Origin of the sequence: Lysinibacillus sp. NPDC056232 (assembly GCF_042267565.1) — a bacterium.
Classification (GTDB): domain Bacteria; phylum Bacillota; class Bacilli; order Bacillales_A; family Planococcaceae; genus Lysinibacillus.
On sequence record NZ_JBHJTF010000017.1, the window covers coordinates 1 to 57,671 of the forward strand.

Genomic DNA, 57,671 nt, shown 5'->3' on the forward strand with positions numbered 1-57,671 from the left:
TATATAAAAATTCATGATTTTAACCCACGAAGAATATATTTTTCGGAAGGTTTTTACTAATTCGGGATCGAATTGATTTCCCTTCCTTTCAATAATTCGATTATATGCTTCTTTTGGATCTATTGCTTTTCGATACGACCTCGTAGAAGTCATTGAATCAAATGCATCTGCAATAGAGACAATTCTTGCACTTAAAGGTATCTCGCTTCTTTTTAAACCATCAGGATACCCACTACCATTCCACTTTTCATGGTGTGAACGAATAATAGAAAAGTCGACATCGATGGAAGGAAACATTTTTAATAAATCTACGCCTATTTGAGGGTGCGTCTTTATCACATCATATTCTTTTTGAGTGAGAGGATAGGTTGTTTTATTTAATATTTCATTTGGAATCCCTATTTTACCTATATCATGTAGTAAACATGAATTAAAAAGTTTGTTAAGGGCATCTTGATCATATCGTTTTGTTTCTTTAGCTAAAATCGTGGCATATACAGCCACCCTTTCACTATGTTCCTTTGTATATGTATCCTGTAACCTTAAAAGATCTTTTATCAAGATATTCATCAAGATATTCATCTCCTTTAACTATTTAAATATAAAAAAATGTTATCAAACCCAAACCAATATTTCATTTCAAAAAATACCTCACAATCGGAATAATTTGAAATGTACCAAATGAATTTTGTTAACTAAGGAAGGAATACAATAGTGCGCTTACTTTTGAATAAAAACTTACTCAGACAACTACAATTTTTAGAGAAATTATATGAAAGGGATGGATGGATTACTTTGAGTGTGATAGCTCAAACACTCAATTGCTCTGAAAGAGTTCTACGTGATGACATTAAGTTAATAAATACAGAATTTAAACCCTTTCAAATTCAAACATCTCAAAATGGTGTTATGCTTACCTATCCAAATCATTATTCTGCAGATTTTATTTATCAAAAGGTATTATCTTTAAGTCCAGAATTTTTGTTCCTCGAACGCATATTTTTTGAAGAGAAATACGACATTGAAACCATAGCAAATGAGTTATTTCTAAGCTCTTCCACTATGAGACGGATTATTGCTAAATTGAATACTTTTTTAAATAAGTATGAAATACAAATCGTAACAAACCCTTGTAAAATAATTGGGAACGAACAAAATATTAGATCTATTATGGTTCATTTTTTTTATGAGAAGTATGGTGTAACTTATACCCCATTTGAAGACACACAAATCAAAGTATTGGATAAATTATTCCTCCATGTAATGCAAGCAAATCATATTCAACCTAATTTCCCAGACTTAATTAGAATTAAAAATTGGACAATGGTAAATGTGATTCGATTAAAGAATCATCACAAGAAAATTGTTCCAGAACATTTTCCAAATCATTTAGATCTAAGCATTTTTGATAACACATTGTTTTGTGAATGGTTTAAAGACACTTTTAATCTTGAATTTAACAAAGAAACTGTTCAACAGCTCTTTTCTGCTTTACTTAATAATCAATATGCCTTCAACTACGAAACATTAGAAAGAATGATTCAACAAAAAATAAATAAAGCATGGATAATTGTCCCTAAAATCGACTCTTTTTTGCATTGTCTCGCAACCAAATTAAATATACCCATTCAAAATAAAGAAAAAGAAAAGATAATTTTGGAATTATATAATTTGCAAACCATGAATTATGGTCGAAGTTTTATTTTAAATGATAAAAGACGTTTATTTTCAGAACGTTTTTCTCATGAATTTTCATACTTTGTATTGTTTTTAAAAGAGGAGCTAACGAAATTTCAATTTCATAAGGAATTTAAATGGACTTCGAATTTTTTTACGGAAACGTTATACATATTGATTATAAATTGGGGACACTTATTGAGTGCATTAAAAAGTAAAGTTCCGATACTTCATGTAGGAATATTTTGTGATGCAGACATAGAACACACTGAGTTCATACAAAATATAATGGTATATCAATTTGGACATTTAATTAAGCCATTTATAATTGAGGAATTAAATCTAAGTACTTTCAGAGAGGTTTCCAAAAATTATGACTTAATTATCACGAATATTTCAGGGTTAAAGGATATATCCGCTCCTATAATTTGCGTTAATACAATTCCTTTGTCACATGATCTGAATAAAGTACAAAAAGAAATTTTCACTTTAATTCATTTGAAACTTTCTAAAGAGTTTGAATAAGTAAGTGATTTAAGAGTTCCTTTTGTGTAATGTAAGCCAACAAAGGAACTTATTGATTTATTTTTCATTTAATCAGAGTTACAGAAATCAGCAATTCTAACATCTGATAGCTAAAAAAATCCTGTGATATACAGAATCTTTTCGTGTTTAGCAGACGGTATATATTTAAATAGGAGACAAAGTCATAAAAAAATGAATCAAATTCAATAGCTACTTAAGACAGAGATACTAATGTGTCAAAATATTAAATCATTTATAAAAACATTGACTTTTCAAAGATATTCTTATAGAGTGAAATTTCAAACAAAACATCCTCGTTAGGTGAGGCTCCTGTGTAGGAGATATGCTACTGCCCAAAAATGTCGAAAGACGCCAATGGGTCAACAGAAACCATCGACATAAGGTGGTTTTTAATGTAGCTGGCTTTGTCCTATGCCACACAGTGCTAAAGCTCTACGAATGGAGGAGCACATTTGCTACATTTATTTGTAGTGCAATCAATGTACGTTTATAGTACCGTGTAAACACCTTCATTCGTTATGAAGGTGTTTTATTTTTCTGTGAGGTGAGGAAAATGGATGACTATTCAGAACCAAACTCGAAATGTTATAAAAATGAACTAAATACAAAGAATATTTATGAGGAATTTTAAATTATCTTTCTTAACTATTGCTTTATCGTTGAGAGGAATTTTGTTTTTGTTTCTCAATTAAGGAGTGGTTAAAATGATTAAAAACATGACAGAAAACCAAATAACTCTTCAAATTTTCAAGTCATTAAAAGAAGGGAAACAGAAAGAATTTCAAGCAACATTAAAGGAACTCCAACCTTATGATATTGCACGGATTTTTGAGGGGTTACCAGAAAAACATCATACACGTTTCTTATTGTTTCTTACTTCTGTACAAATCGCTGAACTCATTCAAGAGCTTGAAAAGGTACTCCAATTAAAAGTTCTTAATAAATTAGGGATTGAAAAATCAGGACAGGTAATGAATTTAATGGATAATGATGATTTAGCTTCATTATTAGAAAACCTATCTCCTGATAAAATTGAAGAACTTCTTTCAGGTATGAAACAAGAAGAATCAAAAATTGTTCAAAATATCATGAACTACCCCCCTGAAACTGCAGGACGAATAATGACAAACCGTTTTGTGTGGATTCCTCAACACTTTACTATTCGAGAATCAATTGATAAACTCAAAATTTTTGCAGAGTTCTCAGAAACGATTAACTATTTATATGTAATTGATAATGATAAAAAATTAGTAGGTGTTGTATCCTATCGGGATTTAATCATAAGTAATGAATTTGAAAAAATTCAGGATATTATGTATAGCAGAGTAATCTCCGTTTCTGCTGAAACGGATCAGGAAGAAGTTGCTCGTGCAATAGAACGTTATGATTTTTTATCAATTCCTGTTGTAGAAAAAAATAATGAATTAGTAGGAATTGTAACAGTTGACGATATTATTGACGTTGTTATAAAGGAGGCAAACGAAGATATTGAAAAACTTTCGGCATCTGGTAAAGCCATTGATTTTGACACGAAGGCACACGTAGCTGCGTATCGCCGACTTCCCTGGCTTATCTTACTTTTATTTATCGGATTAGTTTCAGGAACCATTATTAGCGGTTTCGAAGAAACATTATCCAAAGTTGTCGCTCTTGCCTTCTTTATGCCTATGATTGCTGGGATGACTGGAAATACAGGCACTCAATCGTTAGCTGTTGTTGTAAGAGGTCTAATCACTACAGATACAAATAAAAGAGTAGTTTTTAAACTTATTATTAGGGAACTTAAAGTTGGACTGATTATAGGCATTACCTGTGGAATCTTAATCTCGATTATAGCCTATATTTGGCAAGGAAATCCGATTTTAGGTTTAGTTGTTGGTAGTTCATTAGTTGTGACTCTAATTATTGGGACTTTAGCCGGGACCATTATCCCACTAATATTATATAAATTCAACATCGATCCGGCAGTGGCCTCGGGTCCATTAATTACAACACTAAATGATATACTATCCTTACTTATTTACTTTGGCATTGCAACAATGTTTATTTCAAAATTGATGTAGAAAATTCACTGCTCTCCTGGTGGTATTCTTTAAGCTTTATCAAGATTTGTTAAGCAAATGGGTGACTATAACTCAAAAAGGACTGCCTAGCTTCAAGAACCTTAAATAGAATAGCGCTTGATTTTCAACAATCAAGCACTATTTTTGAATAAACCTTAGATTTAAAACGACTTTATTGTTATTAGTGAAGTATCTTATATTGAAAATTAAACTACTATATTTTAACCCCGTCCTAAAATTAGAACGGGGTTATACATGTTTTTTAGGTTTTTAAATAACTTTATTGTCTTTTTACATAAAGGACATTTAAAAAGTAACTCACAAAAAAATTTCATGAATTTTGAACAAGTAAAGAATAAAAAGAAAGTGTTAACTGAAAAATCAATAAATGTAATTTATACGTCAAGTGGCAATGTCAACAGCTTTCGGTGTAAGATGCAAAACGTAAATAGAGGGATTTTCCATCAAAATAACCTTGTGATTTCAAAGTTATTGTTAAATGTCTTTTTAAAAAGATTCCTTTGTAGGCGTTGGGTACACCAAAGGTATTAATTGAAAGAATATACTAAAAAGTCAATGTTCAAACTAAATTACGTCTTTAATGAAACCTATTAATCCTATTCCGACTGTCTCCAAAACCATACTAAAACCTGCCCCCAAAAGATATGGCAGAAGTCTATTTGCAAAACCCGAAAATTGAAGCTATAATCCTGGCAGGATCGATTTCAAGAAACTTACAGGATGAAAATTCGGACATTGAATTGCATATTTTGTGGTCAACACCACCAGAAGAGGAAGATCGAAAGTTCCCCCATTCAAAAGGTTGATGGAAACATTTTGGCATATCATCCGTATGAAGAGGAAGAGGGTCTGTCCTATCTAACGGGAGATGGGATTAAATTAGAAATAAGCAACTTTTTAACCATAACAGTTGAACGTTTATCTCAGATGTATTGGATAAGTACGAAAATTTAACCAAAAAGGGTTATCAACTATAAATAAGTGATAGTCTTATATACAAATGACTAGGTAATCACATTTTTTTGTGAGCCTGGTCATTTTGTATTTATTCTTTAATTGTTGTTTCAAATGTTTTTCTACCTGATTTTATTTTATCAACTTGAACATTTATTTTTTTAATTGATTCTTTAGTCAAGGGGATTTTCCCGTTATTCTCCAATGCTTTCCATGCTTTTACGTTGTTTCGATAAAGGTATTCGGATAAACGATAAATATCAACGTCTAACTTCAATCCTGCTTCGTAGGTTGCCTTTATTTCCTCTTTAACTTTCTTAATAACTTCCTTACGTATTTCATTTTCTGTTGCCTTACTTTTGAAACCATTAAGTATAACATCGACTTTAATATCAACCTTAAACTGTACTTGATTGCCTTTAATAATTGGTTTAACATCAAAATATTTTTTTTCAATATCTACTGTTAAACTTTTATTACTGTCTAATTTAAAGGTTAAGTCTCCTCTATTCTTTTTATTCTGCATCCAGTTAACACCTCTTGCGGTATCACCTTTAATTACCCCCCTAAATCCATCTTTTGAAAGTATTCCTATCCCCTTAATTGTAGTCTCTTTTGAAGGGTGCTCTTTTGTTGTCTCCCAATTTTCATCAATTGAAACCAAAGGTAAACTAACTTCATGACTAGGTTCATTTAAACCAATAACAAGATTCCTTAAGCTAACGGGTTCTGTAAATACTTCTAATTTCCGGATGTTTAATGGATGACTTAATTTAGAATCAATTAATGGTTTATTTAAAATAGGTGTTATCAAAAGAATTTCTTCTAGAGAGTCTTGGGTAAAGTGAACATTTATCTGATATCTTGTTTCTCTAAATCGCGAAAAAGTATCGAAAACTGAAATAACTTCCTCGTGTTTTAAAGCCTCTTCTGTAAATATCAGATAGGTCATATGTCCCCAAAATACTTCTTGATCAATGGAGCGATATAATTCATAAATAGCTTCTTCCATAGTTTCCCCTTTAGCATATCCAATCTCTGCAGGTGCTTCACGAGCATAAGGTGTTTCAGATTTTGCTATGTCTTTAAAGTTAATTAATTGTAGATAAACTTCATATTGATTGTCTTTAAAATCCACCCCGACCCCATTAACATAGTACATTCTTTGGGGTTCTATCTCATCCCAACATCCAGATAGAAGAGGGAGTGTTACGGTTAATATAAAAAAGCCCTTAATTATCCTATTCATTTCTCTCCACCTTAAATATCAATACATATTTTATTTAGTTTGGCAAAAATGAAGAGAATTATAAATAAAAGGGTCTTTTTAAAAATTTTAAGGGAAAGTTCAGTAGATGATTTAAAAAATAAGGTTTTAAGGAAAAGTTATTTTCTAAAAAGAAAAAACCGATTACCTATATGGAAATCGGTTTTAGGTTAGGATATTGATTCAAATTATTAAAAATAAGAAATAATTGGTAAGTGAACTTTTATTCGGGGATAGAAATACTATGTTTATTGGTCTATTTCCCACTATGTTTTTTCAAGAAGGCAATCGTTTTCCCTAGTGTTTGTTCAGCGTGTGTAGTAGTAAAATCAAATTGATACTCATGACCTAGGTCAGTATTTGTTCCGTCAAATAAAACACTTTCTACTTCTACACCATTCATTTTGAGAACATCTATAAGCTCTGTTGATTGCGGGGCTAGTGGATCTGCATCTCCAACTGTCAAAAAGGTAGGTGGGTAATTAGGTGTTACATGTTTAACTGTAGACATCTCATCTAGTCTAGAGAAGGACTTGAAATCTTTTTTTCCTGTATATGCCCAAAATACTGACTGGATACCTTTTTTTATTATTGGAGATGACTGAGCACCTATTTTATCCATGTTATAAACTCCACAGAATAAAAGAGCACCTTTTAACTGTTTTTTATCAACAGTAGGTTGAATATCCATTGATTTTGCTAGAGCTTCATTAGTTATTATCGCAATAGTTTGACTGGCAATTTGAGCCCCTGCTGAATCACCGCCAATAAATAAATGATTCATATTGCCGCCATATTTCGAAACATTGTCCTGTATATATTTAAGAGCTTGGTTAGTTTGTATGATTGGCCCCGGATATTTTTGTCCCGGTGCAATAGCATAGTTTATATTTGCTACAACATATCCTTCATTGGCTAATGCCATTCCATATTCTTGCGTTTGTTCCTTACTACCTGATACAAATGCACCGCCATGTATCCACATGATAACAGGGAGTTCTCCCTTAATATTTTTCGGATAATAAATATCTAAAAGACTATTCTCAACTCCATGTTTATCGTAAATAATATCTTTTTCAACATGGACTTGCCTTTTTATTGTTTCAATATCCTTAGGGGATGCAAAAGAATCAGCTTCAAAAAGCTGCTTGATTATAAAGGTATTAAGTACAGGTGTAAACTGACCAATTATAAATATAAGCAATATAGGAATGACAATAATATAAACTGGAATCATCCATCGTTTTTTTTTCTTATAAAAACTTTTTTTAGTTTTCAAATTGAATTACCCTTACCTCATTACGTATTTATATGAAATTCACTTGACGGAAAAAGAAGAGGGGGGATGCCTACGTTATGCAAAAAGAAAGACCAGCGTTCTTTATACTCTGATTTTCCTCCCACTACAAGATTTATCTAATAAGATGAATGATGAATATTGTTAGTCTAGTTTAGACATTATTGAACTTCATACAAATGTATTATATCAGATTTCGACCCTCAACCAATAGAAGAGAATATTATGTATGTGGAATAGCAATGTAGAGTACCTGGGCTTTTTGTGTTTATTCATCATACTGTCTATATTTTGTATGAAGCTCCTTAGATGCTTCATCGATAGGATTCTTCTCAGAAACGTCTTCAGTATAAGCATTTACAGTTTTTTCTTTAGCTTCTTTTTGCTCACTAGCTGGAGCTTCTTCATTATATGAAGCTTCCTCCTCACTACATGCAGTTAGTGTTAATATCGACAATACCCCTATTTAAAATATTTTCTTCATTGTATAACCTCCTTTGGAATTATCATTTAAAAAACAGACAAATGTAATTAGTTATCTATTCTGCTATCCGTACTGGGGTGTTTATTTGTATTTATTACTTCCTCAAAATCTGCTTTAATTTCCTCAATTGTATAGTAGAGGACAACTTTTAAAGAGTTCAGTATCGATTTATTACTTGTTGGAATGGTAGGAGTAAATTAACCGCTATAAATGCTCGGAGTTATGTGAAAATCTAGTTTAGTCAATGAGCAATATATAGCGGTTGTATATCGCAACCCAATTTTGAGCCAATTGTTAACTGAGCCAGTGAGCCACTTTACACTACCTGTCTTTTCCAGAAGAACACCTCGGCTTTATTTGGAGTGGCGGGCATGATACCCTTGTACGGGCGTTAAATTACTGATACTACGCCTTTAAAGTGCGAATTATGCCCGCAGAGGCTCCATGTAAAGCCCACCGAAAAATGTGCTATGACATTTAACTTGTCCACTGAAATGGATTGCCTGTTCAATTGCGAAGTGGCTCAATTTTCATTTGCGAAATACAAGCGGTTGAAGGTTCTTACAGTTTAAGTATGTTTATATCAAATTTAATTATACGTAAGGAGGAAATACAATTGACTCATTTTAAATATATGGAGAAACTACTTTTTATGTAGGGATGATGTTCTAGTGCCTTTTTACAATTGGTAAGAGTAGCATTCATTTTACCTTATTCTAAAATCGATTCAATATAAGTTTCCCCAATTAGGTACTTAAAAGCAGTACTATGGAAACCGGCACGTATTTGGCTTCGGAAAATAGAAGGAAATACGGTACCATTAGGATTTTGAACTGTCAGTTGCTCCAGTTAAAGGTTATAGTGACAAATGGATATTCACTATTTCTATTTATATGTCTTTCATTTTATTCTAAAACGCAAGGAACAAAAAAACAGAAAATTCAATTAAAAATTATACGACGTTAATGATATTTTATTTGTTATGCTAATAGAAAAATCCCCTCCAAATAGGACATGTAATTGACTATAATTATAGTCTTTTTTACACTGTCTACTTAAAGGGGATAATACTAGGACTTCAAAAGTCCTTAGCCCTATTTTTCTCTTAAATATAGACCCTCAGTTGAACTGATCGTCTCAATGAGTTTTCTATATTTCTTATCTTGAACAAATACAGAAACAATTAATTCATTTACCCATGCAATAATCTTTAATTCTGGTAAATAAATTATAGTTTGCTCGTACCCTCTTAGACTTAATTTTAAGTAATTACTTAATTCTTTTGGAGATATAATTTGAATAAAAGGATGGTCTTTCGTTTCTAGAAGATAATCTTTTTCTTCATTTGTGAAGAAATCTGGTACCTCTCTTAGTGAAAAGTAATAAGAACTTTGTACCCACAAAGAGCTATAACATGATAAGATAGTTAAAGTGTCTATAAATTTTTTTTCGACTTCAAAAAATTCTTTTGGTGTTTGATCATTTTGACTAAAACAAAAGTCAAGAGGAGCAAACCATTCCATCGATTTATCAATAATCATTGGAAAACGATCTATTATCAGAAAATTTTCTGGGTACTTAGTGTAAATCTCTTCTTCTTTTTCGAGAAATCCTGTAATATCAAAATTAATAGAAAGATTAAAAGAATCAAACATTTTTTTAATCTTTCTATTTTGATTAAAAAACATTTCACTCACCTAAATAAACACCCCTTTTAAGATAATAACATATATTAGGTATTTTTATTTAGATATAATCCTCCCTTTTTCATCCAGGGAAGCAACTCTATTACCTTTATCATCTTTAAGTTTCCATTTTCTACCGCCATGACCCGCAGTATCTTTATCTATTTCCCAGCCTGTCTTAGGATCTTTATATGCGGTTTTCCCACCTACTTTTTGAGAAAACTTACCCATATCAATAGAACCATCACTATCTAAAATCTTTTTAGGTATCGCTCGATAAGCTGTATCAATTTCGTTAGTTAGAGTCGGCTGATTCATCCATAAAAGAAATACACTACCTGTAGCAGCAGTTGCACCTATTGTTGCCCAGACTATGTCAGAAATAGCTATTGCCGGTACAGCAAACCAGATGAATTTTGGTTGTACTTCCAAATCTTCTGCTTCAACAATTTCTCCGTTAATTACCAAATTTTCATTTTTGGAATAATTAGAAGCAGCTAAAGAATTAGTTGGAATTGCTATATTAACTAGTAAAAGCAAGACTAATAAACCAGATATTATTTTTTTCATTTTTGTGATTCTCCTTTTCAAAGTTAATTTATAATTTTCGGTTCGTAAGATCATTTGGTAATTCATCTGCTTTGAGTAACTTATCATATTTTCAAAAATAAATAAGATATCGTACACTTTTTGGAACTAATAATCAATCTGATGCACCGAAATAATAGGCCTTTAGTAAAAGTTACTCACATTTCCGCTCAATAATTGTTTGAAAATTTTGTATATTACCATCCCTCTTCTAGTTCATTCGAATATGACCGCTCTATTCGTTATTTCCTAGTATAGATAGGAACCTGTCGCAAGAAAAGCCCTTTTCTTAAATTAAAAATTTGCTATAAAATTTCCTATCAAACATGTTTTTTGCTATACAAATGTGGATAACATGCTAATTTCCCCTAACGGTTCATTCAGGAATATAAACTAAGTCAGTAATTTTCTCTCTATAATTACTACCTTATATTCACTTCTTTAATTACTTTTTCATGTGTTTTGTAGTCCAACCCAAAAACTTTAACTTCCCCAGTATCTGGCTTCAATAAATTCATTATCATTTTTATTGTTGTCAATTTTCCGGCACCATTTGCCCCGACAAATCCTGTTATGTACCCTTTCTTCACCTGTAAGTCAAGATTTTCAATAGAAAAACCTTTAAATTTTTTGCTTATATTACTTATTTCAATGACATTTTCCATTGCTTCACTCCTCATTTAAAATACTCAATAATTCTTGCAATTCATTAAGTGACATTCCTATTTCTCTGCTATTTTTGATGACTGCACTCAACTGCTCTTCAATGACTTTTAGTTTTTTCTCTTTGATTACCTCTAAATTTTGCTCCGCAATAAAAGAGCCCTTACCTACAATGGAATAAATAAAGCCCGCCTTCTCTAATTCTTCATAAGCACGTTTGGTTGTGATCACACTAATCTGTAAATCCTTTGCTAATTGGCGCATAGAGGGTAATGCTGTCCCTTCCAAGAGGTCACCTGTTAAAATCAATGACTTAATTTGATTTGTAATTTGTTCATAGATTGGTTCCTTTGAACTATTCGAAATAATGATTTGCATGTTAATCCCTCTTCTTCATTTGTTGATTGAGAAAATAATAATCAATTATGCCTCGGCATAATTGCGTCCGGAATCGGCTTTGTACTTAGGCCAGCAAATGTTTTCTGTGCGAAAGCGCAGTGCTAACGTAGCGGCAGCAACAAATGTTTTTTGTGCGAAAGCGCAGTACTAACGTAGCGACAGCAAAAGGTTTTGTCTGTGCGAAAGCGAAGCGTCAGCAAAAGGGTTTTATCTGCGCGAAAGCAAAGCGTCAGCGGCAACAACACGAGGGCCGACACGATGTCGGTCATTTCGGTATGCCACAGGACGTGGCGTTCTTAGACTGAGTTCCTCTATTTCAGCGGGTGTGTTTAGACTACCGCTAAAAGAAGTTAAACCTCTCAATACAACACAATATATATATACTTTATACACATTTTACACATTGCAAAATACATTGCAACTATTTTATTTTACGAGAGGAGTTGAGCTAACTATTTTTAAGATCAAGGAGTAAAGTAGTAGTGCAATTGTTAGTTTTATCAATAGATATAACTCAATCAAATGATTATGATTATTAACATTCCAATACATGTAAAACCTGCTTACCGCTCGCTCGTTTCATTCATTGCAATAATTAATACACTTAATCGATTAGTCTGTACAGTGACCTCAAATAAAATGACATGACGATTTATCTCTATCGACAATGATGGATATGGAGAGTATAAGAATGTTGAATTACCGGATTTTTACACAAAAAATACAAGGCACCTAATTAAAGGACCTTGTAGACTCTAAATAAAAACTATTTCAATTATCAACTATCACTGAAAACCAAACCCGATATTTTCCGGCTTTAAAAGCAAAAATTCCCCAAATTAATAAAGTAGCGAGTACAAAAGCTAGCGTACATCTTGCAGCTTCTGGAATATGATCATTATTTTCATCTTTAATATTCTTATCTATACTCATCTCCCCCTTAATTCAAATATATTACAATATCCTATGCAAGACTTAGAAAAATAGTAAAAGCTGCTTATTTATTTCAAAATTCTGTATATTAAAATCCCTCTTCTAGTTCATTCGAATATATCTGCTCTATTCGTTATTTCCTAGTAAAGAAAGGAAGCAGTCACGAGAAAAGCCCTTTTCTTAAAATAAAAATTTGCTATAAATTTTCCTATCAAACATGTTTATTGCTATAAAAATGTGATTAACGTGCAAATTTCCACTAATAATGAACAGTATCTTATGAAAAAGTTAATATTTATGCCTAAAGGAACTGTATCTTTTTCAATAATACAATATAATAGAAACAACATGGTTTTTTTCCTAACACTTGGTAAAAGAAATAACATTCAAAAATTACATAGAGGTGAAGCAAATGATCCATCCATTAAAAATTACTAGTACATTAGCCGATGAAACTAGATACTCTATTTATGAGTACATCCTGCAAGAGAAGAAAACTGTAACGGTTCAAAACATCGCTGATAAATTCGGCATACATCCAAACGTTGCACGTCTACACTTAACAAAGCTATCAGAAATCAATATCATCACAGCTGATTTTGCTAAAACTGGGAAAGGTGGCAGACCTGGTCGTGTTTATAAGGCCTCAGATAAAGGTGTTTCATTAACGTTCCCGAGACGTGATGAGGATCGACTATTAAAATGGTCAATCCAATTAATTCAAGAGTTCGGACCATCTGCACTGGAAAGATGCCAAGACATAAGTTACCAAGACGGTTATCAGCAAATGAAGAATTATGTCAATGCTGAGTTACAATTAAATAATACCCTTTCATTCGAACGAAAGCTTCAGCTATTAACTGACAATGCAGCATTAATTGGCTATATCCCGCAAGTACAACAAACAGAGCACGTTAAAAGAGTGACGTTCTCCATTTTTAATTGTCCATTCCAGGAGCAGCTTTCTACTCATTCAGAAATTGTTTGTTCTTTACATGAATCTTATTTAAAAGGTCAGGTAGATGCGTTATTTTCGAGCAATGATTTTGTACAAATTGATAGCATGATACATAATTGCGATTTATGTAAATATGAAATAAACGTGACAGAAATCGATAACTAACTTTTAAAATCCAATTGTTTGTCACAAAGAAGAAGAAGTTCCAGTTTACAGATACCTTTCATATCATTTATAATGAGTAAGAGATTATTGTGTCGTGGGCAAAAGGAGGGGAAATCTTCATGGATAATATGTATAAAGTTATGGCATTCTGGACAGGTATTTTTGCAGTCATGTTCTACCTTGGTGGTATGAACGAAGTATCGCTATTATTCGTAGGTAATACAGGTTTATTCTTATTATTAGGCTTCTTGAACCTTTCAGAACGTATGTACATGTACATTTTCGGAGCATATTTAACTGTATTCTTTGCTGGCTTCACGTACTATACAACATTCATTCACGTACCTGGTGTCGGTCATTAATACAAAAAACGCGTGTCTCACCAAATGTGAGACATGCTTTTTTTATGTAAATTTATTCACATCATTTATCAAGGCATAGTAAAATCCCCCTTTGCAATTACATGGTTAGATTTTGGTTTATTTTATCTATCCAACAAATTGCAAGGGGGATTTTTGTATTTTATGAAGTTAATTTAGGTTTTAATCCAACACGAAGCTCTGTAAGTTGATTGGAGTGGAGGCTGGGCGACTCCTTGGGGATCAAGCAATAGAGGGACGAAGGCTAAAAACCATCACGTTCTGTGATAACGCCTTCGTGACCAACAACATGTTGGCCCAAGCGGCTCATTGGACGCCCCAGGAAGCTTTGCTCTGTGCGAAAGCAAAGCGGCAGCAACAAATGTTTTATCTGTGCGAAAGCGAAGCGACAGCAACAAATGTTTTCTGTAGCGAAAGCAAAGCGGCAGCTACAAAGCGCCAGCCGGAACGGAAATCAACCCACACGCTATGATGAAGAGCACCTTAAAAACCATTCAAGAAAGGATTTGTCTCCATTTCTGCACCGACTGTTGTATAATTACCATGACCAGGGTAGATAATAGTATCTTCAGGTAATGACAATAGCTTATCATGAATAGATGCAAGTAATATTTTTGTTGAGCCTCCTAGTAAATCTGTACGACCTACACCTTGCTCAAAGAGTGTATCTCCAACAATAGCGAAGCCATCATTTTCAAATATATATGAAATACTACCCGGTGAATGTCCTGGCGTAAAAATAGCTTTAAAACCAAAATCGCTTATTTCAAATAATTGTTCTTTTTTAATTATATTTTCTTCAGCCGGTGTGCCGACTATATAATCTGGTAATGCTGCATATTTACTAGAGCCATTTTTTGTTGGATCTCCTAACCAGCTTACTTCTTTTTCATGAATCCATAATGGTACATTAAAAGCTTCGCGGACAGCATCTACGGCACCGATATGATCGAAATGCGCATGTGTTAAGAAAATGGCCAATGGTTTTAGGCCGTTACTACGTATTGCCTTGATAATTCGATCCGCTTCTTCTCCTGGATCAAAAATTATGCATTCCTTATTTTTATTCGATACGATATAACAATTCGTTTGGACAGGTCCAAGTGAATAACTTCGTACGTTCATCATTGCTATCACCTCAATTACAATTATACAGCCTTTACCACCATTTGACGATAAATGTTCATAGTTTAAGCTATTTTAGTTCTCGACAAAAACAGGTAGAACGTTTACAATTAAGGAGGAATATTGTTGACGACATTCATTTTCTGATGTCGAAAGGAGTGTCAATTTTTAATGAACTTATTAATGGTTATTTTTGGTCTAGTAGCAATTTTAGCTGTAGTTGGTACATTCCAAGCACTTAAAGAGAAGAACCTTTTAAGCGTTGTTTTCAACTTATTAAGTGCGGTAGTATTCGGTTGGTTCGTAATTATGACTGTAATTCATAGCGGATACCCTCCAACATTACACTAAAATTCAGAGAAAAAAGAGCTGTCTCCATCACGAGACTGCTCTTTTTTCTCTCTTTTATATATTTATTTCCTATTTGAACTGTTCTTTTTGACCTTTCGAGCAGTCTAACACTTACTCTAAGCTGTTTATTTGGCTTCCTATACGCCCCTATTAAAGTTTAAAAGAAGCTCTTCTATACTCTTTTGTAATATGTGGTAAATAGCTCGTCACTTCTGCTAAACAGGCTAGTAAACGTTTAACTTCTTTCAGCAAGTGTTTTATGTAACGAAAGCGGAGCGACAGCTACAATTATGCCGAGGCATAATTGATTGTACAACAAAAAAGAGATCTCATTAAACATGAGATCTCTCTTTTTGTTTACTTAACTGCCCCTTGCTTCAAATTCCCTGTCTTTTGGTCATAGAAGCGGAGTAAATCACCGTTAATGATGGTATCAGAATTTTCTAGTTCTTTCGTAGCCCGATCAGCGTATGGCTGACATGGCTCACCATCAATTTCTTCACCAGTTGCTTTGTCATAGCAAGCTTCACCAGCATATACATATTTATCTGTTACAAAACGACCGTCACGGAACACAATGAAATCTTCATGCTCTGGTGAGAATAGGTCTGCACCAAGTTGCATATCTTTTGAAGTTTCAACACCAAGAAGGTGTAAAATTGTTGGACGTAAATCCATTTGTCCAGAAACCTCTGTCATTTCTTTACCGTCACCTGATCCAGGGATATGGATGTATAATGGTACTTCTTGTAACAGTGCATTATCAAATGGTGTAATGCTTTCTTTTCCTAAATATTGAGCCATCGCTTTGTTATGGTTTTCTGAAATACCGTAATGGTCACCATACATTACAATAATAGAGTTATCATATACACCTTGATCTTTTAAACCTTGGAAGAAGTCTTTAAGAGCTTCGTCCATATAACGAACTGTTTGGAAATAACGATTTAATGTACCTGAGTTTGACGTATATTCAGGAATCATTACATCTTCTGGGTCCAATGTGAATGGATAGTGGTTCGTTAAAGTAATTAGTCGAGAATAGAATGGCTGTGGCATATCTTTCATTAAGGCTGCGGATTGCTCTAGGAATGGGACATCTTTCATACCCCAGTTAACAGCTTGCCCTTCGCCAATCTTATATGAGTCTATGTCATAGAATTTATTAATGTGTAATGATTGATACATCATGTCACGATTCCAGAATGATTTATTATTCGGGTGCATGACATTTGTAAAGTAGCCATTATCTCCAAGGCGCTCAGCCATTGAGTTATACGTATTTCCACCGTGCGTGAAGAATACCGCACCTCGACCTAAACCGAACAATGAGTTTTCTGTAATAAACTCTGAGTCAGAAGTTTTCCCTAATCCAGTTTGGTGATAGAAGTTACTGAAATAATACGTATCTTTATCTTTTGTTAAAGAGTTTAAGAATGGTGTAATTTCATGACCATCCATTTGATTATTAATCACAAAGTTTTGTAAAGACTCCATCGAAACAAGAATCAAATTACGATCCTTGTATTTACCAAACATTTGAGGGTTGATTGCTGCTTGATTAGAACGAATATAGTTGTTCACTTCTACTAATTCACTGCCATCCGCTAATGCACGTTGAGCAGAAGATTTTGACTGAATATAAATATCATACAAATGGTAGTTATACGTACCAATGTTTTTCACAAGTAATTCACGGTCAAAGCTACGTGTTAACAATTGTGGACGCTCTGTTTCAGATAATCCTAAGTTTAAGAACGACATAGCAATCGCTAATACGAAGTACGCGCGACGGAACTCCACGTTGACTTTAACTTCATTTTTCATTTTAGGTAAATATTTATTCGCTAAAATTAGAATAAGTACGTCGACAAAATATAATAAATCCCAAGGGCTTACAATCGCTGCTACTGAAGTTCCTAAATCACCAAAGTTACTTGTTTGGAATAATACCGGTAGCGTAATAAAGTCGTTGTAGAAACGATAGAACGCCACATTTCCATATAAGACAATTGATAAAACAACACTAATCGTAATTATATAACGACTTTTAACTTTTGGCGATTTAAAGAATAATGATATACCATATGCAAATAGCACGAAGCTTAAAGGATTAATAAACAAAATAAATTGTTGCATTGCATTTTCAATTTTCATCTCAAAGCTTGTGTGATAAACAATGACCGTTTTTATCCAAGTTGCTACAATTGCTAGTATCATAAATGAATGTTTAGGCCACTTTATTGATTTCATTCCTAACATCCTCCTTACTTTCTTACAAAAAAATAATAATTTTAACAATTTGTTACTGAAACAAAATATATCTTAATCCTTTTTTTACAGATAATCAATAGATATATTTTCGGAAAATTGTTCTCCTTGTTCGTGCTGGACAATAATATATACGTTTTTACTTGTAAAAAGTTTCACAAATCATAAAAACAGTGGAAAACCACTGCTTTTAATAATATTACATACATGTTACATTATTTTTACAATACCCCATATGAATTATTTTTAAAACATTACTGGCTATTTTCTTTCATGCGAAGTTTTGTTGTTTCTTGTCGAATTAGTAACAATGCCATTTGGTAATCTTTAATATCTAGTACATTCGCTTTATACAACTCGCGAATTTCATCCTCCATTAACATCAAATCACCAATCGGATCACGTGTGTAAATATATGTGCCATATGTTTTTAGTAATTGATAAATATCTAACATTTTGTCCATTTTAGTTCGCTCCTCGTTGTGTTACACAGTCAAGACGTTTTGTCGGTGTCACAATGATATCTACTGGGCAATCGTGCGCTTCTCTAGGGACATGTTCATATAGCTGCTCGTTAAATAACAGAGACATGAGTTTACCCTTCTTATAGTGTAATACATAGCGATCGTAATAACCACCGCCGTAGCCAATTCGATAGCCGAACTGATCAAAGACAACTCCTGGAACAAGGATGACATCCATTTCATTTGCGTCAACAAACTCACACTTTTCTGGAATTGGCTCACGCAAATGCATATAAACAGTTTCAAGCTGGTCAAACGTTTCAATGGCGTAAAATGACATTTCTCTTGTTTTTGCATTACATTTAGGTACAGCCACTTTTTTACCAAGTTGCCACAGTTCTTCTATTAATTGAATTGTGTCGATTTCTGGCTTATTGGAAATAGTAACGCCGATTGTAGTTGCTTCTATTATATATGGTTCCTGTAGCACTTTTTTTAATACAGCAAATGATTGATCGTGGTAAGCTACTTTGCTCATTTCGGCAAGCGCTTCCTTTACCTCGTTCCGTAAAGTTGTTTTATCCATGTTAAGCTATCCCCTAATCAATTTCGCCTGGCGTAATTGCCGCTGACGCTTCGCTTTCGCGCAGATAAACAATGCGTCCGGATTTTGAATTGTGCTCAGGCCTGCACGAGGGCCGACACGATGTCGGTCATTTCGGTAATGCCACAGGACGTGGCGTTTTTACCGATGCAGGTCAGTTAGCCGTTTTCGCAGGATGCGAAGGTTTTAGGCTAACATCCTTATATTCATTCCTTTCAAAATCCGTGACATCCGCCGGAGGCTTTAGGCCAAAACGATGTTGGTCACTCAGTCGTTGCCACAGGACGTGGCGTTCTTAGACTGAGTTCCTCTATTTCATTTGGCGTTTGGTTACTCATTGAAAGAAACCTCATCCTCATTCATCTCTCCACCTTCAGAGGTGGCAGTCTTCTGTAGCTGACGCTTTGCTTTCGCTACAGAAAACATTTGCTGAATGAAGATAAAATGTAGAAAGCCAAAACCACAAGTGGTTTTGGCTTAATGAGCGATTACTTAGTTTCACGGTGAAGAGTGTATTTCTTCTCGCGAGAGCAATATTTTTTAAGTTCAAGACGCTCTGGATTGTTACGCTTGTTCTTTTTAGAAATGTAGTTACGTTCGCCGCAATCTGTGCAAGCTAAAGTAATGTTTACGCGCATTATTAACCCTCCCACTCTATATCAAGAATTTAAATTTTGAGCATGATTTATACGACTAACCTATTATAACATAAACTGAAAAAAAATCTACCGTCATTTCATATTAAGTTTGCATATGGTAAAATACCTTATAATTACATACTTAATGAGGTGAAACTAGTGGATTTATCCATCATACTTATGATTGTGGGAATTCTTCTAATTATTGCGTCGTTCTTTTTCAAAAATAACGCGAAAAAAGTCGAACAAGATGTAGAGGAGCTATCCATCTCTATTTTTCAAGAAACAAATAATTTAAAACGTCGTCTGAAAATTGTTGAGGAGGAGCTGTTATTAGAGCCAGAGTTTCAGGTTAAATCACCGTCAGCACAAAATAACACGATACCAAATCCGAAAATCCAACAGGTCATGCAAACTGTTCAACAGGCTGCTCAGACGTCGAAGACAGGACAACCAGCTACACAAACGAAACCTATCCATCAAATTATTATTAGTCAGGTACTTGAACTAAATAAGCAGGGTCTTTCTGTAGCCGATATAAGTATTCGGTCCAATTTAACGGAAGAGCAAGTCCGCCAAGTGATTGCAAACGGAGGTCGGTAATCTATGAATAAGTCCGCTATCCGCGCATTTGGCATTGCACTTTTTCTTGTTGGAGCTTTACTAGCTTTAGCAGTTCGTTTCGATCTCAATATCGGTCTTCCAACTAAAGCTTCAAAAAACACCGAACATGTAGAGGAGCTGCAAAAAAAGCTCGAGCAGGCAAATAAAGAAATTGCATTGTTAAAGGAACAAGTTAAGCAAGTACCGAAGGAAAACACGCAGAAGACAGATGCACCTAAAACAACGCCTAAAGACAAACATGAATCGGCATCCCAAGGAAACGTTACTACTATGACACTTCAAATTTATAGCGGTATGGAACCATATACTGTGGCGCAAAAGCTTGAAGATGGTGGCGTCATCGAAAATAGTGTTGAAATGGAACTTTTACTTGCTAACCCTAAATACGCTCGAAGCTTACAAATTGGTTCGTACGAAGTCAATTCTTCGATGTCTTTAGAGGAAATTGCAAAATTGATTACAGGGAAAAAGCAATAACATTCCCCTCCTATTTGTAAAAATGGCTGTCACCAAAAATCACAACTACTGATTTTTGATGGCAGCCTATTTTGTTTCGTTTATGAAATTTGTTCTATGAAAGTTTGCATCATTATGTTACCCTCTTGTGTCCCGATGGATTCTGGATGAAATTGTAGCCCAAAAAGCGGGTATTCCTTATGTTGAATCGCCATAATTTCCCCATCATCACTGGACTTTGCTAATATATTAAAATCCTCATGTAACGTGCTTGGCTCTATGACGAGAGAATGATAACGCATTACTTCAATTTTACCGTCTAACTGGGCAAATAAGCCTGTTTTTTCGTATTGAATCGTAGATATTTTTCCATGCATTATATGTTTAGCTTGAACGATGCTACCCCCAAAAGCCTGCCCTATCGATTGGTGCCCAAGACAAATTCCTAAAATCGGAAATTTCGTATAAAGCTCTTTGACAACATCCACTGTTATTCCGGCATCAATTGGCGTACCTGGACCGGGCGATAAAATAATGGCTTCTGGTTGCATTTTCATAATTTCTTCGATTGTCATTTCGTCATTACGTACTACTTTTACATCTTTCCGAAGCATACTTATTTGCTGAAATAAATTATATGTGAATGAATCATAGTTATCGATCAATAAAATCATTGTTTTACCTCCAATAACGCGCGGGCTTTATTTAGTGTTTCCTCGTACTCAGACAAAGGCACAGAATCGTAAACAATACCGGCTCCTGCCTGAACATGGGCACAATGATCCTTCACGATCATTGTCCGAATGGCTAGAGCTAAATCCATATCCCCTGTAGTAGAAATATAGCCTACTGCCCCTGCATAGACACCCCGCTTCACAAGCTCTAGCTCATTGATTAGCTGCATAGCACGAATTTTCGGGGCACCGGAAACAGTTCCGGCAGGCAGGCAAGCTCGGAGAACATCCAAAACATGTACATCATCCTGTAATTCGCCGATAACCTCCGATACAATATGCATTACATGTTTATAACGCTCAATAGTCATATATTTTATAAGCTTCACTGTACCCACTTTAGCAATACGGCCAAGATCATTACGGCCTAAATCCACGAGCATACGATGTTCAGCGATTTCTTTTTCATCATTTAGTAGTTCTTCCGCCATTGCGTTATCCTGCTCCACGGTTTTACCTCTAGGCTTCGTTCCTGCTATTGGATTTGTCGTGACCTTTCGATCCTTCACCTTGACAAGACTTTCAGGAGATGTTCCTAAAATGGTGTACGAACCAAAATCCATATAGAACATATATGGTGAAGGGTTAGAAGTACGTAACTGACGATATAAAGCAAAAGGATTACCTGTATAGGATGAAGTAAAGCGTTGTGATAAGACAATTTGGAAAATGTCACCCTTCCGAATATGATGCTTGGCGCGATCAACCATTGCTACAAAATTATCTTTGGCAATCATTGGTCTGAAATCTAGCTCTCCAAACGTCATGGCGTCAAATGTTGTTCCGGCATGAAGCTGCTTCTTCATCGTAGAAATAGCCAATTCCATCGCTTCAAGAGAACGTCCTTCATTAAATAAATCAATCGCCGCTAATGTAATCTCTTGCTTTAAATGATCAAAAACAATAAATGTATCATAGAAAAAGATATGGACATCCGGCATTTCTAAATCGTCCTGCAAGTATTCACCTATTTTCTCTGTATAAAACGCTGTTTCGTAACCAAAGAACCCGATTGCTCCTCCAAAAAAGGCGAAGGGGTATTGTGCCTTATGAAATGGCATAACTTGCTGTAATTTTATTAATACATTGTCACTTGATTTTTCAGTTTCTCCATCTTTGATAAAAGAATAACCATTCCTATCTCCAATCAATTCTGCAATTGGGTTGACCGCAATAAACGAGTAACGCCCACTTTCTTCATGCTTGGCTGACGATTCGAAAAGCATCTTATGCTCCCCATCCAGTGATTGATAAACGGAAATTGGTGTCATCATATCACCCTGTATTACCTTCATGGCAAACTTTCTAAGCTCAACTGTCATACTCTTTCTCTCCTTCTCTATGCTCTGCTCTTCTACACCAAAATCTATTAATTATGCAATGGCATTTTTTGACGCTGTCGCTTCGTTAGCATCTCGCTTTCGTTTATACAAATATTGCGTCCGGATTTTTATAAACATTTCCTGCCAAAACATATAAAAAGGCCTTTCCATCACAAAAGGACGGAAAAGCCGTGGTGCCACCTTCATTGGTCTTTTATCAATTATGCTCCGGCATAATTGCTTCTACAATCGGCTTTGTGCTTAGGCCTGCATGAGGGCCGACATGATGTCGGTCATTTCGGTAATGCCACAGGACGTGGTGTTTTTACCAATGCAGGTCAGTTAGCCGTTATCGCATGGATGCGATGATTTTAGGCTAACATCCTATGTGAATTTCTTTCCGATTACGTGACATCCGCTGACAGAAGTTAAAAGACCCACTCTATGCCCTATAACGTGGGCAGACGCTAATCCATACTTTATTCAGAATTAGAGCTCCGAAGTCCATTCACCATGTTTTTGTACTAGTTTTCACCAGCCACTAGCTCTCTATAACAAATAATAATGGCTACTACTCTTCATCAAAGCTGATTACATATATTCATTGTAAAACAAGAAAACTAACAATTCAAATTATTTTTTATTACTTATCCATTCATCTTCAGCCAGATTAGCTACTTTAATATTTAGTTCTTGAAAGATTTGACGAATAGCAAACAAAATATCCTGTCGCACATTTAGCATCACTGCCGTATCATTTGTTGCCACATAGAAACGTACAAGGACTCGATAGGAAGTTGGATAAAACTCATCTATAAATACATGAATCATTTCTTTTTCTGTTTGAGCATGCAAATAAATTTCCTTTTGAATGGCACTTAAAGCACCGCGTAATATTTCTTCTTCATTTTCAGCAGCTACAAATAAAAATTGCTCACATTTTCGTTTTTCCCTTCTTGACAAATTATAAATTGGTCGATTTGCCAAATAAGAGTTAGGCACATAAACAAGCCCTTTATCACCCGTTTGAATCAATGTACTTCGAAGATTAATATCCTCAATGGTCCCTTCAATTTTTTGGTCCTCTGTTGCGATCCAATCGCCAATTTGAAACGGGTTATCTAATGCGACTGACATCCCACCAAAAACATGCCCTAGTGTATCCCGAATACCAAAGGCAATTGCCACACCCGTTAAACCAATCCCCGTTAAAAAGCCATTTATGTTAAAATCCCAGAATGAAGCAATCGTAAACATTGCTAATATCATGATCAGCACTTTTCCTATACGAAGAAAAAACGGTAAAAGGACGTTTGGTTCTTCTTCACTATTCAGCTGCAAAGGCTGTTTTGTATAAAAATGTAAAACATCATATACACCTTTAAAGGCAAAAAAAACAATAATGGACAAAACAAAATTCTTTGTCACTGCATTTGTAAATAAATTTTCTTTTAATAATATGGTTAAGCTGAGTACAATCACTGCAAACATGAATGCATAGCGAATCGCTTTATTAAATTGTGCGAGCACGGTTGCCTGAAAGTTACGCTGACGATTTCTCAAAAATGTAACCGTGCGATTAATCATTTTTTTTATAATAAAATGCTGAAAAAGCCAACCAACGACAAAAAGAGCGATGGCAATAATAACGTCCATCCATGTCGGTGCTGACATATTTGGTAATAACCACTTCAATGAATCCATATCATTCTCCTCTAACTATTATGTATATTCACAAAAAAGAAGCCGACAATACATCAGCTCCTTTTTATTGAATAGCGTCATCCGCAAAAAAAGCTTTATTGGCAAACCAAAATTGCTGCTCATTAAAATTATGTTCATGCATAGCGATAACCGAAAATTCTGCACGATACTTACGCTTCATTTCCTCAAGTACAGCCTTTGCTTGCTTTCCAACTAGATGCTGGCCATCAATCGGAGTACCTTCTGTAAAAATGATAATATCCGCTTCTGTACAATGCTGATTTTCTTGGAGCAAGCCCTTTACAAAATGGAGCACAGGCAGAACGGCAGCTTCTCCCTTTGCCTTATATTCAATAAAACCCTTAAAATCGGATAAATTTAAATGGCCGTTTTCGAATCGATAATGTACATGAATTTGACAGTCATATGGAACGATATATAAATCGCGACGTTCACGGTGCGCGTTCATAAATAACGGTAAAATGATACTTTTGCAAAGCTCAGAATATGCCGCCATCCCAGTTGTTTGTTCAAGACAGATAATAATTGGACCTACTTCTTTTTTATATTCATCAAACGGAACATACAGGATATTTCCTTTTTTTATTGTTTGACGATTTAGCTTTTGACGCCTAGCTATTTGCCACTTTCGCCCATCGTAGTAGCGCCGCTCTTTTGCATTGGTCAATCGTTCTGTCTGCTCAATAGCTGGTATATTTTTATAAATTTCATGCATGATATCTGCCAATTCAAGTGCAAATGCTGCCATATTTCGTAATGTTTCACTCTTGCAAAAATAGTCAATAAAAAAACATTGTTCCTTATCACTTAATTCCTCAAGATGTAAGTTTTCATATAGAAAACATAAAAAGTCACGTTGTTCTGGCGTGATTTCCAGATCAAATTTCTTTATGAGTGATTCTACAGCGTCTTTCACGAAGCAGCACTTCCTCAGCACATTTTTTTAGATAATGTCTATAGTATAACCAAAATAATTTTTTGACAATACAATAACGCTTGTAGTATTTTGACGCTATTTTTATTAATAATGTTGCCGTGCTTTCGCACAGATAAAACATTCGTTGCTGACGCTTCTCTTTCGCACAGAAAACATCCGCTTCGCTGCAGGGTCTCGGGCCAACAGATATTTTTTTGCGCGAAAGCGTAGTGCTAACGTAGCGGCAGCAAAAGGGTTTCATTCTGCGCGAAAGCGTAGTGCAACGAAGCGACAGCAACAGCACCGATGTTGGTCACGAAGGCATTATCACAGGATGTGATGCTCTTAGCCTTCGTTCCTCTATCGCTGATCCCCGAGGAGTCGCCCAGCCTCCACTCCAATCAACTATTTCACTTAGTATGTATCTTCTAGCATGACACTAATTTATAGTGATAAAACAAAACTTCAGCAATGTTTTTATGTGCGAAAGCGGAATGTCAGTAACAAGATGTTTTTATGTGCGAAAATGAAGCGTCAAAAGCATTGATTACTTGTGCAAAAACGGAGTGTTAACAAAGCGGCTCGACACTTGCCCACAGGAAAGTTAGTAGCATGGAATCACCCTTATTTATATCGACCACCATATTTACAAAAATTTCTTTAACTGTTTGTATTCCACCACCATGAAAAAAAGAGCCTATAATTGGCTCTTCTCAGACTGCAAAACAAACGTTACTCCTAATTGAATATAGTTTATAGAGATTTAATTACGGGACCAAAATATTCAGTATTTTGTAAGAGCATTGAAATCGGCTCGCTTTTTTGGGCGGGACTTTCTTTAAATGCAAAATAATCAAACATATGCCATTCTAATTTAGGCTGGACCTTTTTAGTACTTTAATCATCGTTATAATACCATTTTGGTTCAATATGTTTACTCATACTTTCGATAGGAACTGTTGATTTTCTCGGAGAGTGGCGACTCCTGCGGGATGAGCTTGCACTGAAAGCTCCGCAGGAACGTAGCGACGAGGAGATTGATCAATTATGCCTCGGCATAATTGCGTCCTGAATCGGCTTTGTGCCTGCACAAAGAACTCCTTTCCGATTCCGTGACATCCGCCGGAGGCTTTAACTACTTTCAGCGGGTGTCCAAACACCTGCTGAAAGTAGTTAAAGCCAAGCCCGCGGAGAGCGCCAACTCGGAGTGAAAATCAACCTTTTGTTTATTGATACACTTGTTCTTATGTCGACAAACTAAAAAGAGCCTATAATTGGCTCTTCTCTTCCTAATTATTTAATTCATAATGTTTACCTTTGACTAAGTAAAATAAGTGTTCAGCAATATTTGTTGCATGGTCAGCTGAGCGCTCTAAATATCGGCAAACAAATGTTAAGTGGGTGATTTGAGAAATATGCGCTGGATTTTCAGCTCCAGCACGTAGCAATAGCGTTACTGTCGCTCCATATAAATCATCGACGTAATCATCTAGCTCAGCAATTTCCTTGGCATGAGCAGTATCTTCCTCTGTAAAAGCTTTAATAATACTTTCTAGCATTTCTACTGTCTTATTACACATCGTTTGCAAGTTTGTTGTAGGAAAGACAAGTGGCTCTTTGCCAATACGAATCGTCTCTTTTGCAATATTAACCGCATAGTCCCCTACTCTCTCCATATCAGATGCCGCTTTGACAAGCACCATAAGACGACGTAAATCAGTAGCTACAGGCTGTTGCTTCGCAATCATTAAAATAACATGATCATTGATTTCTTCTTCAAGACGATTGATGATTAAATCGTCCTCAAGAATTTTTAACGATGTTTCTAAATCCTGATTTAATAATGCTTCGAATGCTAATTTAAGTGCGTTAATACTACTATTAGCAATCTCAATAAATTGTTCTTGGACTTCTTTTAATTCCTGTTCAAAACGTTCACGTACTACCATCTACTGCTCCTCCTTAGCCGAAACGACCTGAAATATAATCTTCAGTACGTTGATCTGCTGGCGTTTGGAAGATAACGTCTGTTTTATCGTATTCAACAACCTCTCCACTTAGGAAGAATGCTGTTCGATCGGAAATTCGCGCCGCTTGTTGCATATTATGTGTCACGATAATAATTGAATAATCTTTTTTCAGCTCTTGTACAAGTTCCTCGACTTTTAATGTAGAAATCGGATCAAGTGCGGATGTTGGCTCATCCATTAAAATAACATCTGGTTCTATCGCTAAACAACGTGCAATACAAACTCGCTGTTGCTGACCACCTGATAAACCATATGCATTTTGATTTAAGCGATCCTTAACTTCATCCCAAATGGCTGCACCACGTAAAGATTTTTCGACAATCTCATCAAGAATCTTCTTATTTTTGATGCCATGGATACGTGGACCATATGCAATATTATCGTAGATAGACTTGGGGAATGGATTTGGCTTCTGGAATACCATACCTACTCGAGTGCGTAATTCCTCGACAGTATAGCTTTTATCTAAAATATTGCGCTCACGATATACTATTTCCCCTGATGTTCGAACACTCGGTACAAGCTCTACCATTCGATTTAGCGTTTTTAAATAAGTGGATTTCCCACATCCTGAAGGGCCAATTATAGCTGTTACTTCATTTTCATAGATGCTTAAATTGATATCTTTTAAACCATGATGATCGCCGTACCATAAATTTAAATTGCGTGTATCATAGACTACTTTTTTGGCAACATCAGCAGAAGGCTTTGTAGCCGTATGAATTGGTTTGACAACAGATTTTTCCTCTTTAACACCTAGTACCATAAGGTCACCTCATTAATAACGTTTTTGGAATTTATTTCGAATAAAGATGGCAATAGAGTTCATCAGTAAAAGCATTGCCATAAGTACTAAAATACCGGCTGCCGCTACATATTGAAATGCCTCTTGCGGACGTTTTGCCCAATCGTAAATTTGCATTGGTAAAGCTGTGAATTGACTTAATAAACCATTTGGTAAAAACTGCAAGATAACAGGAATACCTATAACAACAAGTGGTGCTGTTTCTCCAATCGCACGAGACAGCGCTAATATACTTCCTGTTAAAATCCCTGGAATAGCTGCTGGTAGCACAACATGCAATATCGTTTGCCATTTTGTCGCGCCCATACCGTAAGAAGCTTCGCGTTGTTCATTCGGTACAGCACGAATAGCCTCCTGCGCCGCAACAATGATCACTGGTAAAATTAACAAACTCATTGTTAAACCGGCTGCTAAAACACTCTTCCCTAATCCCAACATTCGAACAAAAATTGTTAACCCAAGTAAACCAAATACAATGGAAGGGACTCCAGCTAAGTTAGAAATATTCATACGAATAAAGTCATTTAGTCTATTTTTCTTTGCATATTCCTCTAAATAGATTGCAGTCCCTACACCTAGAATAATCGACACTGGAGCAACAACTGCCATCAGCCAAAGTGAACCTATTAAGGCTGCCTTAATGCCCGCTTTATCTGCAAAACGTGAAGCAAAATTTGTTAAAAAATCGATTGTTAAATAGTCGGCACCTTGTGTTACTATACGATAAAGTAAAATAGCAAGTGTCACTAATGCAAAGGTCGTTGCTAAGAAGAATAATGACTTCCAAACTTTATTGAATGTAATACGCTTTGTCATTCTTTTCATGACGGCCGTGTCATCCATATAGCGCATGCTAGTAAACCTCCCTGAAACGTTTCGAAATATAGTGAGCAATTAAATTCATCACTAAAGTAAAGATAAATAATGTGAATCCTACTGAATAAATCGAATAATAAATTGTCGTACCATAGCCAGCATCGCCTGTTGCAACTTGTACAATATACGCAGTCATCGTTTGAATCGAGTCTGTCACATCTAAATCGAATTTAGGTGTAGATCCGCCTGCAAGTGATACGATCATCGTTTCACCTATTGCCCGGGAAATGGCGAGAACAACTGAAGAGATAATGCCTGATAATGCAGCTGGTAATACTACTCTTATGGCTACTTCGAACTTTGTTGCTCCAAGTGCTAAAGCCCCTTCACGCATACTATTTGGGACAGATGACATCGCATCCTCAGAAAGTGACGTAATCATTGGTAAAATCATAATCCCAACAACAATCCCTGGACTAAGTGCATTAAAAAGTTTAAGTCCTGGAATAATTTGCTGTAACATCGGTGTTACAAATGTTAATGCAAAGAAGCCATAAACGATTGTTGGTACACCTGCTAACACCTCTAAAATAGGCTTAACTGTACGTCTTATTTTTTCGCTTGCATATTCACTTAAATATATTGCAGAAGCAATACCAAATGGTACAGCTACGATTACTGCAATAAGTGTGACTTTCAATGTTCCAGCGATTAAAGGTAAAATCCCAAATAACGGTTCCTTTCCTGAAAACGGTAGCCACTGTGTACCAAATAGGAAATCCGTAATCGAAACACGTTTAAAAAATTCAAACGTTTCAAAAATAAGGGTGAAAACAATGCCAAATGTCGTCAATATAGAGATAAGTGCCGCAGAAAATAATAGAGTTGGCATTGCTTTTTCCACTATTTTCTTTGTTTTATGATTGCGTGAATTTGCAATTAATTGCTGCACAGATGATGTCTTGTTTTCTTTTTGAGAAACCATTGGGTGCTCCTTTCAAATAAGAGAGGGAAAGAGCATACATCTCTTTCCCTCTATGCATGTCTACTTATTTTAAGCCTTCTAAAGTCTTTAAAGCTTCACTATATTTATCTTCTGGTAGACTGACATAACCAACAGCATCTGCCATGTCTCCCCCCTGCTCAAGTGTATATTTGATGAAATCATATGCCGCTTCATTATCTTTCATAGCACTATTTTTCACGTATACAAATAGTGGTCTTGAAAGTGGTGCGTATTCACCAGATTCAATTGTTTTATTTGTTGGCTCAATGCCGTTAACCTTCACAATATTTAATTTATCTTTATTTTCTAAGTAGTAAGCGTAGCCAAAGAAGCCGATTGCGTTTTTGTCACCCGCCACACCTTGAACTAGCATGTTATCATCCTCTGATAATGTTGCTGATTTCGCTAGATCAGCACCGTCTAAAATCGTTTCATCAAAGTAATCGTACGTTCCTGAGTCAGTACCTGGTGAGTAATACACAATCTTTTCATCTGGCCAAGATGGATCTATATCAGACCATTTTTTAGTTTTACCATCTTCAACCCAGATTTTCTTTAATTGCTCAACAGTTAAATCCTTCGCCCAATCATTTTCAGGATTCACGACAACGGATATGCCATCATATGCTAAAGGAAGCTCTGTAAAAGCAACTCCTGCTTTCTCTAGTTTTGCTTTCTCTTCATCTTTTATATGACGAGATGCATTAGAAAAGTCTGTCTCACCTGCGATGAATTTTTCAAAGCCACCACCAGTACCTGAAACACCTACCGATACTTTGACATTCGGTTGAGTCCCTGCATACTCTTCAACAACTGCTTCAATAATTGGTGCGACTGTTGATGAACCATCTCCAGCTACAGCCCCTTGCAGTTTTTTGTCAGCAGCATCTTGTCCTGAGTTCGATGGTGCGTTTGTTTCTGCATTGTTACCTTTTTGTGCAGAGTCGCTACCACATGCCCCAAGCATTAATGCTGACCCCATTACCGCTGTCATCGTTAAGTACTTCCACTTTTTCATCTCATTTGCCTCCGTCACTAACATTTTTTATTGTTATTTGTCTTACAATCTTTACTATAATGACTAAATGTTGAAGTCGTATAAACTGTTCGTAAAAGAGACGTAAAGGAATGTAATGCTTTGTAAATGATTGTAAAGATGAATTTACAATCACCAATTTCGCCTTGGCTTACTTTTAGCTGCCGCTTCGCTTTCGCACAGAAAACATTTGTTGCTGTCGCTTCGCTTTCGCACAGAAAACATTTGTTGCGCGTATTTAGACTAAGTTCCTCTCTTTCAGTAGGTGTGAAAAAGGATCACATTCGCATTCATCTCACCACCTTCAGTGGTGGGATCCTTCTTCCGAGTGAAGATAAACTTGCTTCCTAATGGAAAGATGCTATAATAAGCAATTGTGTCAGGAAATAATCTAAGAGGAGTTTGACTTTGTGATTAAACATGCAAAAGTACAAAATGCCAATTACTTTAAAACTTATTTAACGCTTGTTATGGAACATCGGGAATATACCCTACAGGAAGCCGTTAATTTTATGGTAGAGTCTTATTTCTGTAATAATATAGAGCTTTATGGAATAAAACCGAAACAACAATTTGAAATAGCTATTCAACAATTATCTGTACAATAAGCCTTCTATTGGAGAATAAATAAACCACGCTATGAAAATTATGATCTTTCATACCGTGGTTTTTTCGCGCGTATTTAATAACACTCTAAAACTGAAAAAAACCGCTAGGCATTGAAATGCGCTAGCGGTTTCTCTTATTCTTGCTCATCTTCACCAATTTTGTCTTTTGTAATAGCTGGTGAAATTGGTTGTTTCACATTACTATCTGTCACTTTTTCAGCGTTATATTTTGCCTTCAACTCGAAATATTTGTCTAAAGCATCGCGAGCAATAACGTTATTATTTGACAAATGTTCACGCCCTGTTGTCGCCCAGGGAATGACAACAGCATAGGCAATTTCAGGATTTTCATAAGGAGCAAAACCAACATGTGTAAATGTAAGTGTTTGCGTACCATAATACTCTTTTAACGGTCCGAAATACACTACCTCAGCTGTTCCTGTTTTCCCTGCCGCTGTATATGGAGTATTTGCAAACTGAGCTCGAGCTGTACCTTGCGTACCTGTATAAACTAGACGTAACCCTTTTTTTACATGATCAATTTCTTCTACAGAATTATCGATACGATTTAAAATTGTTGGCCCTATTTCATTCACTAATTGACCTAACTGTTGCCCATCATTTGATGGCTCACGTACCTCTTTTACAACATGTGGCTGAATACGATAACCGCCATTTGCGATTGTCGAGATATACTGTGCCAATTGTAAAGGCGTATACGTATCATATTGTCCAATTGCTAAGTCGAGTGTTTTACCACCCATCGTTGGACCAGATGGACCCTGTACGCCACTAAATTCATTTGGCAAGTCAATACCTGTTTTTACACCTAAGCCAAATTGCGCAAAATTATTACGCATTTTCGAGAATGTATCGTCCTTTAAGCGAAGTGGCATCTTATAGCTATACGGTGTTCCATTAATAAGCATAGCAATTTTAAACATATAAACATTTGACGAACGCTCTAGAGCTGTTAAATCATTCATCGAAATATATCCACTTCGGTTAAAAATTGACGCTTTTGTAGGTGTCCCAGCTAATTCAATAGGTTCATCTCCCATATAGGTACCCATTGAAACAACTCCTTGATTATAACCAGTAAGAAGAGTTGCTGCCTTAACTGAAGAACCTGCTTCATAAGCTGTTGTAAAGGTACCATACGAATAATCGACGACTTCATATTTCCCTGTTTCAGGATTTTTCTCAATCTTTTTACCAACCATTGATAAAATATCGCCTGTATTTGGGTCCATCATGACTAAAAAGGCACGATCAAGTAAATACGAACCCCCTCGTGATTTTAATTGAAGCAATTCTCGCTCGACAATTTTTTCAGTCTCTAATTGTAGCTCGCTATCAATTGTAAGTTTTAAATCTTTCCCTGGCTCACCTTTATAGGTCGTAACGGTATCAACTACCTGCCCTTTTTTATTCGTAATATTTTTAACCACTGATTTTTGTCCTTGCAGTAAATCTTCATATTGCGCTTCAATATAACTTTCACCAACACGATCATTTCGTGAATAATCACGAGCTAAATAATAATTCAGCTTTTCTTTCGGAATCCCTTTAGCTGGTACTGTTGTGCGTCCTAAAATAGCGAGTGATGATAATTTCAAACGCTTCCAGTCCGTTGTTGTGTTAACGCCAGGTAATTCAGTTAAACGCTCAGAGACAAGTGCGAATTCTTCAGCTGATACATTTTCACTCTTAATAATTTGGGGTGATAGATTGTATCCTGATACCATCTCTCGAAAGATTGCTAACACTTCCATGTCCTTGTCTGTCAATTGCAATAATTCTTCGTTTGTAATTCGTTCACGAACAAGTTTACCTATCTGTGCATTGATTTGACTTTCCGTTACATTTTCTTGTGCTCTAATTTTCTTTTCTTCTGTCTTTGTTACCTTTGCATAGGCAGCGTCATGATTTTTAATAATCCAAAAATCCTGTTTATCACGCAAAGTGACGCGGTTTGTAGGCTGCTCAATTAATTGTGCCAGCTTTTCTGCTATTTCCACCATTTCATCCGTTGTTGTCGTCGACATTTTCGTATACGTAATAGCATTTTCTGGTTGGTTATCCACTAAAATACGCCCGTATCGATCATACATACGGCCCCTTGGCACACTTGTATTGACAGCTACTTCCTCTTTACGCTCTAAATCGCGTACATAATCTTCCCCTTTTACGATTTGCATATAGCCAAGTCTAAAAATCAGCATCGAAAATACGATAAATATAGCAAAGAAAAGGACATTCATACGAAATGTTAAATTAGAGTTATGTTTTGCTTTAACACTCGTCGCGCGATTTTTCCCCGGTGCTTTGCGCATATGTATTCCCCTCCTCATCTAATTACAATTTAAATACACACGATATTTAGTATACCATTCGAAGGTACGACAGGAAAGCATGCACTTGCGAATTTATGCTTGAAAACATCATTTTATTTGACGGCACTTTAAGTTAAAAAGTTTCTGTTTTTTACCGATTGCTAGAAAAATAATTTTCACATTAAATATTGAGAGGTGAGGCACAATGTGAAGCTTCCCCAAATTTTCCGGCGATCGTTCCTCCCTTTCAGCCAATAGGCGTGTTGGGACATTCACCTCCACCTTAAATTGCAAAGGATACCTCAAACATTATAGACCCTATAAAAGACAGTAAAAAAGGCTATGCCTCGGTGATTCATCACCTTTGACATAGCCTTCTAATAAACAGAGATTATTTTGTAGCTTGGAATTTAGCTTCCACTACATCCCAGTTTACTACGTTCCAGAATGCACCGATGTAATCTGGACGACGGTTTTGGTAGTTTAAGTAGTAAGCATGCTCCCAAACGTCTAAACCTAGAACTGGCGTTTTACCTTCCATAACTGGAGAGTCTTGGTTTGGAGTAGATGTAACGGCAACTGAGTCACCATCAACAATTAACCAAGCCCAACCTGAACCGAAGCGAGTTGTAGCAGCTTTTGCAAATTCTTCTTTGAATGCATCGAAAGAACCGAATTTAGCATCGATTGCTTTTGCAACTTCACCAACTGGAGTGTTTGAACCGCCTGGAGCGATTACTTCCCAGAATAATGTATGGTTAGCATGTCCGCCACCGTTGTTACGTACAGCAGTTTGTTTGTCAGCTGGAAGAGCATCAATGTTTGCGATAAGATCGTTAATGTCTTTTTCAGCAAATTCAGTGCCTTCTACTGCTGCGTTTAAGTTTGTTACATAAGTATTGTGGTGTTTTGAATGGTGAATTTCCATTGTTTTTGCATCGATATGTGGTTCTAATGCGTCATAAGCGTAAGTTAATTGTGGTAATTCATAAGCCATAGTTAAGTTCCTCCTAAAGTAAAGAAATAATTAGTACATTCTTAGATTATCAAAATTGGTCAAACCATTCAACGAAAAATACTTCAAATGAAAGATTTCAGCCTTTTGACTGAAAAGCCAATACGATTACTATACTACCCTGTTTTTTTAATAGCTAAACTATAGGGAGAAAATTATATCGCTATAAAGAACACGATAATCATGATAATTTGGATTACTGCTTTTGCAAGTGTTGATGCTAAGAAGCCAACGAGAGATCCAATACCGCTTTTCACAGCCTCTCCAAATGTACGACGTTCTACAATTAACTCTGCAATTATCGCTCCTAAAAATGGGCCTACTAATATTCCTAGAACCGGAATGACGAACGGGCCAATTAATAAACCAATGGTACTGCCCCACATACCAGCATTTGAGCCACCGAATTTTTTAATACCAAAGGCATTTGCTACAGTATCAGCAACAAATAATATGACAACAAATATAATTTCACTCGCCCAGAACAACCAACTTAACTCTGCAAACGAAAAAAATAATCCATATACTAAAAAACCACCAAGTAAAAAAAGCACACCTGGAATGATCGGGTATAACAATCCAACAAATGAAATGATAAAGCAGGCAATCACCAAGACCCAGCCAACAACTTCCATAAAAATCCTCTCCTTTTGTCGTGCATCAGGTTAGGTTAGAATTCCTGATCTCCTCTACAGGCGGAAGCTGAACTGTTTCCTCCTAGCTAAAAATGCATAGATAGCTCATTCTCAAAAAAGAAATCCTCAAAAATCCTCATTAACCCGCCTAAATCGCGCAGTGCCTTTCATACGGATTTACAAAGCTGAAGGTTTCATTTCCTTAATTCCTAATTCCTAATATAGAGTCAGCTATATTTACAGCATGGTCTCCTATACGTTCTAAGTTGCTAACGATATCTGTATAGACGATTCCTGCCGCTCCATTACATTCATTTGTATTCAAGCGCGCAATATGCTTTTGTCGTAGCTTATCTTCCATATCATCTATCAAGCTTTCAAGCTCCGTTACTTCCTGTGCCAAGCTCAAACTAGCCGTATCCAGAGCAGCTATACTCTTTCGTACAGCTTCAATCGCCAAGCTAAACATGCCTATTAAATCTTGTCGCGCTGACTTACTTAAACTTACTTCATGATGATCTTTATATTGTAAAAGCTCTAAAATATTTTCAAAATGATCACCAATACGTTCAATGTCTCGTACATTTGTTAGAAGTGTATGGTGTCTTACTGAGTCTGCACGAGAAAGTGGCTGCTTAGACACCATCACTAAGTAATTCGTGATTTCCTTGTCTAAATGATTGAGCGCTACTTCTAATTGTAAAACTGTAGGAATATGAGTAGCCTCACCTGTTTTCATATATAAAAATGTTTCTTCTAAACCATGAAGCGCGTGCTCCCCCATACGTAACACTTCTTCCTTCGCTTGCCCAAGTGCAATCGCTGGTGAGGTATCGATGAATGACGGATCTAAATGTTTCGTTGTCACATCAATATTTCCATCACGACCAGGCACTAGCTTCGTGACAAGTACAGTCAATCCTCCGATAAATGGTAGCTGAATCATCATATTAATAATGTTAAATGAGCCATGCGCTATCGCTATTTGCATTTTCGCTTCTAAATGGAATAGCCCGCTAACCCACTGAACGTAATGCATAAATGGTGTAAAGAACACCATGAAAATGATTGTACCTATAATATTAAATAGCACATGTGCCGCTGCCGCACGTTTAGCATATATAGAAGCACCGAGTGAAGCTAATACTGCTGTAATAGTCGTGCCTATATTTTCACCAAATAAAATAGGTAAAGCGCCATCCAAGCCAATTAAATGCTCAGCGTATAAGCCCTGTAGCACACCAACAGTCGCTGTTGAGCTTTGAACAAGCAATGTAAAAACCGCCCCTAGAAAAATTCCTACAACGGGCTGATTGCTTAAATGAAGCGTTAATGATTCAAAATCAGCTAATTGATGAAGTGACTGCATGCTTGCACTCATTAACTCTAATCCTAAAAATAATCCCCCGAAGCCAAATACTATTTGTCCGATATACTGATAGGTCGCTTTCTTAAAGAAAAATAACAACCCTGCACCAATCGCTAATAACGGATAAAAATAAATGCCGATATTTATACCAATAATAAATGCGGTTATTGTTGTTCCAATATTGGCTCCCATGATGACACCGATTGCTTGTCGTAATGTTAAAAACCCTGCACTCACTAGCCCAACCGTAATCACAGTCGTTGCAGAGCTCGACTGGATACAAATCGTCACAACTATGCCCACTAACACACCCATTAAAGGATTTGTTGTAAAACGATTCAACCATTCACGCAGTCGATCATCTGCCGATTTTTGGAGCCCATCCCCCATAAATTTAATGGAAAATATAAAGACTCCTAAACCGCCTAAAAATTGAAACAGTATGCTTTGCCAATCTATTGTCAATTGTATTCGCTCCAATTCCTACGTCTCTACTACTCTATTCCTAATCTTTAAATGATAGTATGGAAAAAGTAAAGATAACCTTTAACTTCTTTACACAATATTAACATTTCATTATCGTATTCTCAGTTATTATTTCTTAATTCATATCTTGTCAAAGTTGAACATGGTAAAATAACGATTGGAGGAGATATGTTTATGAAACACTCACAACTATTGATCGATAGCTTAATTCATCCAAAAAAACTTGCTGCCTATCGTTTATTACCTATCGGAAAAGTTATTCAATATACCTTTCTGCTAATTACTGTTGTTACAGTTTTCTCTTTTGGTCGTTTTACAGCTGGTATGTCTGTTGATACATTTGATATGAATAGTTTAAATGGAATAACTGAATACATAGAAGGCGTTAAATGGCTTTTGTATCCCGTGACATTCATCATGCTTTTTGTTTTTACCACAATGCTTATTTTTGCACAAATTGCTCTCTATGCCCTGGCTGGACTACTGATCTTAAACGTCATGAAGCGTCGCGGAGAATACCGTCACATTTGGCGTACTACAACATTTGCTATGACTTGGGCAATTCTAATAAGTATGCTATCAGATTATCTACCGATTAACAGTACAATTATCTCTGTTTTTTCTGTACTTTTAACAGTGACTCTACTTATCGTAGCCATCACAAAGTATCCAAAACAACCAATTACAAAATAATGTGCATGATTCCCCTCTCTTCTAAATATAGTGTAGAAAAGGAGGGGATTTTTTGCGTGCTTTTGTGTTAACAGCGATCATTATTATTTTTGCTTTTGTTATAAAAGTAGATTTAACAGAAGGATCATTACATCTTGCTGCTTTTTATCCGAAAAATACAGAAAACGCCCTGTGTGAGAAAGAGCGAGAGCCAAATTATATCACTGTACAGACTATTCAAGGCGATACCATTCACAGTTTATTTGCACTTCATCCTGCAAAAGTACCCATGACCTTTCCAGAACGTTTACAACTTTTTTATGAATTGAACCCACACTTACAATTACAAGCTCTTGTTCCTGGTGAAAATATTAAGCTTCCGCTGTCATTTGAATTTGAAAACAAATGTGGAAAATGAAAAGTTAGCGTTTCTTCCTTGTCCTTATTTTCTTACACTGCTAAAATAAATGTCAGTGACGGTCGAAAGTATGGCCCGAAAAGGAGAGAAAGTTAATGAGTGAAATTTGTCACCGTACAAATACACGTCCCGTGCGTGTCGGTAACTTAACAATAGGTGGTAGTAATGAATTATTCATTCAAAGTATGTGTACAACAAAAACACATGATGTCGAAGCAACAGTAGCGGAAATTCTTCGTCTTGAGGAAGCAGGCTGTCAAATTGTTCGTGTCGCAGTTCCAGATGAGCGTGCAGCTGATGCGATTGCAGAAATTAAAAAACGTATCCATATTCCATTAGTAGCTGATATTCACTTTGACTATAAATTAGCATTAAAAGCAATTGAAAATGGTATTGATAAAGTTCGTATTAACCCAGGTAATATTGGGCGCAAGGAAAAAGTAGAGGCTGTTGTTAACGCAGCAAAGGCTAAAGGTATTCCAATCCGTATTGGGGTAAACGCTGGTTCATTAGAGCGTCATATTTTAGAAAAATACGGTTACCCTACTGCAGACGGTATGGTAGAATCTGCCCTTCACCATATTAAAATTTTGGAAGACTTGGACTTCCACGATATTATCGTATCCATGAAGGCGTCAGACGTAAATCTAGCGATTGAAGCCTATGAAAAAGCGGCTAAAGCCTTTGATTATCCTTTACACTTAGGAATTACTGAATCAGGTACATTATTTGCTGGTACAGTAAAATCAGCAGCTGGCCTTGGTGCAATTCTATCGAAAGGTATTGGTAATACATTACGTATTTCACTATCTGCAGACCCTGTTGAAGAAATAAAAGTAGCACGTGAGCTATTAAAATCATTTGGTCTTGCTTCTAATATGGCAACCCTTATTTCTTGTCCAACATGTGGTCGTATCGAAATTGATTTAATTTCAATTGCCAATGAAGTAGAAGAATATATTTCTAAACTTAATGTACCGTTAAAAGTAGCTGTTCTTGGTTGTGCGGTAAACGGTCCTGGTGAAGCACGCGAAGCCGATATCGGTATTGCTGGCGCTCGTGGTGAAGGTTTACTATTCATGAAGGGTAAAACAGTTCGTAAAGTACCTGAAGAAACAATGGTTGAAGAGCTGAAAAAGGAAATCGATAAATTAGCAGCTGAAATGGCAGAAAAACGTGCGGCTGAAGAAGCAGAAAAAGCGAACGCCTAAGGAGGTGCTAGCATGAAAAAGCCACGCTTTGGGATTGATATCGATGGGACAGTGACATGTCCTAGTACACTCATCCCACATATCAATAAACAATACAATGTAAATATTACACTCGACGATGTGTGCGAATATGATTTTTTATCAGCATTTCCCCACCCTGTTGATCGTGTAGCATTTAATACATGGTTTAAAGAAAATGAGCCATTTATGTATGAAGTATCTGAAGCAGCTAAAGATGCGAAAGATATTTTAAATACGTGGAAAGAAAACTACGAACTTTATTACATCTCTGCACGTGGTGAGAATGTATCAGATGTTACGGTAAATTGGTTTAATTCGCAGTCTATCCCGTACGATCATATCGAGCTCATTGGTAGTCACGATAAGGTTTCTGTAGCAAAAAAACATGGTGTTGAGGCATTCTTTGAGGATAAGCATGATAATGCAGTTATACTTGCGGAGGAATTAAAAATACCGGTCGTATTATTTGACACTCCGTATAACCGCCTTGCTGTTCCGGACAATGTCGTACGAGTTTATAACTGGCAAGAAGCTAACCAATTTATCACTAACTATTTTAAGTAAACAAAAGAGTCGTGTTCAATACATGAACACGACTCTTCTTCTTTTATATTTCAAGTATCCCCCGTAACCAACGCTCCACAAAATTTTCAAAGGTAATGCCATAATTTTCATAAATAGCATGGTACACGAAATAACTTCCTAATCGCTCAAGTAATTCATCATTAATCTTCATCACAAACCGCTCCCTTTCTTTTATCAATTTCGCCTTGGCGTAATTGCGTCCGGATTTTGAATTGTGCTCGCACAATTCATTCCTTTGAAAATCCGTGACATCCGCCGGAGGCTTTATCTTCATTCAGCTGGTGCTTGGACATTCAAGGAAAAGAACCCACACCATCATTCATCTAACCAACCTCTGAGGTGAGAGTTTTTTGTACCTGACGCTTCGCTTTCGCTACAAAAACATTTGCTGAATGAAGATAAATTCACTAAATTTTCAGACATTTAAACTTCCAATTTCTCGAACAATCTAGTGGAGGTAGCATCGTTGCAAAACCGTCACAATCTACCGCTCTCATGCCCTTTTTTCATAGTTTTCTTTTCGTTAATATAGTAGTATCAACTTGCAATACTGGAGGGACTACTTGTGAGATGGATGACAAAACTAACTTGTATAACATGTCTTTGCGCGCTGCTAGCTGGCTGTGGTGATCGATTATCTGAAATTAAAGAAGCGGTTTCAGGCATAAATTCAGCAGCAGACACTGCAGCCAGTGCAGTTGGTCGTGATGTACATGCTATACGAGCAATTGCCATTGACTATAAAGATACATCCTTTACAGTTAATGACCTATTTAAAACTATTTTACGTGACGTACGCTGGGATTATGACGCTGAAAAAAGTGAGCTTCATGTGAGAGGGACTTGGCAAGCACCACTATTTTCTGAGCAACCGTGGGATGATACGCTGAAAAAACAACTAGCAGAAACAGGTGTAGTAAAGGTTACATGCACTATTAAGAATGATAAAATTGATGGCGCTCTCACAAATGTAACACTTATTTTTAATAACGAAATAATTTTAGAAATGACTGGTGAAGATGCACTTCATCACCTATATGATACATATCTCCAGAAATAAACTTTGTAGCTTTTCTATTATAAAAAATTTATAGATAGTATGGCTCTTCTGCAAAATGAGGGGGCAACAAAGCAGAGGAAGCGGCTCGGCGCTCGCCCACAGGAAAGCGAGAGCCTGGAACGGAAATCAACCCTCGTACTGCCGGAGCCGTATTTTGTTTAACATGACAATTTCATTGAGTTTTTCAAAAACATATAGCTTTTCTAACATTAAGTTGTTAGAAAAGCTATTTTTATGTTCATTCAGCATATTAGCCCAACCATCAAAAGAAATCTTACATTTTTGAAATATTGCGATCTATTACTTGAATACTATAAAACCAGGACGTTATAATCAAAGTATCACGTGATGGTTCGGAGGTGTTTGCATTGGGACAGAGAGATTAAAAATTGGCGAGCTTGCAGAAAAAACAGGCATTACAAAAAGAACAATCGATTATTATACAAACATTGGCCTATTAGAAGCAGAACGTTCTGCATCCAATTATCGCTACTATGCCCTTACAATGATTGAACGACTTCAGTTTATTGAGCGACGTAAACAGGAGGGGCTTTCACTCATAGAAATACAGCATGAACTAAACATCACTCCGTATGAAGAAATCGATGTACAAATGCTACGTGTAAAAATGCAAGACTTAGAGCAGGATGTAACTTCCCTACTTGAACAAATGAACAAACAAGACCATAAAAAGATTGAAAAGATAAAAAAAAATGTTTCACCCGAAAGTGTTGCACTCATGCAATCTTTACTTTTACTTATTCATAATTAGGAGGTGACGTTCTGTTCATTCAGAACGACTATTTGGAGACCATACTCAACTTATCAATTTTTATCATTTTATTAGCTTTAACTGGCTTTTTCGTGGCAACAGAATTTGCCATTGTAAAAGTACGTTCCTCAAGACTCGACCAATTGGTTGTGGAGGGCAATAAAAGAGCCATTTCTGCAAAGCATGTTGTCAATCATTTAGACGAATACCTATCTGCTTGTCAGCTTGGTATTACTGTTACAGCACTTGGAATCGGGATGGTTGGTGAAAAAACCTTTGAATTTATGCTACTCCCACTTTTTGATTTCATCGGCATTTCAGATAAATATATGACGTTTTTCACAATTGGTAGCGCTTTTGCCATTGCAACATTTTTACACGTTGTTGTTGGTGAGTTAGCACCCAAAACCGCTGCGATTCAAAAGGCTGAAGTAATTACACTTCGTTTTGCCAAACCTATTATGTTGTTCTATAAAGTGATGTATCCATTTATTTGGTTCTTGAACGGCTCAGCTCGAGTATTAGTTGGCATATTCGGTATGAAACCTGCTTCTGAGCATGAGTTATCACATACAGAGGAAGAATTACGATTACTGCTATCAGAAAGCTTCAAAAGTGGTGAAATCAATAAAACAGAGCTAAAGTTTGTGAATAATGTCTTTGAATTCGATGAACGTATTGCTCGAGAAATTATGGTTCCTCGAACAGAAATTATTGGAATTGAAAAAAATGAATCTTTTACAAAAATGATTCATTTTATCGCGGCTGAAAAATATACTCGTTACCCTGTTTATAATGGTGATCGTGATAATATTTTAGGCTTCATCAACGCCAAGGAATTGTTTACACATGGTTTACTTGAGCAACTCACAGACGATTCTTTAATCCTTGAAGATTTTATAAATCCTGTCATTCGAGTAATTGAAACGATTCCAATTCAAGAATTACTTGTGCGTATGCAAAAAGAGCGCATTCATATGGCCATTTTAATGGATGAATATGGCGGGACATCAGGGCTTGTAACAGTCGAGGATATTTTAGAAGAAATTGTAGGTGAGATTCGCGATGAATTCGACGATGATGAAATTGCAGAAATCCGAAAAGTAAGTGACGATCATTATATTTTAAATGCAAAAATGCTCATTGAAGATGTTGAAAATCTATTAAATATAACACTTGATGTAGAGGAAGTCGAAACACTAGGCGGTTGGTTCCTTACAGTGAATAATGGTATTAAAGCAACAAAAAACATTGAGCTAGCGCCCTATATATTTAGCATCTATGAGCAGCAAGGCCATCAGATTCATTACATCGAGGTTCGCCCTCTTCGCAAAACTATACCTGCTATAGCAGAAGCATAATACAACCAGTACAATTTTCGCAGTTTTAGCTTAACAATATTCATTCAACTAGCATTTTTCTAGTTTTTCAAATACTTTCGCCTTATTCCATTATTAGGTATATCAATATATAATGAAATTATGTATATGATTCTATTTTCAGGGGGCATCACAAATGAAATTGTTTAAACTATATCATTCGGACGGTATTCACATCATTACCGACGTCAAAAAACACAAAACGAACATTGAATTAAAAACAATTACAGGGGAAGTATTATATATTATCGTAGTAACAGATGAAAACTACACAGTGTACGATGATCGCTTTGCTGGTGCTTCAAAGCAATTAAATTCTGTGGAGGCATTTGATATTGACGGAAACTTCCGTAGCCTTGATTTTGATAATATGCGTGCACTCTTCAAAGAGGCATTTACGAAACTATTACAAGAGATTGCAGAATGTGTCAATGATAATGAGGAATTAGTAGATATTGATACACTACGTCATAAAGTAAGCGCTCAAATTAAAGGAATTCATTTCCGCGTTATTTCCGACACAAAAAAATACGAGATTTAACTATTTTACAGACTGTCCAATACATAGATTGCTGGGCAGTCTGTTTTTTTATGTTGCAAAACGAATCAAAACACTCCTGATTCATCAGAAAAAACACACCAAAAATCCCCTAAACAGCTGTGATTTAGGCTCTCACCATAACGTGCGGTTGATTTCCGTTCCGACTGAGCGCTTTCCTGGGAGCATCGGGGCAAAGGGTGTTTTTTGCGCGAAAGCAAAACGTTATCTGTCCGAAAGCGTAGTGCCAACGTAGCGGCAGCAATAACAGAACGATTTTGGTCACCCCGCCGTGTGTTGTTGTTGCTGACGCTTCGCTTTCGCACAGATAAAACCGTGTTGCTGACGCTTCGCTTTCGCACAGATAAATTGCCACAGGACGTGGCGTTCTTAAACTGAGTTATTCTATTTCAGTAGGTGTTTGGACACCCACTGAAAGGGAGCCTCATCCGCATTCATCTCAACACCTTCAAAGGTGGGAGTCTTCTACTGAATGTAGATAAATGGCATACGTTTTAACAAATATCATCCACAACTTTTGGTGATGAGCCGCGATTTAACTACAATTACTAGCAAACAGAAAACACCACTGACCACTTTCATGTATAATAGTATTTAACACTATCTGAAAGAAAGGGTGTTTTGGATTTGAATCGTGAACAATTAATCACACTTATTTCAGAAAAACTGAAATTAATCCGTACCGAAAAAGATTTAACACAAGATCAGATGAGTGATTTACTAGGACTTTCTAAAAAAACACTTGTTCAAATTGAAAAAGGCCGTATTCAAACTGGCTGGACTACAACGATTGCGGTTTGTGCATTATGCCGAGATAGCACGATTTTACAGCATGAGCTTGGCGGAGATCCACTTGAAGTTGTCGATTTAATCGCCAATAACGGAACCTTACAACCTAAGGAGAAAACAATGGGGGGATACATATGGTGGAAAAATCTTAGCGAGTACAATGGTTTTTACCTACAACAAAACGTCATTAGTCAGCATTTTCGAATTTTAAATACAGACAACTATCGACTACTATCAACATTCGACGAGTCAATAGCCAAGCAAGCATGGGAAAAGCTTCAAGAATAATTAAATACTATACTCGCGCATACATCCCAAATACACCTACGTTATGCGCGAGGAGTATAAAGGTTGCAGACCAAGTGTATATGTTGCTGTACTTGCGCTACTAACCTTCTCCATTGCTCTTTTTCTTCATTTGTATTTTCCTCTTGCATTTATTGTATCACTTTCTTTAATGGCTTCCCCTCACCTCTTCTGGCGCTGTTGATACAAAATAAATGCACTTGAAATTGACAGCCCTATATCTTTCACAAACGTATTGAACTGACTGTAACCAATACTCCCCCTCGCTATTCCAACACTATAGACAAATGAATAAGATAATGGAATCACTTCGTCATATGATAAAAGGAAACTAGAAAACGAGCGTATTAAGTAATATCTTTACAATCAACCTTTTGGTTAAAAGTTACATTAGTCGAAATTTGTAAAACTATTCTCTATACTTAATAATAACTTCTCTAATACTGGAAAGGATGCTTTTTTATGGATCGAATACTAGCAATTAGTGATATACATGGGGAATTAGAACTGTTTGAAGAATTATTATTGAAAGCTAATTATGATACTATGCACGATCGGTTATTTTTACTTGGCGACTATATTGACCGAGGACCTGCATCTTGTGGCGTTTTAAACTTAGTGGCGGAATTACAGGCAAAAGGTGCACGTGTTCTATTAGGAAATCATGAAGCCATTATGCTAAAAGCCTGTCGTTCTGGCCATCCTAAGCCGTGGAATCATTGGGTGGGACTTTGCGGTGGCGATGCAACACTCGCAAGCTACGGTTATCAATTAGACGATTTTAAGGATGCCATTGAAAACGAGACATTACCTTGCTTTATTCAAACCTTACCAAAGCTCGAAGAACATTTACAACTTATCGAAACCTTTGATATTTACATCGAATTAGAGGATGCCATTTTTGTACATGGCGGTGTTGTTCCTGGAGTAGCTTTAGCAGAGACAGATCCCATACAATTTTTATGGATTCGTGAAGAATTTCATGTAGGCTATCAAGACGAGAAAACTGTAATCTTTGGTCATACACCTACCTACAGACTTCACCAAAATCCAACAGATTACAGTGTCTATTTTGGTGAAAATAATATTATTGGTATTGATGGTGGAGCTGTTTTTGGAGGTCAGTTACACGCATTAGAATGGCCAAGTCGTCAAATAATCTCGGTGGAAAAGGAAAAGCCAACAAGTGTAGAATAACCTGTTGGCTTTTCGTGCTGATGAAGATAAAAGCTTTAATACAATTTAAAAATAACACCTACTAAAGAGTACACAATAACCGTTGTAAATAAAATTGTCATATGGATAAGTGAGAAAACAAACATTTTGGTTGCCCACTTTATTTGATCTTTATTACTATGATAACCGTAAATACTCATCACAAGCCATGCAATGCTTAGCAATAGAGCAACAAGCATAATACCAACACTTAAAGTGCCAAATAAAAAGCTTGATAATATTAATAAGATTAAATAAAAGTTCGTTTGATAATAAGTACGTCGCATCCCTTTTACAACTGGAAGCATTGGAACGTTGGCCGCTTCGTAATCAGCGTGCTTACGAATAGCAATGGCATAGAAATGCGGCATCTGCCAAATGACCATAACTAAAAATAGGCCAAGTATCGCAGGATGTGTAATATCAGAAGAAACAGCCCCCCAGCCAATGTACGCTGGAATCGCCCCTCCTATACTCCCAACTTCCGTGTTATAAATCGTATGTCGTTTTGTCCACATAGTATAGGGTACTACATATAAAAACACCCCTAAGAGACCAAATGCTGCAGCTAGTGGTGAAGCAAGTGCCAACACAGATGCCCCGATAATAAGCATGGCAAAAGCTAAAATTAACGCTGATTTAGCTGACATTTCACCTGTTACAGTTGGTCGACTTTGCGTACGAGGCATTACAGCATCAATGTCGCGATCATACACATTATTAAATGCTCCAGCAGCACCAATAACAAGTGCAGAGCCAATCGTTGCGAAAACAATTTCAGGTATATTCTCTACAAAAGTCATTTTATTTTTGTACATACCTAACGTTAAACCAGCCCACATAGGAATTAAATTGGATTTAATGATTCCTGTTTTTACTGTCTGGGCTAAAATAGAAGAGCGTGAGGACTTCTCCAATGACTGCTCGGAAGATTGTAGTTTCTGCTCCGTTTTTAGATTTTGTTCCATTCATCTTAATTCCTTTTCTCTCTTAATTTCTACACGCTTTATCATTAAAAAGTGACAAATTTTGCAATAGACATATCAAATTATTATTCTACCTCTTTTAGATAGAGTCTGTCTCAATGTTCACATAAAGTACATGATTTCTTTACTCTTTATATTCTACCTAAATCAATTATGCCTCGGCATAATTGCGTCCGGAATCAGCTTTGTGCTTAGGCCTGCACAAGGGCCGACACGATGTCGGTCATTTCGGTAATGCCACAGACGTGGCGTTTTTACCGATGCAGGTCAGTTAGCCGTTATCGCATGGATGCGATGGTTTTAGGCTAACATCCCCTAAGAACTCCATTCCGATTCCGTGACATCCGCCGGAGGCTTTGGGCCAACGTGATGTTGGTCACTCAGTCGTTGACACAGGACGTGGCGTTCTTAGACTGAGTTCCTCTATTTCAGCGGGTGTTTGGACACCCGCTAAAAAAGTTAAAATAGAGATACACGTTCATTCACAACATCTTCTATGATACCACCGACTGACATGAATTTGAACCTTATTGGCTTGATTCTTTGCATATTACTATTCAAGTAAAACAATCTACTCTATACTAAGGTGTATGTTTTAACTATATGAAGGAGTGTCTAACACGTGAAATACGGATTTATCGGCCTTGGAAATATGACAACAGCTATTATTAAAGGAATGTGTAAAAGCGGAAATTTTGATCCTACTTTGATTTATGGCTATAATCGTACCAAAGCAAAAACAACAAAATTAACAGCCTCTTACGGTATTCAAGCCGCAAGCTCTATTGAAGATATTATGTCAAAATGTGACGTCATTATCCTCGGCGTCAAACCCCAAATGTTACCAGATGTTTTACCAGAGGTGAAAAATCATTTACAAGATAACCATGTTATTGTTTCGATCGCTGCAGGTAAAAATATAACATATTTACAAGGTTACCTATCTGAAGTTACCCCTATTATTCGTGTAATGCCAAATATTAATGCGCTTATCGGTGCCTCTACAAGCTGCTTTACAGCGAGTGAACTAGTATCAGATGTGCAGCTTCAGCTTGTCAATTCACTATTTGAAACAGTTGGCACGATTGTCGAGGTGCCTGAACACTTATTTTCTATATTTACAACGATTGGTGGTGCTTCACCAGCATTCACCTATATGTATATTGACGCTTTAGCACGTGCTGCTGTACGTGAAGGCATGCCAAAAAACATGGCGCTTGATATTGCGGCAAATGCAGTACTCGGCAGTGCAAAAATGATTTTACAATCACAAGAACATCCTTGGGCACTTGTAGATCAAGTATGCTCTCCAGGTGGGACAACTATCCAAGGTGTATCCTCATTACAAAGCAATCATTTTGAAACAACGATTCACGATGCAGTAACTGCCGTGACTGACAAAGATCGAAGTTTATCAAAATAACTCTTGATTGATACACTAAAAATAAAACGAAACCGAGACATCCTAAATGTCTCGGTTTTCATTTTGTTGAAAAACTAATTATATCAATGGAATTAAGGGTAATTTTAAATAAAGTATAGCTCTTCGGCAAAGTGAGGGGTTGATTTCCGTTCCGACTGTGCGAAAGTGTCAGCAACAACATAAGCGTAGGAACGACTCAACATACCCCCATTGGAGAAATGCCTTGAACGAATCAACTCATTTTAAAGGATTTCCTTGACCATCCTGTTTTTCATTGAATATTATTATCTTGTAATTCCTGTGCTAAAAATGCAGTTAGATCACGTAAATTTTCTGGTGTCACACCATGACCATCTGGATATTGTTTAAATGTCACAGTAGCACCAAATTGCTCAAATTTTTCTTTACTTTCAACGCCCCATTGTGACGGGATGACATAATCATAATCACCATGTGAAATAAATGCATGTAAATGATTGACTGGACGAATAGCAAATTCCTCTGTTACGAATTTTGGCGTGTAGCCGCTTAATGCTACAATTCCTGTAATTAAATTCCCCATTGCAAAAGCAAGTGACTGTGCCAAAACTGCCCCTTGACTGAATCCAAGTACGTACACTTTATGTGGATCAATTTGATATTCATCAATAGCCTCTAAAACAAATCGTTGTAGAGCAACTAATACTTTATCAAAAATTTCGCGGTCTGGTTTACCAACCTCCTGGATTGTGAAAAAAGAATAGCCGGGCTTTTGCGTAATAGGACCACGTAAGCTAAAAACATGGCATTGCTCTTTAAAGTCCTGCACTAATTGTGGTAAATCGTCTTCATTGCTACCCATTCCATGTAATAAAAAAATCGCTGGGTATTTTTTATTTGGGTCCATATTCGTTGGTTGTGTATGTTTAAATGTAAATGGTGTATTCATTGTAAAATTCCTTTCAGGTCAACTTAGTGTCACCTTATTATACTGCATAAGATAATAGCTATCATTATTAATAAACTATAGGCCCTTCGCCATATTATGGGTTGATTTCCGTTCCGACTGGGCGCTTTCCTCGGGGCGTCCGATGAGCCGCTAATCCCCAAGGAGTCGCCCAGTCTCCACTACAATCAACTTATATCCATGACATAATGTCATCCCAATTTTTATTAATGAGCCAATCTATATTAATTTTGTCTTATTAATAAGACCATCAGTGTGATAAGCAATATAGCCGTTAATTATGCGAATCGTTTCTTGAGGATCTGCGTTAAATAGCACTTTTGATTGCTCTGGTGTTGAGACAAGTACTGTTAATAAATCTACGCGCATGGAATGTCCAGCAGAGCTATACGCATAATCGTAAACAATATCTTCCTCCGTCACATTGTCTGTCACATACTGCTTATGAAACAATTCTTTAGCAGCATCCATTTGTTCCGCGACCTGCTGACGAATACGCATTTGATGCATCAATAGCTCTTCTTCAAGTACAGTGGTCTTTAACCACTCTTTCTTTTCGAGCATCTTCAAAAATTCTTTTTCCCAAACTTGCTCATTTTCAGTAAAATACAGCATATTCATCATTAACATATCCCAAAAATCAATTTGAGATTGTGCTGATTTACGCTGCATCTCTATCGCCTCTTTAAAGTGCCCTTCAACTTTCGTGATATTCATATTGCGCACTAAATGATTACATACATTTTCAATAAATTTATTTGCCGCTTCTTGTGCCATGAAAAAACCCGTCCTTTATATCTACAAATCATTTCCTCACTATCATACCATGATTGTAGAATAGAAAGAAACGGGTAGCGTTTAGGTATGCAGTGTAGGCTCACCTTATACTTTAGACGCAGTAATTGAATCTAAAATATACTTTGCATCATTGTGAAGCATTTGGTAGTTTTCCTGTAATGTTCTTGGAGATATTGGTTTACTAAATAAGAAACCCTGTATAGTATCACATTGGCTTGCTACTAGATATGATAGCTGTTCTATCTCTTCTATTCCTTCTGCGACTACCTTTAATTGTAGATGCTTTGCCATTGAGAGAATCATGTCAACTAATGCCTTATCTGTAGAGTTCGATTGTATTTTCTGAACGAAAGACCGATCAATTTTTAAGCAATCTATCGGGAAATCCTTTAAATAAGATAATGATGAATAGCCCGTCCCAAAATCATCTACCGCGATCGTAACCCCAAGTGCCTTCAATTTGTGTAAGATCGTCGTCATATGATCGATATTGATCGTCATACTTTCTGTTATTTCTAGCTGCAAATATTTTGGCTCTAATTGTGTTTTCTCAAGAACATTGTGTATTATTTCAACTAAATTTTGCTGAAAAAGTTGGCCTAATGACAGATTGACCGCTACTTTAATTGGTGGCAATCCAGCTGCTTCCCAACTCTTTACTTGTTTACAGGCTGTTTCTAGTACCGATACGAAAAACATATACATTTCATAAAAAATGTAGACATCTCTACTGTGACACAACTTATATCTTCCGATTTTCGTATTTGTGTCTTCCTTCTTCTCTGAGTCTGGTTTCGCAAAAAGCTACTGCCATTTAGTATGACTCTCCAAAGGCTTAAATTCCGCAGTATCGTTGCGTACACATCTAAGGTTTAGTGTCAGTTAAATTCCTTAGATTGAGTAATTTGCTAAGTTAATGCTTGCGTTCAAATCTCTATCCAATTTTAATCCACAAGAGCAGATATTTAATTGTTCAACAGAGTAATATCTCGTACCGCCAGAAGATACATGGACGGGCATAAACTCGCCCTTTGTTTCCATTCTTCTCAGCGTTACAACATTTACACCAACACGTTTAGCAAATTTCCCAATGGACATTCATTCCATGCGTACCACCTCTCTATCACTATGATATTTAGAGAGGTTGTTAACATTTTTATAGTTGTATATATTTTTCTTGTTCACACGAAGGCGCAACTCTTCATGTAGTCTTTCTCTCACGAGTAGACCTCTTATGCTTTCACATAAGCGCAGACTATATCTTCATCTTATCTTTTAATAAGAGCCACATTTTTCTTCCGCCATTCGCTTGCGGTTTTACTCTCCCTCAAGGAGATAGTCGTTGAACGTCTTCCTTGTCTCATGAGAGATTTAGGAGTTCGCTGCTAAACATCCATTGCCAAAGCACTTAGCGCCACCGTTTTCCGTTGTCACGATGATCCTTTACGGACACTGAGTAATTTTTTTCAGCTTATGCCATCCTTGTTGTTTTTTCTGCTTTCGCACCGTTACGTCTGCCGTTTCCAGCTCCGCTTTGGTCACAAGGCTTTAGGAGTTAAAAGCAATTAACGTGGAGTTCGCACCAATCGCTTGATACGAAGGGTATTCTGTTATAAATCTATGCTTCTATACAGGTTTGTATAGGTTTGTCTAAATTTGTTGTAACAGTTTAGTTACCCATTGTCCTATAGGAATAATTAATCCCGATTCCTCTGCAATTGGAATAAAGACTCCCGGTGAAATCGAACCCTTCTTTGGATGCTGCCATCTAACTAAAGCTTCTACCGACTTAATTTGACCCGTATGTAAATCAAGTTGCGGTTGATATTCTAAAAAAAGCTCTTGATTAGCTAAAGCATTATGTAAATCATTTTCTAACAAAAGTCGTTCAGTCGTTTCTTTAGATATCGAAGACTCATACAACCGTATACGTGTTGGCGTTTTCTGTGCTTCATGCATAGCATAAAGTGCAAATCTAATGAGTTCCTCTTCCCTAGAAGAATCTGTTGGAAATAAAGCAATACCAATATTTAATTGACTATTTAAAGAAAAATGTTGTATTTGGAATGATTCTTCCATGACAAATTGAAGCTGCTGACTTAGCTGGGTCAATTGATGGGTATTGCTTACCTCATCAATATAAACGACAAAGTAATCTTCTCTCAGAATGCATAGTAGATAGTTCTCCGGTAAAACATTTTTCAATCTTTGCGCGATTAGACCTATCATTTGGTCTGCATATATACTACCTAAAGACGCTTTAATAGCAGAAATTCTTTCGATACCGATAGCAAGAATTGCCTTTTGTGATTTAGAAATGTATAAATCTCTCTTTAATGATTCCATTAAAAAACGTTCATTGGGTAAATTCGTAATCTCATTATGATAAGCCATATAATGCATCTTTTCACGAGATTTTTCTAAATGATCTTGTGTATCAACTAACTGCTGAAAAGGTTTTTCAATAGAAGAAAAATAAATTGCTCTGAATAAAAGATAAAATGCACCTAACTGAAAAATATGTCCAATAAAATTTTTAATATCATAGACATCTCGATAAATTGTAAAAAGATAATCGCTTATAATTAAATAAATCGCACTGCCAAACAATAAAAATATAATTTTGGGTGCTTTTTCAAAATTTTTAAGCAATAGAACCATAATTACCAAATGTATCGCTACAGCTAAATATTGCAAAGTATTTTTTAAAATAGTAGGACCTTCACCTTCTATCATAAGAGGTGGCAATATAGACATTGGGGCATAGATGACGACAAAACAACCAATAATTATTACAAACGGCAAGCTATAAATAAACCAACGATAAAATGATTTGATTTCCTTCTCCTTTATAAAAAAAATGAAGAGAAAACCAATCGATAATAGTAATCGACTAAGTATGTAAAACCATGTTGATGCATACGGCGTACTCTCAGTAATGAAAAATGGCATTCCTTTATAAGAGAGTGCGTGAGCCATTTCTAATAAGCTAATGGCTAAAAATAAAGCCCCTGCATAGAGAACTTTATTAGATAAAATATAGGGCGTAATTAACCACGTCTGAATTGAAATAGACATTGTCACTACAGTAATAAGCATTTCCATCATTAAATGAATCGTTACATAGTTGTTCTCTCCAAATATCCCATAAAATTTATCACTACCCAAACCAATTACGATTAATAAAATCATTGATAATAGGATGAATTGAATGCCCTGCTTCACAAAAGAAAAATCCTCATTAAACTTCCACATAATAACTCCTCTCGTTAATCACTAAATAATTCTCTCTATCTACTGCTCCATAATAATTAGGATAATTATACTACAAAGTTACCGCTAAGTAACGACTTTTCAACCAAAATAAGAGTGGGAATTAGGACTAAATGATAATATAAAGTAAAACTTTAATAAATGGAGGGTCTTCTTCACTCCCACTGATTAGTAGTCTTCACCAATCGGGCTTTGACGGGCAGTTCATCTCACACCTACTTTCTGTGCTTTCGCTGACTGTTGAGGCGGGAATTTTGTACCTGACGCTTCGCTTTCGGTACAGATGAATTACTGCCGTTAAAAAACATTTGCTGAATGAAGATAAAAAGATGCCTCAGTTTTTGAGACATCTTCTATCTACTATGAAAATACATAGCTATCCATATTATCAATAGTATTTTGGATAGCATCTTTCAATGACCGCTGATGCTTGCCACAAACAGCTAGTGACTCCTCCAATGTAATCGCAGCATTTGCCATAAACGGTGCCATCTGCAAATCCTTCGCTAATTGAATAAGAACAAGTGCTTTATTCCATTTCCAACGTGCATTATTTGGATCTAAGTTAATAGCTTGCTCTAAGTAGCCAAGTGCATCGAATGGCATCCATCCAAAGCGGTGCATCGTCTGACCTGTGATCCCCCAATATAACGCCTTGTTAGGGTTTTCTTTTACTGCTTGTTTAAAACAATGAACACTCTCGTTGTAATGATGTGCAAACAAAAACAGTTCACCCTGCGTAAAAAATGATTTGGCCCTTTCATTCGGAGTACCCGTTGTCGCTATCCCCTCTAGTTCTTTCATACGATTTGAAAACTCTGCTTCATCTTTTATCGCGCGAATTTCGACGACGGCATCCGATTCAGGATAGCTTTCATCTGCTCGTTCTGCATGTTGGTTTTCCACAGACAACGTAGGCTTTGGATAGCTCGCAAAATCATACTCTTCTAATAATTTAATATATTTAACAGCTAACGCTTTCTCATTTTCATCTGTAACTTGTTTAGCCAACTCATAGCACTTCATTAGCTCACCATTATAAAAATAATCATCCATTGTCATTCAATATTCCTCCAATGTATAGCTCTTCAGTATATTTAGTATACACCACAAAAAACAATTTCGCCTTGACGTAATTGTAGCTGGCGCTTTGCTTTCGCTACAGAAAACTTTGATGAAATAAAAAAGACTGCTCAAAAATAACTTTTGATACAGTCTCTGCTTTGCTTATTTTTTTAATACTTCTTTATTTAAAAATGTACGTAAATCTTTTTCTGGTAATGCACCTACAAAACGATTAACTTCTTTACCACCTTCAAAGCGAATAAAAGTTGGTGTCGATTTAAAATTGTATTTACTCCATAATTCATCGTACTCATATACATTTAATTGTGCAATTTCAATACCAAGCTCCTTAGCAATCGGCATTAACTCAGGTGTAAAAGCTTTACAGTGCACACAAATTGGACTGAAGAAATAAGCATTTACATCTTCACCAGCTTTTAATTTTTTTTCAAGCTCGTCTGGTAACATAATATTTTGGTAATTTTCATCATCCAATTGATCAATTGTTTCTTGTTTCAGTTCTTTGTCACCGTAAGGATTATTTGCACTTGCTAACTTACTTTTGTTCGATACATTCGTTAGCACAATAATTGCTGCAAATAACAAAACAATTACTGAGCCAATAATTAGTAGTTTTTTCACGAGAATGTATTCCTCCCTTTCCACACTAAAAAACCCTATTTTTAGTGTATTCGCGATTGATTATAAATGGTTTTTAAATCCTAGTAAACTAATTAGTCTTTGAAAACGAGTTTTTCCATAATTCAAACATAATTTGGCCCAAGTTTGGAAACATACATATAGAATGCTCAATATGAATGTGGGGTGGTTAATATGAAACACACTATCCGAAATGTTTTTCAAATTTATAAAGGTGATATCCATAATATCTTAACAAACTGGGTAGTTGCTGTCATTATTGGTGGGCTCATTTTTTTACCTTCTCTTTATGCGTGGCTTAATATCTACGCCTCTATGGATCCCTATGCCCATACTGCCAACATGAAAATTGCTGTTGTCAATGAAGACACAGGAGCGACTGTTAGGGGAGAGGATATTAATGTTGGTAACGAGGTAGTAGACAATTTAAGTACCAATCAAAACTTTACTTGGGAATTTACTTCTCATGAACAAGCCATAAATAGTTTAAAAAACGGGAATTATTTTGCGGTTATTGTTGTCCCTAGTGATTTTTCACAAAAACTGACCTCCATACTGTCAAATGTGCCTACAAAAGCGCATATCGATTATTATGTAAATGAAAAAATCAATCCAATCGCACCCAAAATCACAAGTAAAGGTGCAAGTGGCTTGACGCAACAAGTATCTAATGAGTTTGTCTCAACTGTCAACGGAACACTTTTCTCTATGTTTAATACGATCGGTGTTGAGATGGAGCGAGAAATTCCCGACTTTAGAAAGTTTGAAAATTATATTTTTACAATTGAACAGCATCTCCCAGATATCGAAACATATTTAGCGCAAACTGCTAAAGGTGGAAAAGAAGCTGAGACATTACTGAACCACACAATTACCCAAGTTCCTGAAGTTGAGAAATTAACGAATGATGGTCTAACAACAATCCATCAAGGTTTAAAATTGATCAACGAAGCTGATACATTGTTCACTCAACTATCCCCTATCATCAAAAAAGATTTAGAAGCAGTACAAAATATTGCACAACGATTTACAGATATTATCGGGAAGCTTCAAAATACTAATGTGGATTCAGCTACCATTGCACAAATAAAAGATACAATTAAAAACCAGCTAGATGCATCTCGTGAGAAAGTAAATACTAGCATCCAAACACTTGAAGCACTTCAAAAATTAACACAAGCCGACGCTTCGACTCGTAAGCAGCTTGAAGACAAGATTCAAAACGTCCTGACGGCACTACAGCAAAGCAATTCTGAAGATGTGAAGACTTTACTAACTAACAATAAAATAATTGAACAGCTTGGAGCTATACGTGGAGATTTACAGACAAATCCTAGTTTTACTGATTATTCTTTAAGCTCTCTAACAGCATTAAAACAGCTGAATACATTACTAACGGACATCTCAAGTAAAGTGCAGCAGCTAAATAATATTGATGTCGAAACGATAAAAAATGACCTTGCTGATGTACAAAGCGTTGCGCAAAATGTCTCTACCAATCTTCATCAATTCCTTACTCATTATAACGATGATCTAGAGCCACAAATTCATTCGACCTTATCTTCTGCTAAAAATACTTTAACCAATGCATCATCTATGCTGACGAATGTAAAAAGTATTCTACCTCAAGCAACAGATCGTTTAAAAAATGCTAAAAATATGTTAGCAACAGCAAATAAGACAATTGGTACAGTACAAACGAATTTCCCGACTTTAAGTACAAAAATCAAGACCCTTGCAGACAAGCTCAGAACATTAGAAAGTGAAGCTGATATTTCTGAAATCGTTCAATTATTGAAAAACGACGTCAATGCTGAGCGAGATTTCTTTGAGGAGCCTATTAAGCTTGAGGAACATAGAATGTTTCCAATTGCCAATTATGGAACAGCTATGACACCGTTTTACACTGTACTTTCCATCTGGGTTGGTTGTTTATTATTAATTTCTCTTTTATCTGTAAATATTCACAATAATGATCAATACAGTATTCGCCAAGTATACTTTGGGCGTTTATTAACATTTGCAACTTTTTCATTTATTCAAACGCTCATTATTACAATAGGAGATATTGTTATTTTAGA

At 36.1% G+C, this 57,671-nt stretch carries 58 protein-coding genes, 3 pseudogenes, 1 riboswitch and 1 other annotated feature (1 of these 63 running past the window's edge); of the genes and pseudogenes, 25 read left to right on the plus strand and 36 right to left on the minus strand.

The window, feature by feature from the left end:
- Positions 1–570, minus strand: a 570-nt coding sequence (locus ACFCYJ_RS13785; RefSeq protein WP_376074589.1) for an HD-GYP domain-containing protein, incomplete at its 3' end; no start/stop codon positions are given.
- A 156-nt stretch (positions 571–726) separates the two neighbouring features.
- Between ACFCYJ_RS13785 and ACFCYJ_RS13790 the strand changes: the two genes are divergently transcribed.
- The 3 genes and pseudogenes from ACFCYJ_RS13790 to ACFCYJ_RS13800 all read left to right on the plus strand — a co-directional run.
- Positions 727–2,202 carry an AcpB/EbpR/MafR family transcriptional regulator gene (locus ACFCYJ_RS13790; protein ID WP_376074502.1) on the plus strand — a complete coding sequence of 492 codons (1,476 nt, stop codon included), beginning with the start codon at positions 727–729 and terminating at the stop codon, positions 2,200–2,202.
- Between the two features lie 306 nt (positions 2,203–2,508).
- A riboswitch (M-box (ykoK) riboswitch) is annotated at positions 2,509–2,674 on the plus strand.
- Between the two features lie 253 nt (positions 2,675–2,927).
- A complete protein-coding gene (gene mgtE, locus ACFCYJ_RS13795) occupies positions 2,928–4,286 on the plus strand; it encodes a magnesium transporter (protein WP_376074503.1) in 1,359 nt (452 codons plus the stop codon).
- A gap of 665 nt (positions 4,287–4,951) precedes the next feature.
- Positions 4,952–5,254 (plus strand): annotated as a pseudogene (locus ACFCYJ_RS13800) (nucleotidyltransferase domain-containing protein); the annotation flags it as partial.
- Positions 5,255–5,352: 98 nt separating this feature from the next.
- On the opposite strand, the gene ACFCYJ_RS13805 reads toward ACFCYJ_RS13800, so the two are convergent.
- From ACFCYJ_RS13805 to ACFCYJ_RS13835, 7 genes and pseudogenes are all read right to left on the minus strand, one after another.
- Entirely contained in the window at positions 5,353–6,510 is a 1,158-nt protein-coding gene (locus ACFCYJ_RS13805; RefSeq protein WP_376074504.1) for a Ger(x)C family spore germination protein, read from the minus strand.
- 274 nt (positions 6,511–6,784) lie between these two features.
- On the minus strand, positions 6,785–7,807 hold the full coding sequence (locus tag ACFCYJ_RS13810) for an alpha/beta hydrolase (protein ID WP_376074505.1): 1,023 nt from the start codon (positions 7,805–7,807) through the stop codon (positions 6,785–6,787).
- Between the two features lie 286 nt (positions 7,808–8,093).
- Positions 8,094–8,282: a hypothetical protein gene (locus ACFCYJ_RS13815; RefSeq protein WP_376074506.1), complete on the minus strand. Its 189-nt coding sequence runs from the start codon at positions 8,280–8,282 to the stop codon at positions 8,094–8,096.
- A gap of 1,121 nt (positions 8,283–9,403) precedes the next feature.
- Positions 9,404–10,006 carry a hypothetical protein gene (locus ACFCYJ_RS13820; protein WP_376074507.1) on the minus strand — a complete coding sequence of 201 codons (603 nt, stop codon included), beginning with the start codon at positions 10,004–10,006 and terminating at the stop codon, positions 9,404–9,406.
- A 45-nt stretch (positions 10,007–10,051) separates the two neighbouring features.
- Positions 10,052–10,564, minus strand: a complete 513-nt coding sequence (locus ACFCYJ_RS13825; protein WP_376074508.1) for a hypothetical protein — start codon at positions 10,562–10,564, stop codon at positions 10,052–10,054.
- A 455-nt stretch (positions 10,565–11,019) separates the two neighbouring features.
- A pseudogene (locus ACFCYJ_RS13830) lies at positions 11,020–11,247 on the minus strand (ATP-binding cassette domain-containing protein); the annotation flags it as partial.
- Positions 11,248–11,251: 4 nt separating this feature from the next.
- Entirely contained in the window at positions 11,252–11,623 is a 372-nt protein-coding gene (locus ACFCYJ_RS13835; protein ID WP_349660316.1) for a GntR family transcriptional regulator, read from the minus strand.
- A 152-nt stretch (positions 11,624–11,775) separates the two neighbouring features.
- Here ACFCYJ_RS13835 and ACFCYJ_RS13840 point away from each other — a divergent pair, with 152 nt between their 5' ends.
- Positions 11,776–11,949 (plus strand): hypothetical protein, encoded by a 174-nt coding sequence (locus ACFCYJ_RS13840; protein ID WP_376074509.1) that lies wholly within the window; start codon positions 11,776–11,778, stop codon positions 11,947–11,949.
- 466 nt (positions 11,950–12,415) lie between these two features.
- Here ACFCYJ_RS13840 and ACFCYJ_RS13845 read toward each other — a convergent pair whose 3' ends face one another.
- The gene (locus ACFCYJ_RS13845; RefSeq protein WP_376074510.1) at positions 12,416–12,577 is read right to left on the minus strand and encodes a hypothetical protein; all 162 of its coding nucleotides are present in this window, start codon (positions 12,575–12,577) and stop codon (positions 12,416–12,418) included.
- A gap of 412 nt (positions 12,578–12,989) precedes the next feature.
- Here ACFCYJ_RS13845 and ACFCYJ_RS13850 point away from each other — a divergent pair, with 412 nt between their 5' ends.
- The 3 genes from ACFCYJ_RS13850 to ACFCYJ_RS13860 all read left to right on the plus strand — a co-directional run bounded on the left by ACFCYJ_RS13850 (position 12,990) and on the right by ACFCYJ_RS13860 (position 14,552).
- Positions 12,990–13,700, plus strand: a complete 711-nt coding sequence (locus ACFCYJ_RS13850; RefSeq protein ID WP_376074511.1) for a helix-turn-helix transcriptional regulator — start codon at positions 12,990–12,992, stop codon at positions 13,698–13,700.
- 119 nt (positions 13,701–13,819) lie between these two features.
- A complete protein-coding gene (locus ACFCYJ_RS13855; RefSeq protein ID WP_376074512.1) occupies positions 13,820–14,062 on the plus strand; it encodes a DUF2626 family protein in 243 nt (80 codons plus the stop codon).
- 205 nt (positions 14,063–14,267) lie between these two features.
- A complete protein-coding gene (locus ACFCYJ_RS13860) occupies positions 14,268–14,552 on the plus strand; it encodes a hypothetical protein (RefSeq protein ID WP_376074513.1) in 285 nt (94 codons plus the stop codon).
- Between the two features lie 11 nt (positions 14,553–14,563).
- Here the strand turns inward: ACFCYJ_RS13860 and ACFCYJ_RS13865 are convergent, their stop codons facing one another.
- A complete protein-coding gene (locus ACFCYJ_RS13865) occupies positions 14,564–15,208 on the minus strand; it encodes an MBL fold metallo-hydrolase (RefSeq protein WP_376074514.1) in 645 nt (214 codons plus the stop codon).
- A 168-nt stretch (positions 15,209–15,376) separates the two neighbouring features.
- On the opposite strand from ACFCYJ_RS13865, the gene ACFCYJ_RS13870 reads away from it, so the two are divergent.
- Positions 15,377–15,556 carry a DUF2759 domain-containing protein gene (locus tag ACFCYJ_RS13870; protein WP_323651506.1) on the plus strand — a complete coding sequence of 60 codons (180 nt, stop codon included), beginning with the start codon at positions 15,377–15,379 and terminating at the stop codon, positions 15,554–15,556.
- A gap of 357 nt (positions 15,557–15,913) precedes the next feature.
- Here ACFCYJ_RS13870 and ACFCYJ_RS13875 read toward each other — a convergent pair whose 3' ends face one another.
- From ACFCYJ_RS13875 to rpmG, 4 genes are all read right to left on the minus strand, one after another.
- Positions 15,914–17,809: an LTA synthase family protein gene (locus tag ACFCYJ_RS13875; protein ID WP_376074515.1), complete on the minus strand. Its 1,896-nt coding sequence runs from the start codon at positions 17,807–17,809 to the stop codon at positions 15,914–15,916.
- 272 nt (positions 17,810–18,081) lie between these two features.
- Positions 18,082–18,291: a YqgQ family protein gene (locus ACFCYJ_RS13880; protein ID WP_376074516.1), complete on the minus strand. Its 210-nt coding sequence runs from the start codon at positions 18,289–18,291 to the stop codon at positions 18,082–18,084.
- A gap of 1 nt (position 18,292) precedes the next feature.
- On the minus strand, positions 18,293–18,877 hold the full coding sequence (locus ACFCYJ_RS13885) for a 5-formyltetrahydrofolate cyclo-ligase (protein WP_376074517.1): 585 nt from the start codon (positions 18,875–18,877) through the stop codon (positions 18,293–18,295).
- A gap of 506 nt (positions 18,878–19,383) precedes the next feature.
- Positions 19,384–19,533, minus strand: coding sequence for a 50S ribosomal protein L33 (rpmG, locus tag ACFCYJ_RS13890; protein ID WP_008408521.1), 150 nt, complete (start codon positions 19,531–19,533; stop codon positions 19,384–19,386).
- A gap of 159 nt (positions 19,534–19,692) precedes the next feature.
- Here rpmG and ACFCYJ_RS13895 point away from each other — a divergent pair, with 159 nt between their 5' ends.
- Together ACFCYJ_RS13895 and ACFCYJ_RS13900 are read left to right on the plus strand one after the other, a co-directional pair.
- On the plus strand, positions 19,693–20,136 hold the full coding sequence (locus tag ACFCYJ_RS13895; protein ID WP_376074518.1) for a hypothetical protein: 444 nt from the start codon (positions 19,693–19,695) through the stop codon (positions 20,134–20,136).
- 3 nt (positions 20,137–20,139) lie between these two features.
- Positions 20,140–20,634, plus strand: a complete 495-nt coding sequence (locus ACFCYJ_RS13900; protein WP_376074519.1) for a hypothetical protein — start codon at positions 20,140–20,142, stop codon at positions 20,632–20,634.
- Between the two features lie 80 nt (positions 20,635–20,714).
- Here the strand turns inward: ACFCYJ_RS13900 and ACFCYJ_RS13905 are convergent, their stop codons facing one another.
- The 4 genes from ACFCYJ_RS13905 to ACFCYJ_RS13920 all read right to left on the minus strand — a co-directional run bounded on the left by ACFCYJ_RS13905 (position 20,715) and on the right by ACFCYJ_RS13920 (position 25,310).
- Positions 20,715–21,287 (minus strand): anthranilate synthase component II, encoded by a 573-nt coding sequence (locus ACFCYJ_RS13905; protein ID WP_376074520.1) that lies wholly within the window; start codon positions 21,285–21,287, stop codon positions 20,715–20,717.
- Positions 21,284–22,669: an anthranilate synthase component I gene (gene trpE / locus ACFCYJ_RS13910; protein WP_376074521.1), complete on the minus strand. Its 1,386-nt coding sequence runs from the start codon at positions 22,667–22,669 to the stop codon at positions 21,284–21,286. The genes ACFCYJ_RS13905 and trpE overlap by 4 nt, the downstream gene beginning before the upstream one ends.
- Positions 22,670–22,842: 173 nt before the next feature.
- Positions 22,843–23,263 (minus strand) — a binding site (T-box leader).
- Between the two features lie 39 nt (positions 23,264–23,302).
- Positions 23,303–24,373 (minus strand): mechanosensitive ion channel family protein, encoded by a 1,071-nt coding sequence (locus ACFCYJ_RS13915; protein ID WP_376074522.1) that lies wholly within the window; start codon positions 24,371–24,373, stop codon positions 23,303–23,305.
- 64 nt (positions 24,374–24,437) lie between these two features.
- Positions 24,438–25,310: a vWA domain-containing protein gene (locus ACFCYJ_RS13920; RefSeq protein ID WP_376074523.1), complete on the minus strand. Its 873-nt coding sequence runs from the start codon at positions 25,308–25,310 to the stop codon at positions 24,438–24,440.
- Positions 25,311–25,588: 278 nt separating this feature from the next.
- Here ACFCYJ_RS13920 and ACFCYJ_RS13925 point away from each other — a divergent pair, with 278 nt between their 5' ends.
- Entirely contained in the window at positions 25,589–25,747 is a 159-nt protein-coding gene (locus ACFCYJ_RS13925) for a hypothetical protein (protein WP_376074524.1), read from the plus strand.
- 852 nt (positions 25,748–26,599) lie between these two features.
- Here the strand turns inward: ACFCYJ_RS13925 and phoU are convergent.
- The 5 genes from phoU to ACFCYJ_RS13950 form a co-directional block, all read right to left on the minus strand.
- A complete protein-coding gene (phoU, locus tag ACFCYJ_RS13930) occupies positions 26,600–27,259 on the minus strand; it encodes a phosphate signaling complex protein PhoU (protein WP_376074525.1) in 660 nt (219 codons plus the stop codon).
- Between the two features lie 13 nt (positions 27,260–27,272).
- Positions 27,273–28,106 (minus strand): phosphate ABC transporter ATP-binding protein PstB, encoded by an 834-nt coding sequence (pstB, locus tag ACFCYJ_RS13935; protein WP_376074526.1) that lies wholly within the window; start codon positions 28,104–28,106, stop codon positions 27,273–27,275.
- Between the two features lie 12 nt (positions 28,107–28,118).
- Positions 28,119–28,997: a phosphate ABC transporter permease PstA gene (gene pstA, locus ACFCYJ_RS13940; protein ID WP_376074527.1), complete on the minus strand. Its 879-nt coding sequence runs from the start codon at positions 28,995–28,997 to the stop codon at positions 28,119–28,121.
- 1 nt (position 28,998) lies between these two features.
- Positions 28,999–29,946, minus strand: a complete 948-nt coding sequence (gene pstC, locus ACFCYJ_RS13945; RefSeq protein WP_376074528.1) for a phosphate ABC transporter permease subunit PstC — start codon at positions 29,944–29,946, stop codon at positions 28,999–29,001.
- A gap of 64 nt (positions 29,947–30,010) precedes the next feature.
- The gene (locus ACFCYJ_RS13950; RefSeq protein WP_376074529.1) at positions 30,011–30,985 is read right to left on the minus strand and encodes a PstS family phosphate ABC transporter substrate-binding protein; all 975 of its coding nucleotides are present in this window, start codon (positions 30,983–30,985) and stop codon (positions 30,011–30,013) included.
- A 428-nt stretch (positions 30,986–31,413) separates the two neighbouring features.
- Here ACFCYJ_RS13950 and ACFCYJ_RS13955 point away from each other — a divergent pair, with 428 nt between their 5' ends.
- Positions 31,414–31,611: a hypothetical protein gene (locus tag ACFCYJ_RS13955; RefSeq protein WP_376074530.1), complete on the plus strand. Its 198-nt coding sequence runs from the start codon at positions 31,414–31,416 to the stop codon at positions 31,609–31,611.
- A 134-nt stretch (positions 31,612–31,745) separates the two neighbouring features.
- On the opposite strand, the gene ACFCYJ_RS13960 is transcribed toward ACFCYJ_RS13955, so the two are convergent.
- The 4 genes from ACFCYJ_RS13960 to ACFCYJ_RS13975 all read right to left on the minus strand — a co-directional run bounded on the left by ACFCYJ_RS13960 (position 31,746) and on the right by ACFCYJ_RS13975 (position 37,431).
- Positions 31,746–33,947, minus strand: a complete 2,202-nt coding sequence (locus tag ACFCYJ_RS13960) for a peptidoglycan D,D-transpeptidase FtsI family protein (protein WP_376074531.1) — start codon at positions 33,945–33,947, stop codon at positions 31,746–31,748.
- A 391-nt stretch (positions 33,948–34,338) separates the two neighbouring features.
- Positions 34,339–34,944 (minus strand): superoxide dismutase, encoded by a 606-nt coding sequence (locus ACFCYJ_RS13965; RefSeq protein ID WP_376074532.1) that lies wholly within the window; start codon positions 34,942–34,944, stop codon positions 34,339–34,341.
- A 173-nt stretch (positions 34,945–35,117) separates the two neighbouring features.
- Entirely contained in the window at positions 35,118–35,597 is a 480-nt protein-coding gene (locus ACFCYJ_RS13970) for a DUF456 domain-containing protein (protein WP_376074533.1), read from the minus strand.
- A 202-nt stretch (positions 35,598–35,799) separates the two neighbouring features.
- Positions 35,800–37,431, minus strand: coding sequence for a Na/Pi cotransporter family protein (locus ACFCYJ_RS13975; RefSeq protein ID WP_376074534.1), 1,632 nt, complete (start codon positions 37,429–37,431; stop codon positions 35,800–35,802).
- Positions 37,432–37,626: 195 nt separating this feature from the next.
- Between ACFCYJ_RS13975 and ACFCYJ_RS13980 the strand changes: the two genes are divergently transcribed.
- From ACFCYJ_RS13980 to ACFCYJ_RS13995, 4 genes are all read left to right on the plus strand, one after another.
- Positions 37,627–38,145: a DUF1189 family protein gene (locus tag ACFCYJ_RS13980; RefSeq protein WP_376074535.1), complete on the plus strand. Its 519-nt coding sequence runs from the start codon at positions 37,627–37,629 to the stop codon at positions 38,143–38,145.
- A gap of 52 nt (positions 38,146–38,197) precedes the next feature.
- On the plus strand, positions 38,198–38,542 hold the full coding sequence (locus ACFCYJ_RS13985) for a hypothetical protein (RefSeq protein ID WP_376074536.1): 345 nt from the start codon (positions 38,198–38,200) through the stop codon (positions 38,540–38,542).
- 95 nt (positions 38,543–38,637) lie between these two features.
- Positions 38,638–39,753: a flavodoxin-dependent (E)-4-hydroxy-3-methylbut-2-enyl-diphosphate synthase gene (gene ispG, locus ACFCYJ_RS13990; RefSeq protein ID WP_376074537.1), complete on the plus strand. Its 1,116-nt coding sequence runs from the start codon at positions 38,638–38,640 to the stop codon at positions 39,751–39,753.
- 12 nt (positions 39,754–39,765) lie between these two features.
- Positions 39,766–40,338, plus strand: a complete 573-nt coding sequence (locus ACFCYJ_RS13995) for a 5' nucleotidase, NT5C type (RefSeq protein ID WP_376074538.1) — start codon at positions 39,766–39,768, stop codon at positions 40,336–40,338.
- A gap of 43 nt (positions 40,339–40,381) precedes the next feature.
- On the opposite strand, the gene ACFCYJ_RS14000 is transcribed toward ACFCYJ_RS13995, so the two are convergent.
- Positions 40,382–40,633, minus strand: a complete 252-nt coding sequence (locus ACFCYJ_RS14000) for a hypothetical protein (RefSeq protein ID WP_376074539.1) — start codon at positions 40,631–40,633, stop codon at positions 40,382–40,384.
- 300 nt (positions 40,634–40,933) lie between these two features.
- Here ACFCYJ_RS14000 and ACFCYJ_RS14005 point away from each other — a divergent pair, with 300 nt between their 5' ends.
- From ACFCYJ_RS14005 to ACFCYJ_RS14030, 6 genes are all read left to right on the plus strand, one after another.
- Positions 40,934–41,419, plus strand: coding sequence for a hypothetical protein (locus ACFCYJ_RS14005; protein ID WP_376074590.1), 486 nt, complete (start codon positions 40,934–40,936; stop codon positions 41,417–41,419).
- A gap of 388 nt (positions 41,420–41,807) precedes the next feature.
- A complete protein-coding gene (locus ACFCYJ_RS14010) occupies positions 41,808–42,191 on the plus strand; it encodes a MerR family transcriptional regulator (protein ID WP_376074591.1) in 384 nt (127 codons plus the stop codon).
- Between the two features lie 32 nt (positions 42,192–42,223).
- Positions 42,224–43,552, plus strand: coding sequence for a hemolysin family protein (locus ACFCYJ_RS14015; RefSeq protein ID WP_376074540.1), 1,329 nt, complete (start codon positions 42,224–42,226; stop codon positions 43,550–43,552).
- A 154-nt stretch (positions 43,553–43,706) separates the two neighbouring features.
- Positions 43,707–44,111, plus strand: coding sequence for a hypothetical protein (locus ACFCYJ_RS14020; protein WP_376074541.1), 405 nt, complete (start codon positions 43,707–43,709; stop codon positions 44,109–44,111).
- A gap of 645 nt (positions 44,112–44,756) precedes the next feature.
- On the plus strand, positions 44,757–45,206 hold the full coding sequence (locus ACFCYJ_RS14025) for a helix-turn-helix transcriptional regulator (RefSeq protein ID WP_376074542.1): 450 nt from the start codon (positions 44,757–44,759) through the stop codon (positions 45,204–45,206).
- 480 nt (positions 45,207–45,686) lie between these two features.
- Positions 45,687–46,421 carry a metallophosphoesterase gene (locus ACFCYJ_RS14030; RefSeq protein ID WP_376074543.1) on the plus strand — a complete coding sequence of 245 codons (735 nt, stop codon included), beginning with the start codon at positions 45,687–45,689 and terminating at the stop codon, positions 46,419–46,421.
- A 35-nt stretch (positions 46,422–46,456) separates the two neighbouring features.
- Here the strand turns inward: ACFCYJ_RS14030 and cyoE are convergent, their stop codons facing one another.
- Positions 46,457–47,407 carry a heme o synthase gene (gene cyoE / locus ACFCYJ_RS14035; protein WP_376074544.1) on the minus strand — a complete coding sequence of 317 codons (951 nt, stop codon included), beginning with the start codon at positions 47,405–47,407 and terminating at the stop codon, positions 46,457–46,459.
- Positions 47,408–47,781: 374 nt separating this feature from the next.
- Here cyoE and ACFCYJ_RS14040 point away from each other — a divergent pair, with 374 nt between their 5' ends.
- Together ACFCYJ_RS14040 and proC are read left to right on the plus strand one after the other, a co-directional pair.
- Positions 47,782–47,925 (plus strand): hypothetical protein, encoded by a 144-nt coding sequence (locus tag ACFCYJ_RS14040; protein WP_376074545.1) that lies wholly within the window; start codon positions 47,782–47,784, stop codon positions 47,923–47,925.
- 122 nt (positions 47,926–48,047) lie between these two features.
- Positions 48,048–48,848, plus strand: a complete 801-nt coding sequence (proC, locus tag ACFCYJ_RS14045) for a pyrroline-5-carboxylate reductase (RefSeq protein ID WP_376074546.1) — start codon at positions 48,048–48,050, stop codon at positions 48,846–48,848.
- Between the two features lie 271 nt (positions 48,849–49,119).
- On the opposite strand, the gene ACFCYJ_RS14050 is transcribed toward proC, so the two are convergent.
- The 7 genes and pseudogenes from ACFCYJ_RS14050 to ACFCYJ_RS14080 all read right to left on the minus strand — a co-directional run bounded on the left by ACFCYJ_RS14050 (position 49,120) and on the right by ACFCYJ_RS14080 (position 55,572).
- Positions 49,120–49,776, minus strand: a complete 657-nt coding sequence (locus tag ACFCYJ_RS14050) for an alpha/beta hydrolase (protein WP_376074548.1) — start codon at positions 49,774–49,776, stop codon at positions 49,120–49,122.
- A gap of 237 nt (positions 49,777–50,013) precedes the next feature.
- Positions 50,014–50,571 carry a hypothetical protein gene (locus ACFCYJ_RS14055; protein ID WP_376074549.1) on the minus strand — a complete coding sequence of 186 codons (558 nt, stop codon included), beginning with the start codon at positions 50,569–50,571 and terminating at the stop codon, positions 50,014–50,016.
- Positions 50,572–50,676: 105 nt separating this feature from the next.
- The gene (locus ACFCYJ_RS14060) at positions 50,677–51,291 is read right to left on the minus strand and encodes an EAL domain-containing protein (protein WP_376074550.1); all 615 of its coding nucleotides are present in this window, start codon (positions 51,289–51,291) and stop codon (positions 50,677–50,679) included.
- 267 nt (positions 51,292–51,558) lie between these two features.
- Positions 51,559–51,690, minus strand: a pseudogene (locus tag ACFCYJ_RS14065) (helix-turn-helix domain-containing protein); the annotation flags it as partial.
- Between the two features lie 552 nt (positions 51,691–52,242).
- Positions 52,243–53,847, minus strand: coding sequence for a sensor domain-containing diguanylate cyclase (locus ACFCYJ_RS14070; protein ID WP_376074551.1), 1,605 nt, complete (start codon positions 53,845–53,847; stop codon positions 52,243–52,245).
- Positions 53,848–54,225: 378 nt separating this feature from the next.
- Positions 54,226–54,927, minus strand: a complete 702-nt coding sequence (locus ACFCYJ_RS14075; protein WP_376074552.1) for an O-linked GlcNAc transferase — start codon at positions 54,925–54,927, stop codon at positions 54,226–54,228.
- Between the two features lie 165 nt (positions 54,928–55,092).
- Positions 55,093–55,572 carry a thioredoxin family protein gene (locus tag ACFCYJ_RS14080; RefSeq protein ID WP_376074553.1) on the minus strand — a complete coding sequence of 160 codons (480 nt, stop codon included), beginning with the start codon at positions 55,570–55,572 and terminating at the stop codon, positions 55,093–55,095.
- Positions 55,573–55,764: 192 nt separating this feature from the next.
- Here ACFCYJ_RS14080 and ACFCYJ_RS14085 point away from each other — a divergent pair, with 192 nt between their 5' ends.
- Positions 55,765–57,671 carry the 5' portion of a YhgE/Pip domain-containing protein gene (locus ACFCYJ_RS14085; RefSeq protein ID WP_376074554.1) on the plus strand. It continues 406 nt past the right edge of the window, so the window shows 1,907 of its 2,313 coding nt (coding positions 1–1,907); it begins with the start codon at positions 55,765–55,767; its stop codon lies beyond the right edge, outside the window.

Coding starts and splice junctions, on each gene's coding strand:
- mgtE (WP_376074503.1), top strand. CDS start 2,928: ATGATTAAAAACATGACAGAAAACCAAATAACTCTTCAAATTTTCAAG.
- ACFCYJ_RS13805 (WP_376074504.1), bottom strand. CDS start 6,510: ATGAATAGGATAATTAAGGGCTTTTTTATATTAACCGTAACACTCCCT.
- ACFCYJ_RS13825 (WP_376074508.1), bottom strand. CDS start 10,564: ATGAAAAAAATAATATCTGGTTTATTAGTCTTGCTTTTACTAGTTAAT.
- ACFCYJ_RS13835 (WP_349660316.1), bottom strand. CDS start 11,623: ATGCAAATCATTATTTCGAATAGTTCAAAGGAACCAATCTATGAACAA.
- ACFCYJ_RS13845 (WP_376074510.1), bottom strand. CDS start 12,577: ATGAGTATAGATAAGAATATTAAAGATGAAAATAATGATCATATTCCA.
- ACFCYJ_RS13850 (WP_376074511.1), top strand. CDS start 12,990: ATGATCCATCCATTAAAAATTACTAGTACATTAGCCGATGAAACTAGA.
- ACFCYJ_RS13855 (WP_376074512.1), top strand. CDS start 13,820: ATGGATAATATGTATAAAGTTATGGCATTCTGGACAGGTATTTTTGCA.
- ACFCYJ_RS13865 (WP_376074514.1), bottom strand. CDS start 15,208: ATGATGAACGTACGAAGTTATTCACTTGGACCTGTCCAAACGAATTGT.
- ACFCYJ_RS13870 (WP_323651506.1), top strand. CDS start 15,377: ATGAACTTATTAATGGTTATTTTTGGTCTAGTAGCAATTTTAGCTGTA.
- ACFCYJ_RS13875 (WP_376074515.1), bottom strand. CDS start 17,809: ATGAAATCAATAAAGTGGCCTAAACATTCATTTATGATACTAGCAATT.
- ACFCYJ_RS13880 (WP_376074516.1), bottom strand. CDS start 18,291: ATGGACAAAATGTTAGATATTTATCAATTACTAAAAACATATGGCACA.
- ACFCYJ_RS13885 (WP_376074517.1), bottom strand. CDS start 18,877: ATGGATAAAACAACTTTACGGAACGAGGTAAAGGAAGCGCTTGCCGAA.
- rpmG (WP_008408521.1), bottom strand. CDS start 19,533: ATGCGCGTAAACATTACTTTAGCTTGCACAGATTGCGGCGAACGTAAC.
- ACFCYJ_RS13900 (WP_376074519.1), top strand. CDS start 20,140: ATGAATAAGTCCGCTATCCGCGCATTTGGCATTGCACTTTTTCTTGTT.
- ACFCYJ_RS13905 (WP_376074520.1), bottom strand. CDS start 21,287: ATGATTTTATTGATCGATAACTATGATTCATTCACATATAATTTATTT.
- trpE (WP_376074521.1), bottom strand. CDS start 22,669: ATGACAGTTGAGCTTAGAAAGTTTGCCATGAAGGTAATACAGGGTGAT.
- ACFCYJ_RS13915 (WP_376074522.1), bottom strand. CDS start 24,373: ATGGATTCATTGAAGTGGTTATTACCAAATATGTCAGCACCGACATGG.
- phoU (WP_376074525.1), bottom strand. CDS start 27,259: ATGGTAGTACGTGAACGTTTTGAACAGGAATTAAAAGAAGTCCAAGAA.
- pstB (WP_376074526.1), bottom strand. CDS start 28,106: ATGGTACTAGGTGTTAAAGAGGAAAAATCTGTTGTCAAACCAATTCAT.
- pstA (WP_376074527.1), bottom strand. CDS start 28,997: ATGCGCTATATGGATGACACGGCCGTCATGAAAAGAATGACAAAGCGT.
- pstC (WP_376074528.1), bottom strand. CDS start 29,946: ATGGTTTCTCAAAAAGAAAACAAGACATCATCTGTGCAGCAATTAATT.
- ACFCYJ_RS13950 (WP_376074529.1), bottom strand. CDS start 30,985: ATGAAAAAGTGGAAGTACTTAACGATGACAGCGGTAATGGGGTCAGCA.
- ACFCYJ_RS13960 (WP_376074531.1), bottom strand. CDS start 33,947: ATGCGCAAAGCACCGGGGAAAAATCGCGCGACGAGTGTTAAAGCAAAA.
- ACFCYJ_RS13965 (WP_376074532.1), bottom strand. CDS start 34,944: ATGGCTTATGAATTACCACAATTAACTTACGCTTATGACGCATTAGAA.
- ACFCYJ_RS13970 (WP_376074533.1), bottom strand. CDS start 35,597: ATGGAAGTTGTTGGCTGGGTCTTGGTGATTGCCTGCTTTATCATTTCA.
- ACFCYJ_RS13980 (WP_376074535.1), top strand. CDS start 37,627: ATGAAACACTCACAACTATTGATCGATAGCTTAATTCATCCAAAAAAA.
- ispG (WP_376074537.1), top strand. CDS start 38,638: ATGAGTGAAATTTGTCACCGTACAAATACACGTCCCGTGCGTGTCGGT.
- ACFCYJ_RS13995 (WP_376074538.1), top strand. CDS start 39,766: ATGAAAAAGCCACGCTTTGGGATTGATATCGATGGGACAGTGACATGT.
- ACFCYJ_RS14000 (WP_376074539.1), bottom strand. CDS start 40,633: ATGAAGATAAAGCCTCCGGCGGATGTCACGGATTTTCAAAGGAATGAA.
- ACFCYJ_RS14005 (WP_376074590.1), top strand. CDS start 40,934: ATGACAAAACTAACTTGTATAACATGTCTTTGCGCGCTGCTAGCTGGC.
- ACFCYJ_RS14020 (WP_376074541.1), top strand. CDS start 43,707: ATGAAATTGTTTAAACTATATCATTCGGACGGTATTCACATCATTACC.
- ACFCYJ_RS14030 (WP_376074543.1), top strand. CDS start 45,687: ATGGATCGAATACTAGCAATTAGTGATATACATGGGGAATTAGAACTG.
- cyoE (WP_376074544.1), bottom strand. CDS start 47,407: ATGGAACAAAATCTAAAAACGGAGCAGAAACTACAATCTTCCGAGCAG.
- ACFCYJ_RS14050 (WP_376074548.1), bottom strand. CDS start 49,776: ATGAATACACCATTTACATTTAAACATACACAACCAACGAATATGGAC.
- ACFCYJ_RS14055 (WP_376074549.1), bottom strand. CDS start 50,571: ATGGCACAAGAAGCGGCAAATAAATTTATTGAAAATGTATGTAATCAT.
- ACFCYJ_RS14060 (WP_376074550.1), bottom strand. CDS start 51,291: ATGTTTTTCGTATCGGTACTAGAAACAGCCTGTAAACAAGTAAAGAGT.
- ACFCYJ_RS14070 (WP_376074551.1), bottom strand. CDS start 53,847: ATGTGGAAGTTTAATGAGGATTTTTCTTTTGTGAAGCAGGGCATTCAA.
- ACFCYJ_RS14075 (WP_376074552.1), bottom strand. CDS start 54,927: ATGACAATGGATGATTATTTTTATAATGGTGAGCTAATGAAGTGCTAT.